This window comes from Metabacillus indicus LMG 22858 (genome assembly GCF_000708755.2).
GTDB lineage: Bacteria > Bacillota > Bacilli > Bacillales > Bacillaceae > Bacillus_P > Bacillus_P indicus.
On sequence record NZ_JGVU02000022.1, the window covers coordinates 57,672 to 115,342 of the forward strand.

Here is a 57,671-nt window from a genome sequence, read left to right on the forward strand (position 1 = left end):
TCTCACCCAGCGCGGAGTCCTGCTCGTTCCGGACGTCCTGGCAAGTGCGGGAGGGGTAACCGTTTCCTACTTTGAATGGGTGCAGAACAATCAGGGCTACTACTGGACCGAGGAAGAAGTCGCTGAGCGTCTGCAGAAGGTCATGGTCGATTCGTTTGAAAACACGTTTCAGACTGCACTCATTCACAGAGTTGACATGAGACTTGCCGCCTACATGATCGGAAGCCGTAAAATGGCTGAAGCATCACGTTTCAGAGGGTGGATTTAAATCAGAGCAAAGAACACAAATCCGGATGAGGGTTTGTGTTTTTTTTCTAAAACTGATGCAGAAGCCTGTGATAAACTTAAATAGAGAAATAATGGAAAGCATAGAAGCCAGTTCAAGGGGGATGCAGCATTGAAAGAGACAGAGGAAGGATTTCAAATCACTTCAGAAACAGAAAGATTAATCATTAGACCATTGAAAAAAGAAGATTATGAGAATTGGCTGAATGAATTTGAAGCACGGCATCCATCACAAAATCGGCACGACAGCGGAAAATTTGATATGAGTGAGTGCACAAGGGAATGGTTTGATCAGCTTGTAGACAAATATCAAAAGCTGGCTCTTTCAGATACTGCCCACGTTTTTGATGTTTTTAGAAAAACGGACGACAGACACATAGGTACGGTTGATTTTTCAACCTTGGCAAGAGATGATTTTCAGTGGGGGCGGATCGGATATACCATCCATAATCAGCACTGGAAAAAGGGATACGGCAGCGAAGCGGTGAAAGAAGCTCTGGCGATCGCTTTTCATCATCTGAAGTTCCACCGTATTGAAGCTCATATCAATCTTGATAATGCTGCTTCCGTCCGATTAGCAGAAAGGGCGGGCATGGAATACGAATGCACACGCAAAGGATTTATATACGAAAACGACGAGTGGACGGATCATTTGGTTTATGTCAAAAACGCAGACTGATTTTTTATAAAAAGAGGGACCCCAAAATCATTGGGGTCCCTCTTTTTATTATCTTTGAAGTTTATATTTTAATGCAGCTATACATATCACAAGCCAGGCGCAGCCTGCTGCAAACCCTGCTATCACATCGCTTGGATAATGAACACCAAGGTAGATGCGGCTGAAGCCTATTAATAGAATGAGAAGCATCGACAGGGTCAGAATCAGGACTTTCATGCTCTTTTTTCTGACCATGGTCGTCAGCAGGTAGGCTAAGATGCCGATAAAGGAAAAGGATACCATGGAATGGCCGCTTGGAAAGCTGTAGCCGCTCTCCTCTACAAGTGGATTAAAGGTCGGACGGTCTCTCTTAAACAGCCATTTCAAGTAATAGTTCAGAAGAGATGAGCCGGATACCGATACGATCAGAAACAGACCTTCCCACCATTGTCTGGCAATCAAAAGAAAGATCAGGGCAATGGACATGCCGATCATAATGCCTGTTACAGATCCGAGGGAGGTGACGGCGGACATGATCTCGCCGAAGAATGGAGTGCGGAAGCCGTGTATGTACTGAATGATAGGATTATCAAAGGATTTAAGCTCCATTTCAATCACTTCATCGGCAAATTCGATAAAGACAAAACAGCACGCGCCGATGAGCAGAATGGAGTACATGATGAATGATTTGGACAGGCGCTCTTGTGCTTCGTTTTTCATGAACATGCTCCTTATGCGTTTAATTGTAGGAATACCACGTTTCACAAGCAAGCAAACATGTGGTTTCAATTGCAGGATTTTAGGAAATTAGAATACTACAATTGGAGGTGCTGCACAATGATAAAAGAACTGATAAAACGCATTCAGCTGCATGAAACTGGGGATCAGGCAGCCGTCCTGTCCCATTTCTTCCTGCTCTCATTATTTCCGCTGCTGATTTTTCTTGTAGCACTGCTTCCATACCTGCAGATTGAGACAGCGACAATCGTGGATGTTATTAAGCAATATGCGCCGGCTGAGGCGGGATCCATGCTGACGGACCACTTGACCGGTCTCATGAATGAGCCAAACGGCGGCTTGCTTTCATTCGGTCTTCTTGCCGCCCTCTGGTCTGCTTCTAATGCAACAAACGCCTTAATCCGTTCACTGAACAAAGCGTTTATTGTCGAGGAAACGAGGCCGTTCTGGAAAATCCGCCTTCAGGCCATCATTATGACGGTGGGACTTGTCCTCACGTTCGCTTTGACACTCGTCCTCCCGATCTTCGGAAGCGCCATTATAGAATTTGTCGGCAACTACTTTTCTGTCGTGAGCGAAAATGAAATCTTCTTAAACGTCTTGAGATTCATTATTTCATTTTTTATGATGTGTGCGGTGCTGATGGTACTCTACTATCTTGCACCTAATGAGGATATGACATTGAAAAGTGTGTATTTCGGAGCCATCGTCGCCACGGTCATCTGGCAGGTAATTTCTCTCGGATTTGCCTTTTATGTTTCGCAGTTCGGGAATTATAATGCTACATACGGAAGTATCGGGGGCGTCATCGTGCTGATCATGTGGCTGTATTTATCAGGTTTTGCTATCTTGATCGGAGGAGAGATCAATGCGATTAAAGCCTGTGAGAAGAATGGGAAAAAGTGTGTTTAAGAGGGTTAGAATTAAAAAGCGGAATAGAGCCACGAATCAAATATCTTCAGAAAAAATGTGAATTATGAATTGCCAATGGTAAAATTCCCCGACTAGAATAGTGCCTGATAAGCTATAGCTTGGAAATACTAGTGGGGGATTTTTGTATTAAGTTTTATAAGGATTTTTATGTTTTAACTACTTGAGTTTCTCTCGCCTTATCTGCTGTCGATTAATCCAGAGCAGAAATACGAAAGATAAATAATCTAGTTCAGTATTTGTAATGAATTTGGATTAAATTCTGCTACACCAAAGGCTAGATGGTTTCAGAGGATTTCTTTTACATGTTCTTTCTGATGCGGCCCACATTCAACAATGAGAATGACTTCTGAATTTGTCCCATTGGAAACCTCTGCTTTCTTCTAATAACTTTTTTGTTACTTAATCGGTGATAAATCCTGTCAGAAAACCAATTACTGCCCCAATTAACCCCAAAATAACAGGCCCCCATTCCAATTCAAACTCTCTGCTTGCTCCAACTGTTGAAAAAAGAAAAGCCAGTATCATGTCCTATTAGTGAAACTTCATCAGATTGATGAAGAGTATCAATTGTTTGTATTTAACGATTCCCCCCTTTTCATAACAATATTATCTTCCTGTTATAAAGAATCATTGTGTGGCAATGGGAAATCATTCAAATTGCTTTAATAGAAATGTGACGTACAGCACATAATAATCAAAAGAGAAAAGCTATGTCTGTTTAATAAGGAGGCCGCTTTCTTTTGAATGACATTTGCCAAGATATTTCTCCTGATAAAAATGTTTATTTAGATCAATTAAAACAACTGATTAAATTCAGTTCTGATATTCGAATTTTCAACATGAATAAAAAACTTACAGCTGTCTACATAAGTTCATTGATCAATAAAACAATGCTGCAGGATGGAATATTATCTCCTATAAAAAAGAGCTGCTCTGAAAAAGTTTCGCCTGAGGAGCTGCTGTGGCAAATTACTGTAGGCGATGCCAATTTAGTGCATGAAATGAAACAGGCGGTACATTCCCTTTTAACCGGGGGAGTGCTTATTCATGTAGAAGGATACAGTCAACTGGCATCCATAGTCATCCCTTCTGAAACGAGCCGATCTCTGGCAAAGCCCGAGAACGAATCTCAGGTCATTGGAGCACAGCTTGCTTTTACTGAAAGTATGGACACGAATATTTCTCTTGTTAGAAAATACGTGGCCAATCCTAACCTGTGCAATGATCAATTATCGGTAGGAAATGAGACAAACACTCCTGTTTCTGTCCTGTATATTGATGGAATTGCCTCAGAAGAAATGGTCACAACTTTAAAACAAAGGATATCCTCCCTGAAAGTCAATAGTTTGCTTGACAGCTCTACTTTGGCTCAATTGATTGAGGATAATTCTTTGACCATTTTTCCCCAGATGGTTTTAACTGAGAGACCTGACCGAATTTGTTCGAACCTATTGGATGGAAAAATTGCCGTAATTGTTGATGGAAGCTCACTTGCGATTAGCTGTCCACAGTCCTTTATTGAGTTTTTTCAAAGTATGGAAGACTTAAATGTCAGGTGGCATATAGCAACATTTTTCAGGCTCCTGCGCATGGCTGCAATGTTTATCTCCGTTTTCTTTACTGCAGTTTATGTGGCAGCACTCACCTTTCACTATGAAGTGATTCCTCAGCCGTTGCTAATCCCATTAAGTGAATCCAGATCAAGGGTTCCTTTTCCGCCTATTTTTGAGGCTCTCCTTTTAGAAGTCATTATCGAACTGTTAAGAGAAGCTGGGGCAAGGCTTCCGACCAAGGTTGGCCAGACAATGGGTATCGTTGGCGGTATTGTTATTGGGACTGCTGCAGTAGATGCCGGGTTTACCAGTAACATTCTCCTGATAATTGTTGCCTTGGGTGCGCTGTCATCCTTTACTACTCCAAGTTATATGATGGGCAATGTAATAAGAATCATACGTTTTCCGCTCATCCTTTTGGCAGGCTTTTGGGGATTCTACGGAGTGATGTTTGGTTTTTGTTTTCTGCTGATTCATTTGCTGAAACAAACCAGTCTGGGCAGTCCATATTTGAATCCTTTTTATCCGCCGCGCTTTGCAGATTGGAAAGATAATATCATCAGGCTTCCTCTTTCTGTTACCAATAATAGACCAAGTTTAGGGCGGCCTGAAAGTCAGGTTAAGTACAGTAAGGATGTCGGAAAACAAAAAGATACCAAATAAATGGATTGAAAGCAGGTAATCTGTTGATGCAAAATATAAAACCGAAACCTCAAGAACTGATTCCTGCTTTATTAGTATTCTTTATTATCCACTCTGCACAGCTTGGTGTTGGGGTACAGGGATATCAGCGGATAATTTATCAGGCATCAAAACAAGATGCCTGGATTTCTGTTATCCTCTCTGGAGCAGCCACTTGCATAATTGGTTTTATTATGTTGAAAACTCTCTCAAAGTATGAAACAGCTGATATTTACTTCATTCACAACGATATCTTTGGGAAGTGGATCGGATTTTTGTTCAACACCACTTACGTCGTATACTGTTTAGGTGCGCTGCTGACCATTCTAAGAAATTATATAGAAGTCGTTCAGGCGTGGATGTTTCCAGAGCTCCCGACATGGTTTTTAGCATTTACTCTGATGGTTTTAGTTCTTTACGGGGTCTTAGGAGGATTAAGAGTAGTAGTTGGCGTCAGTTTTTTTAGTGTGGTGTTATCGCTGTGGATGTTACTGTTGCTGTCTTATCCAGCAAAATTCAGTAATTGGACATATTTACTACCGATTTTCGAGTCGGATTTATCAGATATTTTCTTGGGGGCTTATCAAATGACCTTTACTGTCATTGGTTTTGAACTCATTTACACTGTATATCCCTTCATCAAGAACAAGAAGGAAGCGATGAAATATACCCAGTTGGGCTTAATCTACACGACACTGCTTTATACATTTCTGATCGTGATCTCTCTTGCTTATTTCAGTGGAGATCAGCTAAAGCAGACGATTTGGGGAACACTTTCTCTGTTTAAAATTGTTCGCTTGCCATTTATTGAGCGCTTTGAATATGTAGCAATCGCTTTTTGGATGCTCATCATTATCCCAAACCTTATGTTATATTTGTGGGCAGCTACAAGAGGGGTGAGCGGGTATCTTCCTCGAAAAGAAAAATTAGTTATAATTCTTTTTGTCGTGGCGATAATCCTAATCTCACAAATGTTTAAAACTAGAATACAAATCAACGAAATGAATAATTATTTTGCCATTATTTCATTTTGCTTTGTGTTTTGTTACCCCGTTATACTCTATCTATTAGCTGCCGTGAAAAATAGGAGCCGCAAGGTATGAAGAGGAAAAAATTATATGCATTGATTTTGTCGGCTTTTCTTTTTTGTGGATGTGCTGATCCTAAAATTTTGGAGGAGATGGGACTAATTACAACTGTCGGATATGATTTAAGCAGCAGTCAGGAAATAATTACAACCATGTCTCTTCTCCAGGTTGATCCAACGGCTACACCAAATGCCGATATTATTACAGCTAAAGCTCTTACAAGCAAAGGCGGGAGACTTCAAGGAAACCGGAAGGCACCGAAAAAGCTTCAATCCGGTCAGCTCCGAGTTGCCTTGTTTGGTACTGAATTAGCCCGAAATGGGATTATTAGCTTGGCAGACACATTAGCAAGAGACCCCGCCATATCTGATTTGGTATATTTGGCAATTGTAGACGGCGAAGCAGCAAACTTGTTAAATCAGCCAAATAGTAAAAATATGGGTAATATTGGCCAAAGCATCTACAAAGAGCTGGAACAGAATGTTGAGAGTGAATCCATTCCATCCTCAACACTTCAAGAGTCACTCAGGGACTACCATTCCCATGTGCAAGACTCTGTATTACCTATTGTATCAATGGACAATCAACTTATTTCTATATCAGGATTGGCTCTTTTTAGAGATGAAAAAATGGTAGGAAGAGTTGATTCTCATGACGGCTTCTACATTGAACTTTTAAGAAACAGGTACGAGGCGGGTAACATTGAGTTAAAGATGGATAAAGATGAATACGAAGAATTAGAGCCGTTTAAATCTGATCGTGACAATGTGGGCGTAGTTCTCGATACGATTAAAAGCAAAAGTAAAATAAAGCTTAAAAAACAAAGCAGAAATAAATTTCAAGTATCTGTCAGCATTGATGCAAGGCTGCTGGAAATCACGGAGGGCATTTACATTGATCTTGAAAAACCTAAAAATCTGCACCTGTTGGAAAAAGCGATCAGTAAAAAATTCACAAGAGAAATCGAAGAGGTTATTGATTTATGCCAATCCAAAGAGTCAGACGTCTTTGGATTCGGAGAAACATACAGAAGCACTGTTGGAAATAAGGGATTGACCAGGAAGAAGTGGCATAAGCTGTACAAAGATATTGAGGTTGATGTGAAAATGGATTTTCAAATCGTTCGGACGGGTGTAGTGGAATAAGTTACAGGTTGCTTTGGCATTGAGCTTAAAGAGTGGGTAATTGAATTGAAAGATAATCGACAAAACTATATTTGGTACTTAAACAACCGAACTAGAGTATCACTAGTTCGGCTATTTTTGTTAAAAGACTGTTCCTCAGAACAAAATCACCGAAAAAGGCAAAACCGGCCTTTTCCGGTGATTTCTTTTCTGCCTGTCAGGCCTTAACAGTCGGCTCCGCTTTTCGTATTGTCCAGCTCCATCGCTCAACTCCTCTGCCAGAACAAAATTGCCCAAAAAGGCAAACCCGGCCTTTCTGGTCAATTTCTTATCTGGCTCCCGGAGCTAAACGAGCGATTCCGCTTTTCTTTATTCCCACTTCACAAACGCCTCCAACAAAATCGACAGCAAAAGCCCCATCATCAGTCCGTTTGAAAGCAGCGGTGAGATGTAGACGGAAAGATCCCGGAACACGGCGGGATCTGTGTTCATGATGCTGACGCCGATCAGGAGCGGGGCGGCGATCCGGAAGATGGTTTTTGAATCGAATGCTGTTCCCTGTATGCTTTTCAGCGCAGTTCCGAAAAGCTGAAGGTAGGCGACAAACAGGACGGCGTTGCCCACAGTTACCGGGAGAGTAACCAGAATGGATACAAGAGGCGGGAAGATTCCCATAATCGTGATCATCGCTCCGCCGATCAGAAACGGCTTGCGCTTGAAAAGCTGAGTGCTTTCCAAAAAGCCGATGGTAGAGGTAAAGGGAGCATACGAAACCAGCCCAAGTACCGAGGCGAAAGCGGAATAAGAGCCTGTAAGGAAAAAGGACCTTCTGAAGGATGCAGGTTCAGGTTCGTCCTGATAAAGCTTCGCAGCCGCCTGGATGGAAGCGATCGTATTGCTTAAGTTCATCATTCCGCCAAGAAAGGCAATTAAGACAATGCCCCATTCCAGGTTTGGAAGGCCAAGCGGGAAGAAAATGGATCCTTCAGGAGAAACGGATTTGGCTGCAGTTTCGCCTGGGAAGAGGATCAAATAGAGAATCCAGCCGACCGCAATTCCAAGCAGAATTGAAAAGTTTCCGAGAAAGGCATTACCTTTTATTTTAAGGAAGCTGACAAACAGAACGAGCAGGATGGAGAATAAGCTAACAGCCACGTTTAGCGTTCCGTCATCTTCTATTTTCAGCATCCCTTTAAAAAAGGTGAGAATCAGCTGAAAGGCAAGCAGGAATAAATAGACGCTTGCAACCATTGGCGTGAAGATCTTCTGAACCACTGAAGTCAAGTTGAAAGCAGCAAGGATGATGGTGACAATGCCCGCGAGCAAAATGCCGGAAGCAATCCCGCCTCCAATTTGGGTAAAACTCATCCCAAGAGAGGATGCAGACATGCCGAGGTTAAGAATCAGTCCCCAAATAATCCCTGAATGGCCTTCCATGATCGGGTATCTGTGGCCGATCCACCCCTGAAGAAAACAGGCGATACCCGTAAAAATCAGGGAGCTTCTGAGTGTGACGGCAATCTGGTCCGGAGTCAGATCAAAAGAAGTGCCGACTGATATCGGAACCACAATCGTATTTGCAAATATAAAGAACAGCCACTGCACGGAGGCAAGCGGTGTCGTGAATTTAGAGTTGTTCATGTTTCAATCGATCCTCTCTGACATACTTCAGTATCTAGTCTATCAAACATCATTTTTCAGTTGGGAACGGCAAGTAGATTTTTAAAAAACACCCATCTTCAACCATTCAATTTATGCTATCATACAGTCAGGTATATGGAAAATATTTATATGATCGTTAAAGTATATGTAAATCATATGATAGTAAGGAGGATTGCATATGGATATCAGACAATTGAATTATTTTATTGCAATAGCTGAAGAAGGCCAGATCACAGCTGCTGCAAACAGACTCAAAATGGCCCAGCCGCCCCTCAGCCAGCAGCTGAAGCAGATGGAGACAGAGCTTGGACTTATTCTTGCCGAGCGAAAGGGGAAATCACTTGAGCTGACAGATGCCGGGGAAAAACTTTACCAGCATGCATTAAAAGTAATAGATGCAATGGAAGAGGCCCTTTTTGAAGTGAAAGAAACAGGTACAGGAAAAAAAGGGAAGCTGTCCATTGGGGTGAACACACTCTCAAACGATAATCTGCCCAGTTTATTAAAGGATTTTCAAAAGAATTATCCTGATGTAACTTATAAAATTCAGCAGAATGATTCAGCCCAGCTTTGCAGGCTGTTAAAGGAAAAAGTGCTGGATCTTGCCATCGTCAGACTGCCGCTCGATCTGAATGATTTTCACGTCATTCACCTTGAACCTGAACCTTTTTACTTTGTCTCTTCAAGCCCGCTTGATTCTGATCAAAGAACCGTTAGAGCAGAGGAAGCCATAAAGGTTCCTCTCATTATTCCAAGTACAGAAGGACTTGGTCTTTACAGCAAGATTTTATCTGTTTTTACATCAAGAGACTTGGAACCTGACGTCATATGCGAATGCTCGGATGTCACCATTCTCTTTGATCTGGTCGCAGCAGGTTTTGGCGCAACGATTGTACCTGAGACGGTCATCAGATTAAAACCGCCTGAGGGTCTTCACGTTTATCTGATGGAAGAAACGGAGGGGTTGGGAGAATCAGGACTCATTTATTTAAAAAATCACTACCTGCCGAAAACGGCACAGAACTTTATTGATCTTCTGCAAGAAAAGAAAAAGGGACAGACGGAGGGGTAATTGTGAAGAAAACGCTTGTAAAGAATGTGATGATTGAAAAGGGCTATGCTTTTAATGAATTGGGAGATGTCACCGCTACAAAAACAGACATGGCTGATTTCATTCTTTCTGACGGGAGAATCGAAGAAATTGTTCCTGCCGGTTCAGAAGTATTTGAAGATTATGAGCTGTTCGATGCAGAAGGCGCATTGGCACTTCCTTCGTTTGCGGAAATGCATATCCATTTGGACAAGACCTATTACGGAGGGAAATGGAAAGCTCCGACTAAGGCGAAATCGATTTTTACGAGAATAGAAGAGGAACAGATCCTGCTCCTTGAACAGCTGCCCTCCGTGCAGGAACGTGCAGAAAAGCTGCTTGAGCTCCAGCTGATGAACGGGACCGGATTTGTCAGAACACACTGCAATGTCGATCAGGTTGTGGGTGTGAAGCATATTGACCTGCTTCAACAGGCATTTAAGACATATGAAAATAGGCTTGAAGGTGAGATTGTCGCTTTTCCCCAGCACGGTTTGCTCAGAAGCAGCAGCGTTGAGCTTGTAAAAGAGGCGATGAGAAACGGAGCACAGTTTGTCGGAGGTGTTGATCCGGCTACAGTGGATGAAGATATTGAAACGTCACTCTCTTCAATGGTAGAGATAGCTGTGGAATTTGGGGCAGGAATTGATCTGCATTTGCATGACAGAGGACACCTTGGCATTTATACAATTAAACGTTTATTGAGCATGCTGGAAGATGCGAAGTTCAAAAAGCCTGTGACAATCAGCCACGCATTCGGACTTGCTGCCCTTTCAGAAGGCGAAGCACGGGAGCTCGCGATTAGATTTGCAGAACTTGGAGTCAGCCTTGCTTCAACCGTACCCCTTGATTTTAAGATGCCGCTTGCTTTAATGAAGGCTGAAGGGGTAGACGTTTATCTGGGCAATGACAGCATTACAGACCACTGGGATCCTTTTGGTACCGGGGATCTGCTTGAGAAGGCAAACGTGCTTTCACAGGTAAACCGGTGGAAGGATGAGCTTGCCTTGAGTCAGTCGCTGGGCTACATCACAAAGGGAATAACTCCGCTGTCAAAAGAAGGTGAGCAGCTTTGGCCAAAACCGGGAGACCGCGCGGATTTTCTTTTAACGGAAGCATCCTGCTCTGCGGAAGCCATCGCGAGAAGAACAAAAAGAAAGGCCGTGTTCTTTAGAGGAAAGGCTGTATATGAAACAGAATAACCATGAAGGCCGAGTTGTGCTTGTTCATTGAAGCGGTTACAATAATGGAAGATTTATTTTTTCATAGGAGATGAATGGAAGATGAAACGAGTTGCAGCGGGGATTTTGCTGATGTCAGTTTTTTTTGTTCTTTTTGCCTGTTCAAAAGGCGAAAGCGAGGCAGAAGGTTCACTGATGGTTCATGCCGAAATCAGCGTTCCTGAAAAGATCAGCCTGAATACGGAAGAAACCCTTTCCGTCTCTGTCACACAAGGAAATCAGGCTGTGGAAGATGCTTCTGACGTGCAGTTTGAAATCTGGAAAGCAGACAGCAAGGAAGAAAGTGAAATGATCAGAGCGGAGCACACAGGTGACGGTATCTATGAAGTTAAGAAATCGTTCAGTGAAGAAGGCAGCTACTTTGTGCAGACTCATGTCACGGCCCGTGACTTGCATGTTATGCCCAAAAAAGAATTTGTTGTCGGCAAAGGGACTCTCACGGATAAGTCAGAAGATAAAAAAGAAGACCATTCTCATCACTAAAAGCTTCCAGCGGAGGCTTTTTTTTTATAGTATGAAATTCTTCAATCTTTACATAGAATTAATCATTCTTTGTTACAATATTGATTAGCGATATCGAATTCCGATATCAAGAAAGGTGATGGTCAATCGTGCGTGAATTTATTTTAGGCGCCATTAAAATTCACATTCTGTACCATGCGAAAATCGAGCCGATCTACGGGTCCTTCATGATTGAGGAGCTTAGAAGCCACGGATATGAAATCGGTCCGGGAACACTCTATCCGTACCTGCACAATCTTGAAAAGGCAGGCTACTTAACGAGAGAAGACCGCAAGGAAAACGGCCGGATCCGCAAATACTACAGCATCACAAAAGAAGGAGAGCAAGCGCTCATCGATGCGAAGAGAATGCTGAGAGAGCTTGCAAAAGAAGTGTTGAGGGAGGAGTATTAATGCTTAAAACGTGGATTGAAATTCTGCTGGTGTCAACGAGGCTTGGCCTCACTTCATTTGGCGGGCCAGTGGCTCATCTGGGTTATTTCAGAGATGAATATGTGAAAAAGAGGCAGTGGCTTGACGAACGCAGCTATGCAGATCTTGTGGCGCTCTGCCAGTTTCTGCCCGGTCCTGCGAGCAGCCAGGTAGGCATATCCATAGGGATCGTCAGAGGGGGATTGGTCGGAGGCTTTATCTCCTGGTTTGGATTTACAATGCCGTCTGTCATTGCTCTTATCCTGTTTGCCTACTTTGTTACCGGTTTTCAGGCTGAAGACGCCGGGTGGATCACGGGTCTGAAGATTGTCGCAGTTGCGGTTGTAGCACAGGCGATTATGGGAATGGGGAAAAATCTCGCACCTGATCGGCCGAGAATTGCCATCGCTGTGATTGCCGCAGTATGCGCCCTGTTTTTCCCGACAGCGATCGGTCAAATTGCCATCATCATCATTGCCGGCGTGACCGGTTATATCATGTACCGGAATCAGGATGTTCCAAAGGCTGATAAACTCGCTATTTCCATAAGTAAAAAGACAGGAGCTGCAGCCTGGATTCTATTTGCCGGACTGCTGATCGGACTTCCGCTGCTCCGCCAGCTCTTCCCGTCTATTTGGATGGCGATGTTTGATACGTTTTACCGTGTCGGATCGATCGTCTTCGGCGGAGGGCATGTCGTTCTTCCGATGATTGAGAGAGAGGTCGTGCCTCCAGGCTGGATTTCTGAGGAAACCTTCCTTGCCGGATACGGTGCGGCCCAGGCGGTTCCAGGACCGCTGTTTACGTTCGCGAGTTATCTCGGGGCGTCAATGAACGGAGTGACAGGAGCCCTTGTTGCGACAGCTGCCATGTTCCTGCCTTCATTCCTATTGGTTGTCGGCATGCTTCCGTTTTGGAACTTTCTTCGGGAGAAAAGCAGCGTGCAGGCAGCACTGATGGGAGTGAATGCCGCTGTTGTCGGTATCCTTCTTGCTGCACTCTACGATCCGGTCTGGACAAGTGCGATTAAATCAACAGGAGACTTTGCACTTGCCCTGGCAGCATTCGCCTTGCTTGTCTACTTTAAACTGCCTCCATGGCTTGTCGTGCTGCTGGCTGCTGCCGGCGGTATCGTTCTTGGGCTAATTGGATAGCAGTTGAATGATGAAAAGACCTTCTTTTGGAGGTCTTTTTTCTGTTTAATATAAAAAATCACCCGGGAAAATCCCGGGTGATTTGCAATTAACCTCCTGGCTGCACCTCTACAGCTTGATCTAAGACTTCTTGAGGAATACTGAAGCCTTCAAGCTCGTTCATTTCTGAGAATTTGGTAGAGATAGCCTGCTGCAGTTCCACTTTCTGTTCGTTTTCCGTAACGAACATTTTAATCACCATATCCAGGGCTTTCGGATAGTGGGTTTCTTTATCAAGTGTGTACGTATAATCAATTTGTTCAATGTCCATTTGGTCCATAACAGCCTGCATATTCGGATCAGAGCCCATCATGTTTCCAGTCAGGCTCATCAGTTTTTCTCCATTACCTTTTACGCTCAGGATATATTCAGTGTCTGTTTCTTCAAGCTGAATGTCATCAGCCATTGCTTCCATTTGCTTAATCTGGTCTGCAGGCGTCATTGTTTTCGCCTGATTCATCATTTCTCCCATGCCCGGTCCTGCCTGGCTCATTTTGATCCAGCCTCCTGAAGCAGGATCGTTCATGTATATGTACTGGTCATCCATATACATTTCAATGGAAGTTGTCTGTCCTTCAGCTGACATATTCATTGTCTGCTGCATGACAAGCGGCTCGATATTCGTTTTTGTCTGCATGTCGGCCGTTGTTTCCATTTTTCCTTCACTTGATGTAATTGTCATATCCATTGTTCCGTCCATAGCGAAGTTTTTGAGATCAGCTGATTTCTCAGCAGCCGATGCAAGGACTTCTTCAGCTGTAGCTTCTTTCTCGGTATTTTCTGTTTCAGACTTCTCTGTTTCTGCTTGCTTGTCTTCTTTCTCCTCACTTGTTGCAGCGCTCTGTCCGCATCCGGCCAAAACGAGTGTTAACAGTAAACTGATCAATAAACCCCATTTTTTCAAAATAAACAAGCTCCTCTCAGGTTTGGTCTATCAAGCTGTACATACTTATAAACGTTTGAAATCTCTTAAAGTTTCACTTTTTTTACCCCCTGACACTACCTGTAAATCATTTGAACTTTTCCCTTTGTTATCCAATTTAAAACCATTAAATAGGAAAATAGCAGGAATAGAACACATCAGGGATTCCATTGCCGAAAAAGGCCTTCCTTTCCATAAAAAAATCCGAACTGGCTAACCCAGCTCGGATTTTATTTAGCTTTAATACTTAAACGGTAGGTTCGTCGCCCCATGTTTTGATTCCGTCAGATTCAAAAATGCCCAGCGTGACATCCGCGATATCAGGATCTGTATATAGCAGGTCCCGTACTCTGATTTTAATATCGTCGGCTACGGCAAGGGATAATCCCGGTTTCAGCTCAAGGTAGCTTTCAACATGATACTTCCGGCCTTCCTGGAGTATGCGGAGGTTTTTAATGTCCTCAACGTCCGGATCAGTCAGGATTAATTCGGCAATCCGGTCTTCCACATCTTTCGGTGCAGCAACCCCGATCAGGCCGATCGTATTCTCATAACCGATTTTAACGGCGATGACAATAAGCAGGATTCCAATCAGCAGCGTGCCGATACCGTCAAGCACATAGAGGCCGGTGAAATAAGAAACAACAATGGATACCAGGGCAAGAAGCGCACCGAACGTTGCAATAATATCTTCATAAAAAACAAGACGGGTCGGGGGAGAGGCAAGGCTGACATTTTTGAATGCATTTGATGCGAGCGCAAGTCCTTTTCCTTCCGTTCTTGTTTCGTGCGCAATTTCCTTCATTGCTTTTATCAGAATGAGTCCGTCAATGATAACGGCAATCACAAGGATACTGGCATTCAGCACGATATTTGTGGTTTCTTTCGGATGCTGAATCAGCTCCCATCCTTTATGCAGCGTCTCATAAGCCATAATGGATATAACAATAACCGCTATCAGAACAAAAAGATTCACTACCCGGCCAAAGCCTGTTGGAAACCGTTTCGTCGGAGCCTTTTCTGCAAGCGCGCTTCCCACAAAAACGAAGCCCTGATTGATTGCGTCTGCCGCTGAATGGAGAGTAGTTGCAAACATCGTTCCATTGCCGCTTATGAAGGCGGCAATCCCTTTAATAATAGTCAAAGCCGTATTTCCAAGAGCGGCAATCCCTGATGATTTGTTTCCCTTTTTCAATAGTTGAAAAAACGACATAGTCCACCTGCCCATTTTTATTTGGTCATTTCCTATTACTATCCTGCAAATGCGTAAAAATTACTCCATTTCAATGTCAATTGCTGAGTTGCGGAGCGGATCCTTCTTTTCTTTTCTGAGCAGATACAGCCTGTATGAATGACTGACTATGACTTTTAAGATGGCATAAGTCGGAACGGCAAGCAGCATGCCCAAAAGGCCGCCCATGCTTCCTGCAACAATCAACAGCAGGATAATGGTTAACGGATGAATATCCAGTCTTTTCCCCATGATCAGCGGGGATGTAACGTTGCCGTCGATTTGCTGGACGATAATGACCACAATCAGAACCTGTATGACCATAAATGGCGAGTCCAAAAAGCCTACAATCACGGCAGGAATCACCGCAATAAATGGTCCGAGGAAAGGAATAACGTTCGTCAGCATCGCAAAAAGAGCGAGGAGAATGGAGTAATCAAGGCCGATAATCAGGTAGCCAATATACATCATGACCCCGACGACAAGGCTGACAAGAGCCTGCCCCTGAATATAGGAGCTGAGGGCATGATCCATGTCCTTTAAAATCAGCTTTGCTTCTTCAGCTTTTGTGTATGGAAGAAAGCGAAGCACTTGTTTAGGTGCATGGTCCCCGTCTTTCAGCAGATAAAAGACGATAAACGGAACGGTCACAAATATGGTCGCTATGCTTGTCAGAATGCCGATAAACCCTGTAATTCTGCTCCCGATATTGCTGACGTTTGACTGGAAATAATCTGTTACAGAAGCCGTCATTTTTTCAAACGTCATGATGTCATTCTGTTCAAAGCGGGCAAACCATTTGTTTTCCCTCAGTGCTAGAAGGTTGTCCTGCAAGGTCTGGACAATTTGCGGGAAGTTGTTGATCAGCTGCTGAAACTGCTGTTGAATCGGCGGGCCAATCAGGAAAACAGCGAGTGTGCCAAGTCCAATCACAAGCAAGTAAATAATGATGATGGAAATGGTATTTGGAACACCTTTTCTTCCGAGGAACCTTACAATGGGCCGGAGCAGATAAAAAATGATGCCCGATACAAGAAACGGAAAGAAAAGAGTCGTGAAAATGATTTCAAGAGGCCTGAAGATGAAATCCACTTTCGTTGATAAAAGAATGATTGTCAGAAAAATAATAATGCCGTATCCGATTTTAAACATTTTGTCTTTCGGCAAATAGATGCACCACTTTCTGTCGTATTTCTCACTTTCATGAGCTTCGGCAATTTGCCATAATCAGCTTTTCCCGAGAAGGGATTGAATGAAACCATGTGATTATTCCCACTGCTTGTACTGGCTCTCAAGCTGGTCTGCTGAAAGCTTATTTTTCTGGAGAGCAGGCGGACATATCCGATTATAGCTGATAATGTCCTGATTGATTTTCTCAACTTCTTTTATACGCTGATTTTTATCTTTAAGTTTCATTGCCCTCTCAATCTGCTGTCTGATTTCTTTTTGACGCTGCAGCCATGCGGGCAGATAGTTAGCATTTTTGACGATTTTGGAGAAAATATCCCCTTCGAGAGCACTTTTTGGCAGGGGCTTTCCCATCCCCGGCAGTTTTGCAGCACCGCCTTTTTTCTCAAAGTCACCGTAAATCGAGCTCATCAAATCTCTGTTCTCTTTATTGTGTGGTTCTTTTTTCATCGCAGCCTCCCGTATTGCCTTCTTTTAAGAGAACTTCTGTATCCATTCCCAAATTCCTTGCATGTACGAAGATAAAAAGAAAAACCTATCATAAAAGATAGGTTTCAAGCGCGGAACTGAGGCTGCTGACATATGTGGCATCAAGTGTTGTATTGCTGCTGTAAACTTGTTTCGCCTGAACCGGATTCAAGCTTGCAAAACAAGTGGAAGCTCCCATCAAAGTGAACTCCTTCACGAGATTTGCAAGAGCCTTCATACCGGTTTCAGTAATGGATCCTACACCATGAAAATCAATCGTGACTTGCTCTGCACAGGTTTCCTGGAGAAGATTTAAAAGTCTTCCGGCATTAGCTGAAACCAGCTCTTCGGTCAAATCACCGTACAAGGGGAGAAGGGCTGTCTTTTTCGTGAGCATAATAAATGGGCACGAAAGCTCAATGATTTTCCTGTATGCGTCCTCGGCCTCTTCTTTTTTTGCAAGCAGCTGCAGGTCTGTTTCCGCAAGTCTTCTGCGGTGAAGCTCGACCTGCTGAACAAGCATCTCCATTTTTGAGTTTTGTTCAGTAAGAATCAGATACAGAAATTCATTATCTGTATTTATGTTCAATTTAAACAGAGCAAGGGGAGATTGTAAGGTTCTGAGTACAAGCTCTGAGTCGTTTTTTCCGGAAGATAACACTTTCTCGGCTTTTCTTCTGCTGTCCTCATCAGCCAGATCAAGAAAGCTTTCCTTCTCTGCAAACAGCTTGCCGGCTGCAAGAGAGCGTTCAAGGATACGGAATTTTTTATCTAATTTAAAGAAAGGAAGCGGAAGGTGTCTGCCGTCAAGCATAGCTGTTTTCCTTCAGCAGCCAGTCATTTGCTGCAGATAGACTGGAGAAAAGCTGGGTGTTTGATGAACAGATGTTCTTGAAGTCATACGAAGCAACCAGTCTTCCTCCCACAATCACCTGAGGAGAGTGATCAAGTTTTTCTATTTCATCTATATAGTGTGACAGACGTTCAGAGTTTTTACGGAGTGAAAAAGAAAGTCCGACAACATCCGGCTTCCATTCTTCTGCGTATTCAAGAGCGTATTCCAGCGGCAGACTCGCTCCAAACAGCCTCGTCTGATAACCGTGCCATTCAAACAAAATAGAAACCATCTTCAGCCCCAGGTGATGAAGTTCATCTTCCAGGCAAAGAAACATGGCTTTTTTTTCGGTTTTTGGTATTTGCTTTAAACTGTATTCTTTATACCGCGACAGAATAAAGTCGCAGGTTGTGGTTGCAAGGTGTTCATCAGCTACAGAAATCTCATCTTCTTCCCACAGCAGGCCAATCTTTGCCATAGAAGGAGTAAGTAGCTCCTGCATAACCGCCAGAGGATGTGCACCGTCATCGTGGCTTTTTTTTAAGATATCCCACGCGCCATTCTGATTGCCGTCAAGCAGCAATCTTGTAAAAGCAGCAGTATCTATATTCATTCTGTCACCTCAGAATCCATCAATTAAATGTTATGACCCGATTTCTGCCATCTTCAACCTATCTTACCATATTGGGGCTGATTTAGAGGAGGAAGAAGCATCCATCAGCTTTGAAAAGAAACCCCATTTCCCGGTTCAAATATTAGACTGTACAGGCAGAAATGCGATAAAATAGACTTATTCCCCTATTTAGTACCTTCAAAACCGAATCAGCTTTGATGGTTATTCCAGAAATTCCTTTATACCAGCCCCAGGCTGCCATCTTCATTTAAAACACTTTTTTACCATAAATCTGAATCTAGAGGTGAGGCCATATTGACATTTTCTGTAGATAACATCATTCTCATATTCGCTGTTCTCCTGACAATCGGAGTTATGACCGCAAAGTTTTCCTCGCGGCTTGGATTGCCTTCACTTGTCTTCTTCATTGCTGTCGGAATGGTGCTGAGCCATTATATTTACTTCGACAATGCAAAGCTTGCCCAGCTTTTTGGGGTGATTGCCCTCATTATCATCATCTTTGACGGAGGTCTCCAGACGAAATGGACGGATGTACGCAAGATCATCGTTCCGTCTTCAATGCTTGCGACAATCGGCGTTTTTGTCACAACCATCATCATAGGGGTATTTGCTAAATATGTTCTGGGTCTGACGTGGCTTGAAGGGCTTCTGTTCGGTGCAATTGTCGGATCAACGGATGCAGCAGCTGTTTTTGCCGTGCTCGGCAATAAAAACATAAAGAAACGGCTGACTTCAACACTTGAAGCAGAATCCGGAACAAACGATCCAATGGCTGTTTTTTTAACCGTTACCATCATCCATTTAATTGGCCAGCCGGAAACGGGATTCTTCGGCCTTATCCTGCGCTTCTTCTGGGAAATGGGCTTTGGGCTTGCTGCAGGATTGCTTTTTGGTAAACTCGCTGTTTGGGTCATCAACAAAATCAATCTGGATTCTTCCGGTCTTTATCCGGTTCTTTCACTAGCGATGGCTGTCCTGACTTACGCTCTGACTACCGCAGCAAATGCAAGCGGACTGCTTGCGGTATATGTGATGGCGGTTATTGTAGGAAATTCAGACCTTACTTTCCGTCATTCCATTATCCGCTTTAACGAAGGCCTAGCTTGGATGATGCAGATTCTGATGTTCATTTTACTTGGTTTGCTTGTTTTCCCGAACCAGCTTGTTGATATCGTTTGGGAAGGACTGCTGCTCTCCATCGTTCTGATGATCGTCGCGCGTCCGGCAGGAGTGTTCCTGAGCATGATAGCCTCCAAGTTTTCATTGAAAGAAAAACTGTTTATTTCGTGGGCCGGACTGAGGGGCGCCGTTCCGATTGTCCTCGCAACCTATCCGATGCTCGCGGGGCTTGAAAACAGCCAGCTGATCTTTAACGTCGTCTTTTTCGTCGTTTTGACATCTGCGCTGCTTCAAGGAGCGACACTGACGCCTCTTGCAAACAAATTAAAGCTGTCTGAAAGCAAGAAAAACTCTGTGCCGCATTCGCTTGAGCTGATTTCAATCGGGAGGACGAACAATGAAATGGTTGAACTGGAGGTCGGAGAAGGGGCTGCCGTCTCAGGAAAAGAACTGAAGGACATTGAGCTTCCGAATGATGCGCTTATAACAGCTGTCATCAGGAACGAAAAACTTCATACGCCGCGGGGGGAAACGAATATTTTCTCAGGTGACACCCTGTATATTCTTGTTTCGAAAAAGAACCGCGAAAAAATTAAAGCGATCTTTCAGGGAGATGGCCATGAAGCAGCCGAGAGTTCTGAGTAGGAATCAGAACTCCGAATTTCATTTCCTTAGAATAATCAGGCTCACTTAAATGAAAGGGCAGTGAAAAACATGGAGAGTTCGGAGCTTCTTATTTTTATGGAGGAATACGGATATGTTGCCCTTTACGTCATGCTTTCAGCGGGTACCTTCTTTATTCCCCTTCCTAACGAAGTCATCATCATGATGGGAGGATTTGCATCTTCACACGGGATCCTGCATCCGGTTCCTGCTTTTTTCACCTCATATTTGGGTATCATGACTGCCCTTACATGCTGGTTCTTGATCGGAAAAAGTTTTGGCGGGCTTGCCCTTTCCATTCTTGTCAGAAAAGAAAGAGCAAAGAGACGGTTTGAACGATTTCAGCACCGCTTCTCAAAATACGGAGAATATACGCTTGGAATCACTTATTTTTTTCCGCTTCTGCGTCATTTAGGCCCTGTGCTTGCAGGGATGAACAAGGTAAAGTTCTGGAAATTCGCGCTGCTTGCATACGGTTCTGCATTTATATGGGCTCTCGCGTTTTTTTGGCTCGGAAACCGGTTTGGCGACTCGGCTGAAACAGTCAATGCCCTGTTCAACCGTTTTGGTCCGGCTTTTATAGCTGCAGGCTGTGCACTATTTGCAGGAATGATCCTGCTGCGCTACGTTCAGAGAAAAAGAATAAAATCACAGCAGCATGGGGGTTAGGGAATGAGTACTGAAACGATGGATGTGTTTCATAAGAAAACGGCAGTAACCTTATTTAATGGAGTTTGGGACCTGATGGAAAAGGAAACGAGGAGTCAGCAGGAAACCGATGCGATGATTCATATGGCTCATGCATCCCGCTACCACTGGGAGCAGGCTGGAAATGCTCTTAATCTCTCAAGGGGAGAATGGCAGATCTCAAGAGTTTACGCCATTTTAGGAAGAGCTGAGCCGGCACTGTATCATGCGCACCGAAACTTGGAGATCTGCCTTTCGAATGAAATCAGGGATTTTGATCTTGCTTATGCATATGAAGCCCTCGCGCGGGCATATTTGACGGCTGGTGATGGCACTAAATACAGCGAGTATATGGAGACTGCAATTCTTGCTGCTGGACAAATTGAGAAAGAAGAAAACCGCACTCTCCTTGAAAATGATTTAAATCAGCTGAAACTTCATGCAGCAAAACTTGGATGGTAGGACATATCCGGGTTTTTTTGTTTGTGTAAACAAACATCCAAACTTATAAAAAACGCGTTCTCTATGTAATCAGGGCTGACAGAAGTTTAGAAAACTGTTGAAATTAGGCGAATGTCCCGCCGGTATACCGTGATAAGATACAGTGGATGATATAAGTGAAAGGAATTGATCGAGATGAAAAAATGGATAAGTATAGCGGTAATGGCCGTTTTGCTGATTTTCCCCAATGCCGTCATGGCGCACACACATATGACTTCTTCTCTTCCTGAAGAGGGTTCAACTGTTACAGAACCTTTGAAAACAATAGAATTGACATTTGATACACAGATAGAACCTCTAAGTTCGATGAAGCTTGTGAAAGATGGATCTGAGGTGCCTGTTGAGGTTAAAGCAGAAGTGGAAAAGCTGGTTGGCACGCCTCAAAATGAGCTTGAAAACGGAGCTTACACAGCTGAATGGAAAATTATCGGCGAAGACGGACATGAAATGGAAGGAACGCTTTCTTTCAATGTTCAGCAGGAGGCTGAAGAAGCTCCGCAAACAGATGAGGAAGCCTCGCAAACGGAAGAAGAACCTGAAGACAGCGGGAAATCTGAAGGGGAAGCTGCAAAGGAACAGCCGGCTGATGAGCAGACCGGAAGTGCTGAAGCTTCCGAGGAAAACTCTCCGGTTATGCCAATAGCCCTTGCGGCAATTGGCGTTCTGGCGGTTATTTTCATCATTTCTCTCATGAGAAAAAAACGGTAAAGAGCTGTGAATATCCTAATACCCATCGGAGAAGGAATAACCTATATTCTTTTCTCCTTTTTAATTGGCCATGTGGTTCTGCAGCTTGTGCCGGCCTCAAAAAAACCTGAAATGGCTGTTCCTAAGAAATATTTGCTGCTGTCTGTTGTGCTGATCATCGGGCTCACATTTCTGCCTGTGTTAAAAGTAATCCTGAGCTTTTATCAGGCGGCAGGAATCAGCCAGACCGTGCAGTCTGTGCTGATGGATTTCCAGATTGGACAATCCTGGATGATGACAGCGGCTGCAGCCATTGTCTTATGGCTCGTCCTATATATGGACGGCCCGAGAGTCATTCAGGGGATGCTGCTGCTGTTTATAATCTTTGCACTTGGCTATGCAAGCCACGCTGCGTCCTTGTCGTTTTGGGCGGGCATGGCTTCGCACAGTATTCATTTTCTTGCTGTGGCTCTATGGGCGGGTGTTTTACTGCATGCTGCCTGGTTTACGGTCCATCCTGAAAACTTGCAGTCCTTTTTAAAGTGGTTTACGCCTTTTGCGGTTGTCTGCTTTTCTGTCCTGACTGCAGCGGGTCTGTTTGTAATGAACATGATGGTTGATTTACGGGACTATGTGCAGGCATGGCCGCTGTCATATGGACAGGTGATCTTGCTGAAGCATTTAAGCATTATTCCCCTGCTTGTTTTTGCTTTTCTAAATGGCTTTGTAAGAAAGAAGGCGGGAGAAACGGTAACATTCGCGTGGATCAGAGCGGAGAGTCTGATCATTGGCGCTGTATTTTTTCTGACAGGCTTTCTTGGAACACAGGCCCCGCCTCACGACGTGAATGTGACGCTGCGTTCAGAAGGAGCAGCTCCCCTGTTTGAGTGGGTCAAGGGCACAATAGAGCCTCAGGGAACGGTAAGCCTTCATTTTTCAATAGATGGCATCCTTCTATTATTTATGGCAGGTCTTTTTCTAGGAATGATTGTTTTAAGTTTTATGAAAAAAAGAAACGCTTATGCAGCGGTTGTTCTTGCTTTGCTTTTTATTGTCTCAGCCTATTTGGGACTGATGTCAGGTGTGTCGGTTTCCTGACTGAGCACAATTTCTGACATTCCGGTCTGCTGAAGCTATACTTTAATGGTGAGATGCACATTATTTTTGGAGGGATCTATATGGCTGAACATTCTTTTTATCTGAAAGCCCATTGGCCCGGACTCAGAAATGACGTTGGGGAAATCGAGAGCGGACAGCTGAAAACAAAGGTTTCCATTCCGCCTGAAATGGATGGGCCGGGTGTCGGAACGAATCCTGATGAAATGCTGCTCGGCGCTGCAGCAACGTGCTACATTATTACGCTTGCGGCCATGATGGAGCGCAGCCGCCTTGATAAAGAGGATTTAACGATGGAATCTGAGGGGATTGTTGAAGTGGTAAACGGGGTCATCACCTATAAGCGAATCGTGCATCGCCCTGTTATCACGTTAACAGCTGCAGCTTCAGAAAAAGATATAGAGCTCGCGAAGAAACTTGCTGAACGTGCTGAAAGCTCGTGTATGATCAGCCGTGCGGTTAAAGGGAATGTGGAAATTGAACTTCAGGCAGAAATCAAGAAAGCAGCCGCTTAAGTAACGGCTGCTTTGCTGTTTATTCGGATTGATTATACATGCAATCTTCGTTTTTTGAGCGTTGTAATGATGCTGTATGAAACTTCTTTCCAGAGCGATTCGTCTTCTTTATAGGAGGCAGTCAGTTTTTGGATCATCTCTGTCTGCTTTTCTTTAAAATCAGGGTGATCTTTTTCAGGCAGATGTTTTCTGAGCGAATCAACAAGCTGCTGGATTTTCGGGGCGCGCGGACCCCAGACCGCTTTTTCATTTCCGTCCCGGTCGATGAAGATGAAGATTGGGATGGCACGGGATGTACCGTTTGTTAAGTACTGATCCATTAAGTCAAGGTTGGAGTCGCGAAGCAGAAAACGCACGTCCATTCCTGCCTCTTCGGCAATTTTCAAAAGAATCGGGTTGTTGAGCATGGCGTCTCCGCACCAGTCTTCTGTCAGGATGATGACGCGAAGAGACTGGCTTCTCATGCTTTCGAGAATGGAGATGTCGTCTTCATCCAGTGAAAATCCCTCGTGAATAATCGTCATTTCTTCTTTGTTGACATTCATTTGCTCCATGTATTCCTGTGCTGTTAACCCTTTTGCAAACCAAGCGTTTAGTGACATTGAATGTACCTCTCTCTGGTTTTTATGATAACGGTATCAGAATCTCAGGGAAAAATCCAGAAAGTTGTTCTGAGCCGGATTGATTCATAATCCCTTAAGGGAAGCTTAAGAAAAATGTCTTTTAAAATAGGGACCAAAAGACCATGAGGATCTCGAAGAGTTTAGTATAATAGTATTTTGTGAAAAATATAAGGGATAGAAATATAAGGGAGAGAAACGTATTGCTTGAAAAATATACCTCAACTGAAAGCCTGATTGAGATCGCCGTCAGTATAGGGATTTTCGTTCTGTTCATGGTTCTCCGCAAGCTGTTTACGAAATATGTGTTTAAGATGATTCTTAAATTCAGCAGCAAAACACCGACGGATTTGTTCAGAAATGTCCTAGTTGCCTATGAAAAACCGCTGCGGATGTTTTTTATTCTTATCGGATTGTATTTGGCGATTTTGTATTCTCCTTTTTTGGACAATCAAAGGGACATACTCAGCCAGTTTTACCGTTCTTCCATTGTTCTCACACTGGCGTGGGGACTGTATAACCTTACAGCATCATCATCCCTGCTTTTTGATAAAGTAAACAAGCGGTTTGAGCTTGAGATGGATGATATTCTTGGGCCGTTTTTATCCAAAGTCATGAGATTTGTCATTCTGGCTCTTACTTTCAGCATCATTGCCCAGGAATTTAATTATGATGTGAACGGGTTTGTCGCCGGACTCGGTCTTGGAGGTCTTGCTTTTGCCCTTGCAGCCAAAGAGACGATCGGCAACTTTTTCGGGGGCATCATTATTATCACAGAGAAGCCGTTTACCCTTGGTGACTGGATCAAAACACCAAGTGTAGAAGGAGTTGTAGAAGACATATCCTTCAGAAGCACAAAAATCCGGACATTCGCTCAGGCCCTTGTGACGGTTCCAAACTCTACACTTGCCAATGAGCCGATTACAAACTGGACGAAGATGGGGAAAAGGCAGATTCAGTTTACGCTTGGGGTCACTTATAATACAACGCAGACACAGCTTAAGACGTGTGTGAAAAGAATTGAGCATTTGCTTGCAGAGCATGACGGCGTTCATGATGAAACAATCAACGTTGTTTTTAACGCTTTTGGCGACAGCAGCCTCAATATTTTCCTGAATTTCTTTACGAAAACAACCGCTTATGCCGACCATTTAAGTGTGAAGCAGGACATCAACTTTAAAATCATGGGAATCCTGGAAGAGGAAGGCGTCGATTTCGCATTCCCAAGCCGGACCATTTACGTTGAAGAAGCCAAACAGGAAGTGAAAGAAAAAGAAAAGCAGTACAGCTGAAGCCGGTGCGGATCCACCGGTTTTTCTGGTACACTGATTACACTACATGAAAGAGAGGAAGAACGCTTTGAAGAAACAGACGATTCTTTTTATCGGGGCAGGCCGGATGGCAGAATCCATTATTTCAGGCCTCGTAAAGTCGCCGAATATCGAGGATATTTATGTATCAAATCATAGAAACAGAGAAAAGCTTCTGTATCTTGAGAACAAGTACGGCATCAGGCCTTCGCTTAGCTGGAGCAGTGATGCTGAAAAAGCGGACATGATTCTGCTGGCTTTGCCTCCTGAAGCTCACCCTGAATTTTTGAAGGAGCTTAAGCCGGTTTTAACGGGGCAATTTGTTGTGACGATTGCAGCCGGCATCGGCCCGTCCATTCTTGAAGAACATCTTGGCAGGGACGTACCTGCAGCATGGATCATGCCAAATACAGCCTCTGAAATCGGCGAGTCGATGTCACTTGTCGCTTACGGTCAGGCTGCTTTAGAATATCATAAGCTGATGCTGAAGGATGTACTGGATGCGATAGGTGAATCAGAAGTGTGCACAGAGGAACAGGTTCATCAGTTAACGGCCATTACAGGAAGTGCCCCTGCATTTCTGTATGCATTTGCGGAGAGCTTAATCGAACAGGCAGAGACATACGGCATTTCACATGAACATGCAGTAAAGCTTGTCTCCCAAATGATGGCCGGTTCCTCTGCCATGCTGAAGCTGAAAAAAGCGCCGAAGGAACTTAGAGAACAAGTGACAACACCAGGGGGAGCTACAGCGGAAGGGATAAACGTTCTGGTGCAGGGCGGATACAGCCGTCTGATCAAGGAAGCGGTTATCGCCACCAATCGAAAAGCATTGGGCAAGTGGCAGGAGAATCAATAGAGAATGAAAAGAGGGTGAGGACGTTCAGGCGCGCTTAGAATCTTTAATTGTTGTCTGACGCTTGCCCGTCCCATTGCAGAGAGTGCAGGTTTTCTTGAAAAAAGGCAGTTTGGATCTGATTTTTCCTTTTCCATTGCATTTCAAACAAATGTTGACCAGTTTCATCCGCATCACCGTCCGAATTTTCTTTATTTTCATTTTATCACAGAGATTTGCAGCAATCACCCGGATCAAGGGTGGTTTTTTTTTGCTCATTAGTCATGCCGCGCTCATTCTGTACTTATATTTAATATATAAATCCACAAGAAAAAGAGTGACTAAAAGGAGGAGGATAAATGGAGCCCCATCAAGTTTCCTTGATCAAACAGCATAAAAAGCTGCCAAAAGCAGAGATTGGAAAGCGGATGGTGCTCATTTGTTCGGGTGCGGTCCTTATGGCTGTCGGTCTTGAGATTTTCCTCGTTCCAAATCGCATCATTGACGGCGGTATTGTGGGAATCTCGATTATTCTGTCTCACCTGACAAATATGAAGCTGAGTCTTTTTCTCTTTTTTCTCAACGTCCCTTTCCTGTTCATCGGCTATAATCAGATCGGAAAAACATTTGCTCTTTCCACTCTGTTTGGTGTCGTCGTGCTGAGTTTTGCAACTGCTCTTTTGCACCCTGTTCCTGTTTTAACCGAAGATCTGCTTCTTGCGTCTGTTTTTGGAGGAATTATTCTCGGCATTGGCGTCGGGCTTGTCATCAGATACGGCGGGTCGCTTGACGGTACGGAAATTCTGGCTATTCTGTTCAATAAGCAGTCGCCTTTTTCTGTAGGGGAACTGATTATGTTTTTCAACCTGTTTATCTTGGGAAGTGCGGGATTTGTATTCGGATGGGACCGGGCCATGTATTCGCTGATTGCTTATTTTATTGCCTACAAAACGATAGATGTTGTCGTTCAGGGACTTGATGAATCAAAATCTGCCTGGATCATCAGTGAAAATCCAGATGAGGTCGGTCAGGCGATTCTTGCTAGGCTTGGACGTGGAGTCACTTATTTAAACGGAGAAGGCGCCTATACAGGTGAAGGCAAGAAAGTCATTTTCTGCGTGATTACAAGACTTGAAGAAGCTAAGCTGAAATTGATTGTCGAAGAGCTGGATCCTTCCGCATTTTTGGCAGTAGCAAACATTACTGAAGTCAGAGGCGGAAGATTTAAAAAGAGGAGTATCCACTAGTATGACACAATTCGGAAAAAAATTTCAGCAAGTGATTCTAAAAGACAATTCTCGCATAAGTCATTAGTCCTCTTTTTCAACGATTCGCCAAAATGTACGTGCAAGTGGTTTTTGGAATGATAAAAGTCGAAACATTGCCGATAAAGTAGGATGAGTTCTCTTATCCTTCTGCACAGACTTCAAAAATTCGTCAAATAAATAGGGCGAAATTATTATTTACTAAATTTTCAGATTAATTATGATATCAATAAAGGAGGAGATAAAATGGGTAAAGGAAGAATTCGTGTGGAAGAGAGCATTAAAGTGCAGACTGATGAGGAAATGTATGAAGCGACTTTAATTGAGAAAGCGGAAGAAGAAGCTGTAAAGCCGTAAATCCTGCTGCCATGTGAATCCTTGACACATTTGTCTCTTGAAAAGGCAGATCATCCGGAATATAGTTAGAACATACCTTAAAATGGAAACGGGGGATGAGCAATGCCGCTCTGGGCTTGGCTTCTGGCCGGATTTCTCGTACTTGTTCTTATAGGATGGATCAGTGACCTGCGATCAAAACGAAGACGAAAGTTGAATGTTTATCACTCCGACCCTAAAGCTGAAGCAATGAGAGCTGAACAGCAGATGCATAACCAAAACCGCGGTATGGATCATTTTGGGCTATAAACAAAAAGGAGGCGATCCCGCTGGATCGTCTCCTTTTTATTGTTCGAGGTTTTCTTATGAAACGCTTCTTTTTCTTCTTTGGTAAAGCAAAACTGATGCTCCGGCGAAGATAAATAAGCCTCCTGCAGCAAGCAGGTTGTACATTTCTGTTGCAGTGGAAGGCAAATGGCTTCCTTTAGCTGCATCATTGCTGTCCTCTGGTGTACTGTCATGATCACGTGCCGAATCCTCATTGTCTGGAACCCGGGGATTTTCAGACTCCTTAGCCTGGCCGTTTTTATCAGGGGAAGCACCAGGGACGTTATTGCCGCTGTCTTCTCCAGGATTACCGCCGCCGGCAGGAGGATTTCCTGTATTTCCGCCGCCGTCAGCAGGAGGATTTCCTGTATCCTCTCCTCCGTCAGCAGGAGGTGAAGAAGGGTCTTCTTCATCAGGGGCCTTACCTTTCTCTCCTTTTGTAAAGGACCAGATGTCTGAAACGGTGTTTCCTGTAAATGAATCTTCGGCTAATGCGTACCAGAAATAGGTCTGGCCGGTTTCGAGGCCTGTCCAGATTGTTTCTGCAATCGAGCCGCTTTCTATGTTTTCATCCGAGCCGATTGCCTGGTCTGTATAAACATTTACTGAGAAAGAATCGGTGGCAATTCTCTTCTCGGCAGGGGCAAGGTCAAGACTGATTTCAAACTCATCCATTTCTGGGAATTCACCTGTATCGTAATAGTTATAGTCATCCAGATAAGGTGAATACGTGTTTACAAGGATTCTGTTGTTGTCCTGATCAAAATGAAGCAGTCTCATATAGCCCTGCCCGCCTTCAGGTCCTGCCTGATAATCAGCCAGCATTTGAGTAACCGTGCGGTCAGGCGTGCCGTCGCCGTTATCGTCAATTTGATCAATGTACGTTTTTGCGGCATGATAGTGGCCGCTCAGTACAGCAAATACGTTTTTATTTGGAACGACTACTTCATTATATAATTTCTCCCCCAATGGGTGACGTGTGCCGCTTGCCAGTAAATACTCATGGAAGCTTAAGATGGCCTTTCGTTCAGGGTAGGCGGAAAGAACATCATTCATCCAGTCTATCCCTTCATCTGTTACTCCCCAGCCAAGATAAACCATGATGTAGTCATTGCCTCCGGCTGAAATTAAATCGTAGTGGCCGCGGTTGTTAAGATAGGAGCCGCCGTAATAATCTTTTGATTGAAAGCGGTCCTCTCCAAAATAACGATAGTAATCGGTATAGTCGTTTGATACCTGATCAACATCATGGTTACCGGCCAGCACCCCGTACGGGATGTTTTGATCGTCAAGCACCTTCATTGACGTATCGGCATTTTTCCACTGCTTTTCATCTGTAGAGATATTGACAAGATCTCCGGTATGGAAGACATACTTAATCTTTAACTCTTCCTGTTTTTGGGCAATCCATTCTGTCTGGCGCTGGTAAATATGCGGGTAGCTTTCCGAATAATACTGCGTGTCGGACATCCAGGCAAATGTGTAATCATACTCTTCCGGACTTTTTGGAATCTCATCTTGTACAAGAACATTGATTTTTGAGCCTTTTACAAATTCTCCTGCTTGCACGCTTCCGGTAAGTTCGAAGTCCTCTGTCCCTGCAATTTCAACATCTACCAAGGACCAGTTCTTTTGCTTATGGCTCCAGGCATACATGGATACTTTTCTGCCTTCTAATGAATTTCCGTCCCATTTAAGCTCAATGTGGTCACTATCATCCACAGCCGGATCAACAGTTACATCGAATCTGTGATAAGGGAACTGGGTGCTTGAATCTGTCGTCAGATAAGTGCCGTCTTTTTTTGACGTCAGCTGTATATCTTCAGACGTAAAAGCCTGTTCGCCTGCCGGTGCTTGCTGCTTGGGCGGTTCTGTGTCCGCTGCATGTTTGAATGATTTAACACTGCTGTCAGACGGTGTATATTGATACCCTTTATAAAAGGAGACGTTCATGCTGTCGTTTGAAGGGTCCGTTACCTTTATCTGCAGCTTCGGATCGCCTGCAGGAAGTCCTTTTGCACCGTCTGCCGGTCCAATCAGTTCAATTTTGTCAGGATTTTCGTTTGCCGTTTTAAATTTGATGACTTTCTCAACGTGATTTCCTGCCTTATCTGCTGCTTTAACTGTTAATTGATGGTCACCGGGCTTCATCTTCCCGGAGGCGGTGCTGTACGGAAGATCAATTTTTGCACCATCAAGCCATGCCTCTGAAGAAGCAATGCCTGCTATTGAATCCTCGATCCCCGCATTGATTTCAAATGAACCTTTGTATTCTTTGCCTTCTTCAATTGAAGGAGTGATAACCGGAGCCGTATTGTCTACTTTAACAGCGGCTGTCACGGCACGATTTAAATGCTGTACAGATATGACATGGTCTCCGTCAAACGAAGATTTTGTATCCCATTTATAGGTTTTGCTTGTTGCAAGCTCATCTGCAAGCTGAAAAGAAAAATCTTCAAACGGGTGAGCATCATTCATGGTCATAATTTTCTTTTCATCTGCGAAATTGTCCGGTCTCAGGACAGTGCCGTCGGATAAAACAAGTCTTACGTTACGAATTGTATAATCATCACGGTTTTCCTCTGATTCAAGATCAAATGGCGACGCTTTATTTCCGGAACGGACTGTGAGAATATTTTCGCCAGTCTGTATTCTCTCAGGATCAACCGGAACGGTGTACGTTTTCCAGTCTGTTAACCAATCCTTGTCCATTAAATAAAGGATGTCCTCGCCCATCGTAACAGCGTTCTGGAAGTACGTATTGAGACCGTTCGCTTCAAATGCGAAATACGCGGTGCGCTCAATAGAACGGTAGGTTTCCTCTGCCTCTTTACCGTCAATTTTAATGGAAATCTGATCAGGATTTCCCTCTTTTGCTGTAGCTTTTATGACTTTTTCTCCGCTTAGAATCTGTCCATTTTCAAGATTCAACCGAAGATCGGCACCATCAAAATCACTTGTAATGGCAATTTTCTTTTTGCTGCTGACTGTTTCATTCATTCCGTCTGAGACAGTAAAATAATATTCGACTGATTTTCTTCCAATCAAGTCAGGTGAGTAAATGGTATGGTGATAGAGCATATCATCATAATCTTCCTTAAGAATGACGCTCTGGTAGTCAGATTGCTTATCGGTCTTGTAGAACAGACGGACCGATTTAACAGAGTTGTTATCCTTCGCATCTGCAAGAATATGAATATCTTCTTTCTGATCTATTTCTGTCAGATCAGTAAGATCTTTTACAGTTGGCGGACTGTTGTCCTCTTTTGGAGTAACCGGTTTTTTTGGAATCTGGTAGGCTTCAACAGAACCCGGCGCTGCCGCCTTCACGCCTGCGCTGACCTTCACCTGAACGGTTGATCCGTCAGAAGGATATTTGTAGAAGATTCCTTTATCTGCTGCGGTATCGTCAATTCCGGTTTGCTCATTATAGTAGGCAACAGAAACTTCTTTGTTTGTGTTGGTTGAAACGACAAGACCCCTTGTACTTCCGTTTGCCATACCACCACTGTAAATACGGACAATATCTTTGTTTTCTTCAAGGTCTGTGCCGTAATTCTTATTAAAGTCGGCTACTGTGCTGTTTTTGTTGTGGTCATTGATGATCCAGAAAACAAGTGTTTCACCGGAAGGAATCAAAAGATCTTCAGGTACCGAAGGCCAGACAACGTCGGTAGACGGCTCCATGCCGTAACGGTAATTAATCTTATAGTCTTTAAAATTAACAGTCTGGTTCGTATTATTGTAGATTTCAACAAACTCATACCCGTCACCTGAACCGACATTGGTCGAATCAGGAACGACTTCCGTCACAAGGAATGAAGGAAGCTTTTCCGTATCCACTTCAGGAAGATCTACGGCAATCGTTTGTTCTTCTGTAGCAGCAGTGTTGATGCCATCAGAGGCTTCAATGTAATAAATCAAATCTGAATGGACGTCAGTACCTGCTATCACTGCATTGTACTGTTCAGGTTTTGCTTCAGCAGGGTTCATCGGAACAGATAAAAACGTGCTGTCATTTGCTGATTTGTAGAACAGCGTCGCAAAAGGGACAGCTTTATCATCGGTAATGTCAGCTTCAATGACTATCTCTACAAAGCCTTCTGCTTTCGTTACAGGAGTATGCGTGATTTCCGGCTTAACAGAATCATTTGTTTCTTCAGGAGCTTTCGCAGGAGAGGATGGGACCTGTTCTGCGAATATGGCTCCCGGATCAGGATCAGCAAGAGTTTGAAGCTTGCCCATCTCTGTTCCTGTTTTCGGGTACTGGTACTTAACCGTTTTCCCGTTATTATCGGTTTCATTGGCCAAATAAGCTGCGGAGATAACTTCAGCTCCTGTGCGGTCTTTTATCGAGATGGCTCTATTGCCTCCGTTAGCGAAGCCTGGGAATACATCTTTAAAGAACGCGAGGCTGGCTGATTCCAGCGCTGTTCCGAACTGTTTATTGAAATCCCCGGCTGTCAGATTTCCATTATTAAACCAAAGGACCAGCGTTTCCTGCGGATTAACCGTCAGACCTTCAGGAATCTTAAAAGGCACTTCGCTGCCTGTATCCGTATAGCGGTATGCAAACGAATAATCAGAAAGCGACTGAGTCTTGTCTGTGTTGTTGTAGATTTCAAAGTATTCATAGTAGTCAGTACCCGGTCCTGCTGAATTCGGTGAAATCTCAGTAATCAGGAGGTGCGCATAACTGTCGAAATCTTCCGGATCATCAGGTTCTGCCGGAGGGGCTTCCGGCCGGTCAATGACCACCTTGTAGTTTGCGCCGCTGTTGTTCAGCAGCACCCGGTTATTTGGATCGGTCATTTCAATGTAATAGATGAAACTCTCGCCGGTCAGCTCTTCTTTTGGAATGGAGGCACTGAACGTATTCCCCTCAGAAGCCATTGGCGCTTTTTTGAATTCACCGTCTGTTTTGTAATAAAGATGTGCTCTGATGTCGGCAGTGTCATCTGTAATGACCGCAGTGAAAGAAGGAGAGCTGCCTTCCGTAATTGATGCTAATGTCTCGTGAACAGCAGTAGGCGCCTGATTTTCAGGTGTCGGGACAGTTTCCGACGGTGCCTGTGTGTTCAGAATGGTTCCCGGCGTGGGATCAGCTTTTTTTTCAAGCTTCTTCATTTCCGTGCCGGATTCAGGGAAGGTGTAATGTACGGACTTGCCGCTGCTGATATCTTCTGCGAGATATGAGGCTGTTGCGGCATCTCCAATTGGACCCGTAATCACAAAGCCGCGGTTTCCGCCATTTGCAAAGTTAGGCGTGCCCGTAAATTCTACAACCTGCTCAGAAGTTAATTGGACACTGTATTTTTGATTAAAGTCTTCAAGGGATTTATCTGTCAGGTTCAGCCAAAGAACGGCTGTCTTCCCTGAACCAAGAGTATAAGGACTGAAAAGAGCCGGTTTATCCGTGCTGCTTCCGTCCGTATAGCGGAGTGAAATGGTGTAGTGGTCTAAGATGACGGGCTTATCTGTTGGATTGTGTACTTCTATGTATTCAAATTCGTCTGCACCGGCATTGTCGGCCATTATTTCTGTAATAAGGAGGGGGGAGCCGGTCATCTGCACACCACTCTTATTTTCTGTTTCAATGGCTGCTTCAGACGGTGTTTTTTGCTCCTTTTCAGAAGGTTCCTGCTCAATGTTTGGTTCATCGGAAGGCTCCTGTTCAGGTTTTGGTTCACTTGATTCAGCAGGCTCTTGTTCAGGCTCTGCTTTTTTAGATTGAACAGGTTTTTGTTCTGTCTCCGTTTCCTTTACCTGATCCGGAGTTTGAGCTGCGGGAGGTGTCTGCTGACCATCTTGCTCAGCCGGTATTTCCAGCTTGCTTTCAGGTGCCACAGGATTTGCTTCGGCTTCTGCTGGCAGAGCATCCTGCTCCTTTTTGTCCGTCTCCGTTTCATCGGCTGGAACAGCAGTTACTGAACCTGATGGAACTTCATTTACTTCTGCAGACACGTTTGCCGGAGTAAAGGCGGCAAGCAGATTTGAGACAAGCATCATAAGAATTAAGGGATAAATAAAACACGAACGTCTTTTTTGGCGTGACATGAAAATCTCCTTTTTTACAATTTTTTTACACAAATTCAATTTTAGTTGGAAGATGTAGGGTTTTCGTGAATTTGACGTAAAAATAATGTAAATATTGGGGTATTTTGCTCAATTCTGTCATTTTATGATGCATGAGGGAGGGAATTTGGCTCAAATAAAGGGTTTCAGCATAAAAAAAAGAGGGTACGGTATTACCGTACTCTCTGGGGGACTATAGCTGTGACGCAAGTACAACAGCGCCTTCAGGAGCTTTATTTCCTGCTTTTGGTTCAATCGTTATGGCTATCGTATCCCAGTTGAATCCGCCTTCCAGATTCATTTCGTACATGACGGCACCATGTCCGGATGAATCTGGAACGAATGAACCTGCCGCTACCGGCTTGTCATTTTCTATCAGCCATACTTGATAGACTTCGCCGTCATTCAGCTGCTTCAACTGCTCGGCCTGAAGAAAGACCATTTCTTTAGAGTCTTTTTCCATCAGGGCTGCCATAGCTGTTGTTTCGCTCAGCTGATCATCGACAGGTGCTAGTGCAACCTGTTTTTTAAGATCGTCCATACTGAAAGCTTTTTCCTGAGGAGCTTCATTCTCCATCTGAGTGACAAAATAAGCATTTCCAAGCAATGATGCAAAAAGCAGAGCTGCAACAGACGGGAGGACAAATCGTTTTGGCCGTTTTTCGGACTTAATGCCAATAGGGGTAACGGTCTCCTTGGTCGGTTCTATCTTTTCATCCTTCATTTCAAGAGGAGTATCAGACTCAAACACATTTCCGAGAATTCTCTGCTTCATTTCCTTCGGCGGCTGCACCGGCACAGACAAATAAGGGAGGTCTTCGGTCAGCGAGGTCAATTCCTGAAATTCTTCTGAGCAATCAGGACAGGACTTCAAATGAGCTTCAAATTCAGCCTTTTCTGCCGGTGTCAAATTTTCACTATAATAATCATACAGCTTTTCACACATTTGGCTACTCATCCATAACCCTCCCTTCTTTTTCAAGCATGCTCCTCAGGTGTTTCAGCGCAAGCCTTATTCGTCCTTTCACTGTTCCAAGCGGTATCTGGTACACATCCGAGATCTTCTGCTGGGTAAACCCTTTAAAATAGAAAAGTTCTATCATCTGCTGCTGGTCCTTTTTCAGTTTGGACACAGCTTCTCTTAAAATCTCGCCTTTTTCCATCCATTCAACCTCATGTTCGACGGATTGTTCCGGAGTGGAAACAGAGTCCTTTTCTAATATTTCGACGGTGTCCGCCTTTTTATGTTTGCGAATCAGGTCAATGGCCTGATTTCTTGTGACGGTTAATAGCCAGGAGGTGAATTTTCCTTTGCTGCTGTCGTAGACACTTTTCCCGTGCCACAGCTTCATAAAAACATCCTGAAGAACTTCTTCAGCGAGAGTATGATCATGAGTGATGCGGAAGGCAAAAGAGTAAAGCAGTTTTTCGTAGCGGTCGTACATAGCTTCCAGAGCATCCTTGTCTTTCCTCAGGATCCTTTCGTACAACTTAGCGTCGTCGTTTACTGTCATCTCCTAATCTCCTCTAATTTAATCAGACATTCGTCTAAATTAAAGAATATCATTTATTGTCGCATATTGGAAAGCGGGAGACGGTTTATTCCTGCTGTAAAGCTAACGGATTAAATATAATTTTGTATCACATTCTCAAAAAAAAAAAAAACGCCGTAGTGGCGTTTTTTACAAATGATTTACAAATCATCAAATCCGTTGTCAATTGAGTTGACCTTTGTATACTGTCTTGACTTCTGCTCGAAAAAGTCTGATTTTCCGAGGTCAACCTCTTCGTAGGCCTTGATCCATTTCAGCGGGTTTGTCCGGTTTGCTTCAAACGGACGCTCAAAGCCCAGCTGATTGCATCTTAAGTTTGCATAAAATTTAATATAATCGTCCACATCCTGCATATGGATGCCGTCGATTTTGTTCCCGATAATGGTGCGTCCCCACTCGATTTCAAGGGTGGCTGCTTCTTTAAAGGTTTTCTGAACGAATGCTGCCAGCTCAGGTGTATCATACTCCGGATATTCGCGGAGAATTTCCTTGAAAATTTTCACGAACAGATCCACATGAATTTGCTCATCCCGATTAATATAGTTAATCATCGTGGAGGTGGCGACCATTTTTTGATTACGCGCGAGATTATAAAAATACGCGAATCCCGAGTAGAAAAAGAGCCCTTCAAGAATGACGTCATACACAATCGATTTCAGCAGATTCAGTACATTCGCTTCCTCAGCAAACGCCTGGTAGCCGTTTGTCACAAATTCATTTCTCTTCCGCAGCGTCGGTTCGCTGCGCCAGTATTCAAACACTTCATCCTGAACATGCTTTGGAACGATGCTTGATAAAACATATGAGTAGGAATGGTTGTGGATGACTTCCTGCTGGGCGAGCATAATCATCAGGGCATTGATGCTTGAGTCTGTGATATACTCCGCTACTTTTCCGGCATAATCAGTCTGGATGCTGTCAAGAAGGGCGAGAAGGCCGATGATTTTAAGAAATGCCTCCTGTTCGTCACCTGAAAGTTCGGGAAACTGTTTTATGTCCCCCGACATGTTGATCTCAAACGGCGTCCAGAAATTGGAGAGCATTTTCTTGTATTTTGCATAAGCCCAGGGATAGGATACGTCGTCCCAGTTTAAAACATTGGAGCTCCTTCCATTAATGATGGAAGTTGAACGGTTTGGTGCAGAAGCGTCCATGATCGGACGCGCGTTCAATGAATGTGTCATATACGATCTCTCCTTTATCAGCTTGCGCAGGATTCGCAGTCTTCGATATCGCTTGATGTTGACCGGACGTAGTAAGTGGTTTTAAGACCCGCTTTCCATGCTGTCAGGTGCAGGTCGAGCAGCTCTTTTGCTTTTATGGTGTTGCGGACGTAAAAGTTAAATGAGACAGATTGATCGATGTGCTTTTGTCTGGCTGCGTTCTGTTTAATGCTCCACATCTGGTCAATCAAATAGGCTGACTTATAAAACCAGGTGGTTTCTGCATTCAAGTCCGGTGCAGTAACAGGTATTTTGTAGTCTTTTTTCTCTTCAGAGTACATTTTTTGAAAAATAGGATCGATGCTTGCCGTGCTTCCCGCGAGAATCGATGTTGAAGCATTCGGGGCAACGGCCATTAAATATCCGTTTCGGATGCCGTTTACTTTAATCTTTTCTGAAAGCTCATCCCATGGCATAGAGTCAGATGTATAGTTTCTGTTCTTAAAGTAGTCGCCGGTATGCCAGCCTGAACCTTCAAAGACAGGATAGGCGCCTTTTTCTTCAGCAAGCCTCATGCTTGCCTGAATCGTGTAAAAGGCTATTTTTTCATAGAGTTCATCTGCATACTGAACGGCTTCTTCGTCTTCCCAGCGCAGACGCTTAAGAGCAAGAAGGTGGTGCCATCCAAAGGTTCCGAGGCCGACTGCACGGTACTTTTTGTTTGTGAGCTTAGCCTGAAGAACGGGAATGTCATTTAAATCGATGACGTTATCGAGCATTCTGACCTGAACGTGGATCAGCCGCTCAAGCACATCATCTGACACAGCGCGGGCAAGGTTGATGGAAGAGAGGTTGCACACAACAAAATCTCCCGGTGTTTTAACAGTAATGATTTTGCCGTCTTCTGTATACTGTTCATCCATTGTTGTCGGGCTTTGGTTCTGAGTGATTTCTGTACAGAGATTGCTGCAGTAAACCATTCCTTTATGCGCATTGGGATTTTTCCGGTTCACTTCATCCCGGTAAAACATAAAGGGGGTCCCTGACTCAAGCTGGCTTTTCATAATGCCCTTCATAATGTCAATTGCAGGAACGGTAGTTTTTGAGAGTTCCGGATGATTGGCGCATTCCCAATATTTTTCGCGGAACGACCCTGCGCCTTTTTGCTCATCATAATAATCTTCCAAGGAGTAACCCATGACTTTCCGAACTTCATGAGGGTCGAACAAATGCCACTCTCCGCGGTTTTCAGCCTGTTCCATGAAAAGGTCCGGCAGGCAGACGCCGGTGAAGAGGTCATGTGTGCGTAAACGCTCATCCCCGTTGTTCAGCTTGGAATCAAGGAAGGAATAGATATCCTTGTGCCAGACGTCGAGGTAAACGGCGATCGCACCTTTTCTTTGCCCGAGCTGATCCACGCTTACCGCCGTATTGTTCAGCTGCTTCATCCACGGTATGACACCGGACGATACTCCTTTAAAGCCTTTAATATCACTCCCGCGGCTGCGGATTTTCCCGAGATAAACGCCGATGCCTCCGCCTGATTTTGAAAGATTGGCAATGTCTGTGTTGCTGTCGAAGATGCCCTGCAGACTGTCATCAACTGTATCAATAAAACAGCTGGACAGCTGTCCGACAGGCTTTCCTGCGTTTGACAAAGTCGGAGTCGCAACGGTCATATATAAATTGCTGAGTGCCCAGTACGCTTCTTTTACAAGCTGGAGGCGGTGTTCCGTTTTCTCCTTTGCCATCAGCGTCATGGCGATGACGAGATACCTCTCCTGGGGAAGCTCATAAACCGACTTGTCATAATCTCTCGCAAGATACCGGTCAGAGAGTGTCCGGAGCCCGATGTATGTAAAAAGCTTGTCTTTGTCATGGTCAATGACTTCTGAAAGCTGTTCAATTTCTTCTTCGGAATAAGAGTCAAGAAGGTGTCTGCTGTAGATGCCTTTTGCTGTAAGGGTTTTAATCAGCGACAGAAAGGTGCCGCCTCCTGATTCCCTGTTATATGCCGCTTCTTTATACAGCTTTTTTAGATAAATCCGGGCACAGAAAAAGGTCCATTCCGGCTGAAGCTCACTGATATTTGAAAGGCCTTCGAGAATGAGCAGGTTGGTCACCTGAGAGGCAGAACAGACAGTCCGGCCTTCCATGCTTTGAACAGCTCTTTCGGTGTATGTATGGAGGTCAAGCTCTTTAAAATCTTTTCCGGTTTCAGAAATAAAGTCAGTCAGCCGCTGCGGTGAGAACGGGGCTTTTTCGTTTGTCAGTTCGTTTACGATGACAGTGGTTATTTTGGTTGCCATAAGACATCCTCCTCATTTATAGTTCGGATTTCCGTATAACGGTCATTGATCTTTCAGGAAAAAAACTGCGGAAAATCAAAAAAACCGCCCATGAGAACATGAGCGGATCAAACGATAGAATAAGAGGGTGCACGCATCCCTGTTACTGGCCATCGTTTCATCTCCTCAGTCCCCGAAGAATTCGAAACTTCTGCAAATCTAAGGCAGGTCTCCTGACTTGTGATCACTCTGCGCTGAGTCCTTCCCATACATTTCTCTCGTACAGTGGTATTCCCAGTTCGTCACACTTACAGTTGCGGGGACAGTTCCGGATTTGCACCGGATTCCCTTTTAAGCCAACATGTTGGCACCTTAATTCGCTGATTATTTCAATATGTGGTATGTAGTTTTAGTAGTAAAATCAATATGTTGTGTTGTTTGATATTCTCATCATAAATGACATGGGTTATAATTTCAACTGAAATCTATGAAAATGTCGAAAGAAAAATAGAAAACCATTTTACAGTTCAGCGTGTTTCATCATACCATAGGTTAAAGGGAAGGTTACACTAAGTCTTATAAAAAGGAGATTTATCATGTACATACTTGTTAACGGCGAATATAAAAAGCGTGATGAAGTAGCGATTGATCTTGAAGACAGGGGCCATCAGTTCGGTGACGGGGTTTACGAGGTCATCAGGGTATATGATGGGGCATTTTTTGCGATGAAGGAGCATATGGAGCGGTTCATTCGAAGCGCAGAAGAAATCAAAATCGACCTTCCATATACGATAGGGGAGCTGACAGATCAGCTTGAAGAACTTCTCCGCCTGAATAAGACAGAAGACGGCGGTATCTATATGCAGGTTACAAGAGGAGCTGCCGCAAGAAAGCATCTGTTTCCTGGCAAGGGTACGGTTCCTGAATTAACGGCCTATCCAATTCCATGCTCAAAACCGGCAAAAGAGCAGGAGGTAGGGATTTCTCTCAGCCTGCTTGAAGACGTGCGCTGGCTCAGATGCGATATTAAAAGCCTGAATCTGCTGGGCAATGTCCTAGCAAAACAGGAGGCACATGACCGCGGGGATTATGAGGCGCTCCTTCACAGAAGCGGTATGATTACAGAGGGTTCTTCCTCCAATTTCTACGGGGTGAAAAACGGAAGTGTGTTTACTCATCCTGCGAATAACCTGATCCTGAATGGTGTTACGAGAATGAAAGTAGAAGAGCTTTGCAGACAGAACGGAATTGAGTTTCTGGAAGAAAGATTGAGCACTGAAGGTCTTGTCTCTCTTGATGAAGCATTTATCACATCTACGACCAGTGAAGTGATTCCTGTCATAAAGGTTGATGAAGGAAAGATTGGAGAAGGAATTCCAGGCCCGGTCACAAGAAAGCTTCAAAAGCTGTTTGATGAACTGATCGCAAAAGAAACGAAAGTGGTCGAGAAATAATAATAAAAATCCCGCCTGGTTTAGGCGGGATTTTCTGCTAGAGTGTATGTTTCCTGACAGGCAGGAATCCAAAAAGGACAGAAAACAATGGAGACAGGTAGAGAAAGAACGCAAATGGCAGGTACGCTATGACGTCCACACCGAGTGTCTGCGCGAAAAAGGCTCCGCTTACTCCCCAGGGAATAAGGGGATTGATCAGTGTTCCGGCATCTTCAAGGGATCTTGATAAATATTTCTTTTCAACGTTCAGTTTTTCATAGGCCGGTTTAAACGACTGACCGGGAATGAGTATGGACAAATACTGCTCTCCCGTTACGAGATTAACTCCGATTGAAGAAGAAATAGTTGCAAGGATCAGCTGCCCTTTGACTTTAATTCTCTCAATCAATCCGTTTAATAAAGTCTGGATCAGCTGCATTTTATCCATCAATCCGCCTAAAGCAAAGGCGATCATAATCAGCGAAATGGACCACATCATAGACTGAAGCCCGCCGCGGTTAAGCATTTGCTGGACGGTTTCCTGCTGAATATCAAACGCTGTTCCATTTTGCAGAACGGCTAAGAAACCGGAAAGATTTGTCCCGTCCTGAATGAGGAGACCTGTGATGCCGGCCGTTGCAATGCCTGCTGCAAGAGCAGGAATAACAGGAACCCGTGAGATGGCAAGTCCAATCACAATCAGAGGAGAGATCAAGGTCCATGGACTGATTGTGACGTGCTCTTTCATGACCGTCATAATTTCCTTAATGTTATCAAGTGTTGCTCCGTCAGCAGAAAGAGTTGTCCCCATATACCAGAAAAGTGCTGCTGTTATCGCATAAGCGGGAATCGTCGTTTTTGCCATATGGCGGATATGAGTAAAAATATTGACTTCAGCCACACCTGAGGCAAAATTCGTTGTATCTGACATCGGCGACATTTTATCCCCGAAGCATGCCCCGCAAATAACAGCCCCTGCAGCCCATTCAACGGGAACTCCTGCGGCAATGGCCACTCCCATAAGAGCAACTCCGACTGTACTGACCGTTGTAAAACTGCTGCCCACAAGACTTGAAATAATGGTGCAGCATAAAAGAGTCAAAATCAGGAGGTACGCGGGATCTATGATGGACAAAGCGGCCATCATGACAGTAGGTATGGTTCCGCTGAACATCCAGGCTCCAATAAGAATCCCGATTAAAGCAAGAATAATAATAGGCTGAACACCGGATTGAATGCCTTTTACAATCCCGTCCTCAATTTCCTTCCAGGAGTACTTATAAAGAATGGCTGCGCCGCTTAGAAAAACAAGGCAAAGCATCAGCGGAAGATGCGGTTCTGTTTTTAAGTAAAATAAACTGATGAAAATAATGCCGATCATCGATAAAAATAGAATCACTGAACCAGTGAATGAAAGTGATTTTGATTGACTCATAAATTGAAATTCCTTCCTTTTATACTTAAACGCTTTTATGCTTTTGTGCATAAAAGTATTATATCAGTCTATTGATCTATGTCAACTGGTGATAAAAGTAAATGGAACAGGATTAAGCAAGGGACGAAAAAACCCCTGAAACTTTGTTTGTGTCAGGGGTTTTTAAGTGTTTAGCTCTCAAAAAAACGGATGCTTAAAAAAGCACCCGTTAGCACATTTATTTTGCAATCAGCACTGAAATATTTGACTGATGATGCACTTTATCGCTTACTCCGCCGAAAAGCAGTTTTTTAAGGCCGCCTGAATCACTGTTGCCCATAATGATGAGGTCAGCTGCATGTTCATCGGCAAATGAAAGGATGGCATCTGCCGGGGAGCCTGACAGAATCTCAACGTCTCCGGTTGCCTGGTTCTCATCAAGCTTCATTCGAATCCTCGACGAGACCTCATCAGAATGGTCGAAGTGGTCATTTTTAGGCTGATCATCAAACTGGCGTGCCGCATCAGGGGCAACCGGATAGTTCTGAAGGTTATCAGTCAGGTAACCGTTTGCAGGAGCACTCGGAATACCGGGTCTGACGCCTCCAGTATTCATGGCATGCTCTGCCTGATAGACGTGAACAACAGTTAATCGTGTTCCGAGCTGCTTGCTCAGCTGAATTCCTTTAGTTAGAGCTGCTGAACTTTCATCCTGTCCGTCATAAGCTACTACAATGTGGTGAAATGTATCCAAGTTCATTCATTCCTTTCTTTTGGCAGATGATTTCATATTTTTGAAATACCCTGATATTTCCTTGGGAAAACGTTCATCTGTCAGAAATTTAGCTTAGGCGGACAGATTTTTTCATAATTAGGCGTACACCTGTTGTAATTGGGGTAATAAAAGATAGGATTTATTTTTCTATATCAGGGGGTTATCCATGTTTAAGTCACTATTTTCCATAAAGGGTGTGTTCATGAAACTGCTCATCTTCGTGCTGCTTTCAGTCATCCTTGTCTTTATGGTGCACAACTCAGTTATTGCATCGCAGGATGTCAGCAAATTAGAGGAACGAGCAAACGCCCCGACCATTATTTATGATCAAAACGGAGAAATCGCAAGCAAAATCTCAAGCTCCAAACAGGAATGGGTCAAGTATGAAGATGTGCCCGAACACTTTTACGCGGCGCTTCAGGCAACAGAGGACCAAAATTTCTACAAGCATAACGGGATCGATTATATCGGAATTGTCCGCGCTGCATTCAAGAATGTGCTGGCGGGAGGAGTTGTCGAGGGAGGAAGCACGCTGACACAGCAGCTTGCCAAAAATACCCTGCTTACTCACGATCAGACATTTAAACGGAAATTTGATGAGTATTTTATCTCGCAGAAAATTGAAGATGAATATTCAAAGGAAGAAATCCTGGAACTATACGTAAACAAAGTTTATTTCGGAGAGGGTGCCTGGGGACTTAAGCGGGCTTCAAAAGTATATTTTGGAAAAGAGCCTGCAGATCTGACCCTGAACGAATCAGCGATTCTTGTCGGTCTGATTAAAGCCCCGACGAATTATTCACCAGTCAAGAATATGGAAAAGTCTCTCGACCGGAGAGACGTCGTTCTGAAACTGATGAAAGAAGAAAACGTGATTACTGAAGAAGAAATGAACGAAGCGAAAAAGGAAAAAGTCGTTCTTGAAAGAAAAGAACTGGATCAATATAAAGGCCGCTACCCTTCGTACGTAGATCACGTAATTGAAGAAGCGATCAAAAAATACGGATTGACGCAAAATGAAATCCTTGCCGGCGGGTTTGAGATTCATACCGAACTGCGCCAGGACATGCAGTCATCGATCGAAAATGTGTTTAAAGATGATGCGAACTTCCCTGACCTGGGAGGAGATCAGCTGGTGCAAAGCGGTGCCGTTCTCCTGAACCCTAAAACAGGAGGAGTCCAGGCGCTGATCGGCGGCCGCGGAGAACATTCATTCAGGCAATTCAACAGGGCTACACAGCTGAAGAGGCAGCCGGGTTCGACGATGAAGCCGATTTCGGTTTACACGCCCGCTCTTGAAAACGGAATGACCGTTAATTCCAAGCTTGAGGATAAACCTCTGGATATTGACGGATATCAGCCAAAGAATTTTGATGGATCGTACCATGGCGAGGTTACCATGTATGAAGCTTTAATAAAGTCTCATAATGTGCCCGCTGTCTGGACATTAAACGAAATAGGCGTGGCTAAAGGTGTAGATGCAGCCGAGCGCTTCGGACTGCCGATTACCGAAAATGACCGCAACCTGAGTCTTGCACTTGGAGGACTTGATAAAGGGGTTGCACCGCTTAACATGGCCGAAGCCTATTCCGCTTTTCCAAATGACGGCACGCGCGTAGAAGCTCATGCGATCACGAAAATTGTTGATGTGCAGGGCAACACCATTGCGGAATGGAAAAAGAAAGAAACAGAAGTAACGACTAAAGAAGTAGCTCAAACGATGACACACATGATGCTTGGGGTTGTCAAAGAAGGAACTGGTAGAAAAGCTGCTCTCGAAAAGCATGAGCTTGCGGCGAAAACAGGGTCCACCCAGCTTGGCATCGACGGCATCGATGGGACTAAGGACCAATGGGTTGTCGGATATACACCGAACGTAGTTGGTGCGCTGTGGCTCGGCTACGATCAGACAGATGAAAATCATTACCTGAAAACATCAAGCAGTGCAACAGCTGCACCGCTTTATAAAGTCATTATGGATGCAGCCCTGAAAAACGAAAAGCCTGAAGACTTTAAACTCGCTCCAATAAAGAAAGAAGAAAAGAAACCCGTGAAGAAAAAAGATACGGGCAAAGAGGAAAAAGAAAAGAAACGGGCTGAAGAAAGAAAAAAAGAAGCTGACAAAAAGGCAGAACAAGATGCCAAAGCAAGAAAAGAAGAACAGGAACGGCTGAAGCAGGAAGAAAAAGCAAAAGCCGATGAAGAAAAGAAACAAGCAGAAGAGAAAAAGCGCCAGGACGAAGAAGCTAAAAAAGCAGCACAAGAAGAAGCGAAAAGAGCAGAAGAAGAGGCGAGGAAAGCAGAAGAAGAAGCACGAAAAGAAGAGCAGCGAAGAAAAGAAGAAGAAAAGAAAAAAGAAAAAGAAAAGCCGGCTGAGCCGCCAGCTGAGGAACCGGAAGAGCCAGCCGAGCCAAGTGAGCCGGCCGAACCGGAAGAACCGCCAGCTGAACCTGCTGAGCCTGCCGAACCTCCGGCAGACAGCGGGGGCGGTTAATATCAGACCGAACAGGGAGACTCCTGTTCGGTTTTTTTGCATGTCATGTGGAATAAAGCCATCAAACCGAAAAATGAGCGGCTTGATGGCACTGAACAGGCAGAATAGAACCATCAAAACCGAAAAATGATCGGCTTGATGGCACTGAACAGGCGGAATAGAACCATCAAAACCGAAAATGAGCAGCTTGATGGCCCTAAACAGGCAGAATAGAACCATCAAAACGAAAAATGAGCAGCTTGATGGCACTGAGCAGGCAGAATAGAACCATCAAAACCGAAAATGAGCAGCTTGATGGCCCTAAACAGGCGGAATAGAACCATCAAAAGCGTGAATCAAAAGCTTGATGGTTCTAAAAGGTCGTAATAGAACCACCAACATCATGAATCAAAAGCTTGGTGGCACTAATCAGGCGTAATAGAACCATCAAAAGCATGAATCAAAAGCTTGATGACACCAGCTCCCGTCACAGCCAGCACAAAACAAAACGAAAAACTAAACACAACAAAAAACCGCATCCTTATAGACGCGGTTCTCAAAACTCTCTATCCTAAAACATTGGCATAATATACGTAATTAAAAACCATATAATTCCGAAGAAAATAACAAGGTATGCTGTGTATTTAATAAAAGTGGCGCCAAGAAGGCTGTTGTTTGTCTTATGCTCTTCTTTTCGTTCAACATTCACTTGTTTGTGCTCAGACATAAGGTTCCTCTCCCTTATTGGTTTTTATAGGATAACGTTAAGCAGCCAGCCGATAACGACGATTGCTCCAATTACGATTAAAATAGTTCTGATCATGGCAGCGGTCTCCTTTTCTGTGGTGGATTGAAAACAGGGTGTTCTGACATTATCTTTTGTAATATCCCTGCAGCTTTATACCTTTACTTTTTCAGCTGTATTCAGAAAGCTTGATGTAAAGCGTGATTCTGTTGAGCAGATGTCATCCATTTCAGCAAGAAGCTCGCTTGGACTTTCACCGTCAATTAAAACTTTTATCTGCTTTGAGCTTGACGTCATAAGAGAGAACGTTATCAAAGAAGGAAGTTTTGAAACATCCACAATGCTTCGTCTTCCAGCTATGAAATACACCTTCCCGCTATAATTTTTGGCAAGCTGATTCAAACTGATCAGCTGGTCCATTCTGAATGGATTCTGAGTACAAAGACTTGTGGATACTAACTGGCTCATCATGTTCCTCCTTTGATTTTCCTATGTCGTTTGATAGTGTTCTTTACCTTATTTTTAAGATGTTGAAACCTTTCTTTATAAAAATGAGAAAAATAGCGAAAAATCTTAATTGACAAAATAATGAAGCAAATGGTAATCTATTTTAGGAATAATATCAAGAAATTGGCAAAGGAGGGGTACAACATGAAAAAGTTCATTGCACGTCAGTTCGATCGCAAAAACCGTTTTTATGCAGCCCCGCCTTGCCTTACGGCTATTTAGAGTTTTATCTCTAAATAAAGATAAGAAAAAGGCACGGGGTATGCTGCACTGTATACTCATGTGCCTTTTTATGTTTGTGTAAAAAGGCAGATCTCTAAACAGAGATGTGCCTTTTTTATATTTTTTAAACAAAAAGAAGGAGGAAATGAAATGAATGTTTGGGTAAGCAAAGCTGAAAAGCGCGTGAAGAAAGGCGATCCGGAAAGCGGCTAGTCACTTAATAGGAAGTTTTAGGGGAGATGAAAGCATGTTTGCAGTTTTAGTGAAATTAGGATGGTTTTTTAAGAAGTACTGGAAGCGCTACACAGCAGCGATTATTCTGCTTCTCGTTGTAAATGTTCTGGAGATTATTCCTCCAAAGCTTCTCGGGAACGCGATTGATGATATTCAGACAGGGAATTTTACGAGTGATTTGCTTGTGGAGTACATTGTCTTATTCATCGGTCTTGGTGTACTTGTCTATTTTTTATCATACTTCTGGATGTACAGTTTATTTGGCGGAGCTCATCTCGCTGAGAGGATTTTAAGATCCAAGCTGATGGGCCAGTTTTTGGTCATGACTCCGCGTTTTTATGAAAAAAACAGAACGGGTGATTTAATGGCCCGGGCGACAAACGATTTAAAAGCGATATCGACTACAGCCGGCTTTGGAATCCTGACACTGGTTGATTCAAGCATGTTCATGCTGACGATCCTTTTGACAATGGGGATTCTCATCAGCTGGAAGCTTACGTTTGCCGCCATTCTTCCTCTGCCGATCATGGCAATCGCCATGGGAATCTACGGAAAGAAGATTCACACGCGGTTCACGGCTGCTCAAGATGCCTTTGGCGATATGAACGATCAGGTGCTGGAATCAGTGTCTGGAGTAAGGGTCATTCGCGCATATGTTCAGGAACAGGCTGATGTGAACAGATTCAACGAATTGACTGATGATGTATACAAAAAGAATGTTCATGTAGCCAAAATTGATGCCTTGTTTGAACCTACGATTAAGCTGCTTGTCGGCATCAGCTACTTGATTGGTCTCGGATACGGAGCGTACCTTGTTTTCCATAATGAAATTACACTTGGTGAACTGGTTTCCTTCAACGTTTACCTTGGCATGATGATCTGGCCGATGTTTGCGATTGGCGAGCTGATCAATATTATGCAGCGCGGCAATGCCTCGCTGGACAGAATTAATGACACTCTTTCCTATGAGCCGGATGTGAAAAATGCCGATCATCAGGTGCAGGTAGGTTCGCCTAAATCCATTGAGTTCAAAAATGTCACATTCCGTTATCCATCATCAAATGTGGGGAATTTAAACGCCGTCAGCTTCTCGGTCAAGCGGGGAGAGACAATCGGGATCGTCGGCAAAACCGGCAGCGGCAAGACAACGATTGTCAAACAGCTTTTGAGACAATATCCTTCAGGAAGCGGCGAGATTTTGATATCCGGTGTTCCGATTGAGAAGATCCCTCTTGAAACGCTGCATCGGTTTATCGGGTATGTCCCGCAGGATCATGTTCTTTTTTCAAGAACGGTAAGAGAGAACATTCTTTTCGGGAAAAAAGACGGATCAGATGAAGAACTGAACAAAGCCATTGATCTTGCGTTTTTCAGAAAAGATCTTGAGATGCTTCCAGAGGGGCTGAACACGCTCGTCGGAGAAAAAGGAGTCGCGCTGTCAGGAGGCCAAAAGCAGCGGATTTCCATTGCCCGTGCTCTTCTGATAGATCCTGAAATTCTAATTTTGGATGATTCGCTGTCAGCCGTAGATGCAAAAACGGAAACGGCCATTATCTCGAATATCCGCAGCGAGCGTGCCGGAAAAACAACCTTTATTACAACGCACCGCCTGTCTGCGGTTGAGCATGCGGACTGGATTATTGTCCTTGATGAAGGAAAAATCATCGAGGAAGGCAGGCACGAATCGCTGCTTGCCAAAAACGGCTGGTACAAGGAGCAATTTGAACGCCAGCAAATTGAAGCTGAAAATGAAGGCGGGGTGGGAGCATGAGCACAGGAAAGCGATTATTCCGCTATGCAGCCCTTTATAAAAAAACGCTGATCGCAGCTCTTCTGATGCTTACGGTTGCCGTAGGCGCAGAGCTGACCGGTCCTTTTATCGCCAAGAAAATGATTGATGATCATATTCTAGGCATCGAAAAAACATGGTATGAAACAGAAAAAGGAGAGCAGACGGCTGCCTATAAAGACTCCTTTTATAAACGGGAAGATTATTTTGAGCCGGGTGAGGAAAAAGGGGAAGAAGTGCACATTCTTCAAGTGCAGCGGGATTATTATTTTATCCCCGGCGAGCTCCAGTTTGACGGAGAACGCAGAGCTGAAGGAAATACAGTCACCATTTCAAAGGGAGAGCAGTCCGAGTCCTATCAGGGAACGAAGCTGTCTTCTAAAGAGCTGTTTGCTTTTTATGAACCGGAAATCGGGGGGCTGCTGACGTTAATTTTTGTCTATTTCGGCCTGCTTGTTTTTGCCTCATTCTTTCATTACGGACAGCGGTATTTTCTGCAGGTTACAGCCAATAGGATTATCCAGAAAATGCGCCAGGATGTTTTTGCCCATATTCAGAGACTGCCGGTCGTCTATTTTGACAACCTTCCTGCAGGAAAAGTCGTCGCAAGGATCACAAATGATACTGAGGCGATCAGAGAGCTGTTCGTGGCGGTTCTGTCGACGTTCTTTACAAGTGCGATTTATATTACAGGAATCTTTGTTGCGTTGTTCCTCCTTGATGTGAAACTTGCTTTGATCTGTATGGTCATCCTTCCGATTCTTGCTGTCTGGAGCGTGGTATACAGAAAATATGCATCAGACTACAACCATAAAATCCGGTCGCTTGTCAGTGATATTAATGGAATGATTAACGAATCCATCCAGGGGATGACGATCATCCAGGCGTTCCGGAGACAGGAAGAAACAAAAGCTGAATTTGAAGAGATGAATGATTCGCACTTTCATTATCAGAATAAGCTTTTGAGCCTGAACTCCCTGCTCTCCCATAACATGGTGGGATTTATGCGGAACTGTGCGTTTGTTGCGCTGATCTGGTATTTTGGGGGCGCCTCAATCGGTGTCGGCTCCATGGTATCAATCGGAGTTCTTTACGCATTTGTTGATTATCTGAACCGGCTTTTTCAGCCGATTACAGGCATTGTCAATCAGTTTGCCCAGCTTGAAACAGCACGTGTCTCAGCAGAAAGAGTTTTTACGCTGCTTGATGAAAAAGGGATTGATGTCAGCGAAAAGAAAGAGCCGCGCTACAAGGGTGATGTTACATTTGAGCATGTTTCGTTCGGCTATAAGGAAGGCGAATATGTCCTGAAGAATATTGACTTCCAGGCAAAACAGGGCGAGACGGTTGCGCTTGTCGGCCATACTGGCTCTGGAAAAAGTTCGATCATGAATCTTCTCTTCCGCTTTTACGACTGCAAGGAAGGGAAAATCATGATAGACGGAAAAGACATCATGTCGATGCCGCGTCAGACTGTGCGGGAGCATATGGGGATTGTGCTTCAGGATCCGTTCCTGTTTACCGGAACCATTGCCGCAAACGTCAGTCTGAACAACCCTGCGATTTCCCGTGAGCAAGTTGAAAAGGCACTCACTGATGTAGGTGCTGACAAACTCCTGAAACATTTGCCGCTTGGCTTCGATGAACCGGTTATTGAAAAGGGAAGCACGCTTTCATCAGGACAGAGACAGCTCATTTCATTTGCCAGAGCACTTGCATTTGATCCTGCGATCCTGATTCTCGACGAAGCAACGGCGAGCATAGATACCGAAACAGAAGCGGTCATCCAGGAAGCGCTTGAGGTGCTGAAAAAAGGAAGAACAACCTTTATCATCGCCCACAGACTTTCAACGATTAAGAATGCAGACCAGATTCTTGTGCTCGACCGCGGCGAAATTGCCGAGCGGGGCAGCCATGACGAGCTGATGAAACAAAAAGGCAAGTATTATCAAATGTATGAACTGCAGCAGGGAAAACAAAATTCTCTTGCAGGTTAAAAAAGAGCGTCCTTTGCGGGCGCTCTTTTTTGTGTCGATTAAGTTTCAGTAAGCAATTCCAACGCGTTTTTTCACATAAAGATCTTCCGCAAGCACTTTATAGGCAAAATACCCCGTATCTTCCGCAGAAATTTGTTTTCCGTCTTCAGGAAGAAAATCTTCCGCCACTCTGAATTCTTTTGTCAATTGGCCATCCGGCAAATAGGTCGGACACACGACAGTCCATTCCAGTCCTGATTCTTTCAGGGACAAATAGGCATTTAAATGTTCGTTAGCTGCGCGGGTCAGCGTTCTGCGGGACTCGCCGGATTGAAATCTATACAGATCAGGTGACGTTCTTGCCTGCAAAATCCCTGCTGTTCCGATTGTAATAATTCTTTTGATGCCTTCTTTTTTCATAGCTGAAATGATCAGAGGCACAGCAACTGTCAGTGTATCATTGCCGTCAGTGCCAAGGCAGCTTACGACTGCCCCGCAGCCGGTCAGCGTTTTTTCGATGCTTGCAAGCTCTCTTGCATTTCCCTCAATAATTTGAGCATGAGCCTCAACTTGCTGAGGATCACGGGCCAGCATCCTCACATGGCGGTTTTCCTCTAAAGCTGTTTTTAAGAAAGCTCTGCCGACTCTTCCGGTTCCTCCGAATAATGCAATGTTCATCGTATCAGTCTCCAGTTCTTTTCTTTTAGTGTACTTTAAAATCCCCTCAGAATAAAACATACACAGCCAAGAACTGGTTACACTAAAAAGGCGAAAACAAATAGATTGACAGCCATATGCAATCCGAGTAATATTCTAACGTAATGATTATAAAATCCGATAAGGTTACTGGGGGTTTAAAAATGAAGAGATTTTTTAGTTTACTTGCACTTTTATCAGTTTCAGCACTGATTTTAACTGCCTGCGGAACAGGCGGCGATAAAAAGAACGGGGGAGAGCAGGCTGGTGACGCCGGACTATACGATAAAGTAAAAGAAGAAGGCGTGCTTGTGATTGGTACAGAGGGTACATACCCGCCGTTTACGTTTCATGATGACAGCAACAAACTGACAGGATTTGATGTAGAAATTGCACAGGAGGTTGCTAAACGACTTGGCGTGAAAGCTGAGTTTAAAGAAACACAGTGGGATGCCATGTTTGCAGGCCTTGATGCCAAGCGTTTTGACATGATTGCAAACCAGGTCGGCATTAAGCCTGAACGCGAAGAGAAGTATGCATTCTCTGATCCGTACATTTCATCTGCAGCTGTACTTGTCACACACAAAGACAACAAAGACATTAAGTCATTTAAAGATCTTGAAGGCAAAAAAGCCGCACAGTCACTTACAAGCAACTACGGAGAAATTGCGAAAGAAAACGGAGCTGAGCTTGTAGGCGTTGAAGGGTTCACACAGGCAATTGATTTAATTAATTCTAAACGTGTTGATGCAACCATCAATGATAAGCTTTCTGTTCTTGATTTCCAGAATCAGCGCAAAAACGCACCGATTCAAATCGTGGATGAAAGCAAGGATGCTGCACAAAGCGGTCTGATGTTCCGCAAAGACAGCGGAAAATTAGTGGAAGAAGTCAATAAAGCACTTGCTGAAATGAAAGAAGACGGCACGTACAAGAAGATTTCAGAGAAATGGTTTGGCGAAGATGTATCTGAATAATATTTTTGCAGATCCTGAACGTTTAGAACGTTTGGCTAATATTGCACAAAGTTCCCTTCTCCCTTTGGTGAAGGGAGCTTTGTATTATACCCTGCCGCTTACGCTTATCACGTTTACAATCGGACTGATTTTAGCCGTCCTGACAGCTCTTGCGAGAATTTCAACGGTTAAGCCGCTTCAGTGGATCGCACGGTTTTATGTTTCCATTATCAGAGGCACGCCGCTGCTCGTCCAGCTGTTCATTATCTTTTACGGCCTGCCGAGTATCGGGGTGACGATCAGCCCGTTTATCTCGGCCATTATCGGCTTCTCTCTGAATGTAGGGGCCTACGCTTCTGAAATTATGAGGGCGGCGATTCTGTCAACACCGAAAGGCCAGTGGGAGGCGGGATACTCGATTGGAATGAGCTATTCCCAGACACTGAAGCGCATCATTCTGCCGCAAGCGTCGAGGGTTTCAATACCGCCGCTTTCCAATACGTTCATCAGTCTGGTGAAAGACACGTCGCTTGCTTCATTAATTCTTGTAACAGAGATGTTCAGAAAGGCTCAGGAAATTGCTTCAACGAATTATGAATTTCTGCTGATGTATTCCATGGCAGGACTCTTGTACTGGATCATCTGTTTTATCCTTTCTGTCGTTCAGCAGCAGATTGAAGGAAAGCTGGACCGCTATGTTGCAAAATAAGAAAGGAGAATACGCATGATTTCAATGAAAGAGCTGCATAAGAGCTTTGGTGAACTGGACGTTCTAAAAGGAATCGATCTTGATATTCCAAAAGGGAAAGTAGTTGTTGTCATCGGTCCTTCAGGTTCAGGCAAAACAACGCTGCTTCGGTGTTTGAACGTGCTTGAGGTGCCGAATAAAGGCAGGATTACACTTGATCAGCAAACACTTGATTTTACGAAGCCTGTCCCTAAGAAAACCATTACACAATTCAGAAGCAATACAGGAATGGTTTTTCAAAACTATAATCTTTTTCCTCATAAAACAGCCCTGGAAAATGTCATTGAAGGGCCAGTGATTGTTAAGAAAACAGACAAAGAAACAGCGAGAAAAAAAGCGAAGGTCCTGCTTGAAAAAGTCGGCCTGGGAGACAAAATGGATTTCTATCCGTTCCAGCTCTCAGGCGGTCAGCAGCAGCGTGTAGGCATTGCAAGAGCTCTTGCGATGGAGCCTAAGGTTATGCTGTTTGATGAACCAACCTCAGCACTTGATCCTGAGTTAGTGGGCGAAGTACTGAAAGTAATGAAGGATCTCGCAAATGATGGAATGACGATGGTTGTCGTAACGCATGAAATGAGATTTGCAAAAGAAGCAGCTGATGAAGTGATCTTCATGGACGGGGGAGTCATAGTCGAACAGGGCACACCGGAAGCCTTGTTCAACTCGCCAAAAGAAGAACGGACCAAAAAATTCCTCAGAAAGCTTGAAGAGTAGGCGGAAAGCCTGCTCTTTTTATTTTGCCGCCAAACGCTCAAGCAGCTCTTTTTTTTCCTGTTCAAAATAATACACTCGGGGCATGTTAAAATGGACAACCATCTCATGCGCAAGACTGACACAAACAAAAGTGACCGCTTTCCAATCAATCGCTTCAAGCATGGAGCATTCTCCTCATGGACGTTTTCTCTATATATATGGAAACAGGAACTTGTTTGATACTAGCGTGAGGAAACTACTTTGGATCATAGGCAGAATGATGATGAACAGTTCTGCTTTTAACAAGTACAATCAGAAATTTAGTGGACCAGTTAGAAAAGAGTATATCGGAAATGGATGAACTGTATCTAACTTAAAACACCAGTGGACTGAAGCGGAAGGCACTTGACTCCTTGTCCAGCTGCAGCGCCCAACTCCTCTGTCAGAACAAAATCCCCCAAAAAGTCAAAACCGGACTTTTCGGGTGATTTCTTATCTGACTGCCGGAGCAAAACGGGCGCTTCCGCTTTTCTAAGGGGATGAAGAGGGCGCTGAAGATCAAGCAAGCGCAGCGAGGAAGCTTCAGGCACTCCCCGCGGAAAGCAAGTGACTGGAGCGCAAGGGAACGGGTATGATTTGGAATCTACATGATCATAAAACAGCCTGCCAATAAGAAGAGAGGAGAAGTTCACGTCTTCTTTAGCTTAAAAAGTATCTAGGAATGGATAAACTTCAAAGTAAATAAAGAAGACCCCGGCAGAATGCCGGGGGTCCTTTAAGCCATGTTATGCAGTTGTGTTATTAGAATTTTCCGCCCATGTTAGATTGAGCGTAAGAAACTAAACGCTTAGTGATTTCGCCGCCAACTGAACCGTTAGCACGAGCTGTTGTTTCTGGTCCAAGGTTTACTCCGAACTCAGAAGCGATTTCGTACTTCATTTGATCGATTGCTTGTTGTGCACCAGGTACAACTAGTTGGTTTGAAGAATTGCTGCGTGATTGTGCCATGTAATAACACTCCTTGATGTAGTATAGTTTTTTTTGGGTTCTCTGGAGTTGCACCAGTGCATGAGGTCCATGGCCGTCTCGGCTAACCCACTATGTTAGCTGGCAGCGGGTTGTTCGTTGCTGTTACTAGGTATTATGGGTAGAATGGGCGGTATTATGCACGAACCTGAAATGGTAAATATTATGGAAAATTGCATGTTACATAAAGTAGAAGAAAGTAAGGGAAGATAGAAAAAAACTCGTCCGCAGGTGATTAGAATGAATATGTGTCCGCTATGCAATGGATTCAGCGATGAAGCAAGCGCTGCAAGCTGTCCAAACTGCCAGACGCTGATGATCGATCATGGGAAAATGACAGATTACCTTGATGAATACAGTGCGTATATGGAGATTGATACAATGAAGCTGTTTGACGGAGTGCGGGAATCACTTGAAGCACACCGCTGTGTGCATTTGTTTTCCTGCATGAACTGTCTGCATGAAGAGGCTAGGGAGATTCAGGAATAATTCAGCATAAAAAAACTGCCTGAGCTGTCTCAGGCAGTTTTTGCGCTTCCGCTTTTCTTATTTCGCAAAACAATTAAGTTTTGCGCTTCGATGTCTAGCTCCACCGTCCAACTCCTCTGCCAGAACAAAATCCCCCAATAAGTCAAAACCGGACTTTTTGGGGGATTTCTTTTCTGTCTATCGGAGCTTACCGGACGCTTCCGCTTTTCTTATTTTTCGCTCGCAGGACGAATGCGCTGCTCTGAATCTTTATCGAAGAAGTGAGCTTTGTTCATATCAAGCGCAAGCTCAATGATTTGGTCAGGTGCTACATCTGTGCGTGAATCAACGCGTGCGATGAAGTCCTGTCCGTCAATTTTGGAATAAAGCATTGTTTCTGCACCCATAAGCTCAGAAACTTCAATTTTAGCCTGGATTTTTGATCCTGCAGATGAATCGATGAATACCGGCTCATCGTGGATATCCTCAGGACGCACACCCATGATCAGTTCTTTTCCTACATAGCCCTGTTCGCGAAGGTATTTCATTTTTCCTTCTGGAACAACAATTGATTGAGTGCCGATTGCAAACTTTCCGTCAGTCAGTTTGCCTGTAAAGAAGTTCATGGAAGGTGAACCGATGAATCCTCCAACGAAGAGGTTCTCAGGCTTTTCATATACTTCTTTAGGAGCTCCGACCTGCTGGATGATGCCGTCTTTCATAACAACGAGGCGTGTTGCCATTGTCATTGCTTCAGTCTGATCATGCGTTACATAGATAGTAGTCGTTTGCAGACGGTGGTGAAGCTTTGAAATTTCAGCACGCATTTGAACGCGGAGTTTAGCATCAAGGTTTGAAAGCGGCTCATCCATTAAGAATACTTTAGCGTCGCGGACGATTGCGCGTCCAAGTGCAACACGCTGGCGCTGACCGCCTGAAAGTGCTTTTGGTTTGCGGTCTAAGTACTGATCAAGGCCAAGAATGCGGGAAGCATCTTTCACGCGGCGGTCGATCTCGTCTTTAGGGAATTTGCGAAGTTTCAGTCCGAATGCCATGTTGTCGTATACAGACATATGCGGGTATAGCGCGTAGTTCTGGAATACCATCGCGATATCGCGGTCTTTAGGAGCAACATCGTTCATGCGTTTGCCGTCGATTGAGAAATCTCCGTTTGAGATTTCTTCAAGACCTGCAATCATGCGAAGAGTTGTTGATTTACCGCAGCCTGACGGGCCTACGAATACGATAAATTCTTTATCCTGAATATGAAGGTTGAAATCTTCAACCGCTGTTACTTTGTTGTCATATACTTTGTAAATATGGTCTAATTTAAGCTCAGCCATGTGAATCCTCCTCTGAAGTGAAAGCGTTTTATTTATAGATTCAGTGTAAGCCATTTCAGAGGATAAGCCTATGGACAGGTTGCACAAAAAAATGTAAGGGTTTTCGTGCAACGTGTACAGAGAGTCAATCAGCCATCTGCTCGATGTACTTCATCATGAGGGAAACCGCCGCTGCTTCATGAAAATGCTTAACATCAAGCCCTGTTTTTTCAATGAACTTATCAATTCGGTACTGGACGCTGTTTCTGTGCATGTACAGTTTTTTGGCAGTAAGCGAGACATTCAGGTTGCATTCAAAGTACACCTTGAGTGTCTGGACAAGCTCTGTGTCAGTCAGCGATTCAGTCAGGAATTCAGAGAAGAGCTGATCTGTTACGCTTCCATTTAAAAAGAAAACGGGAAGAGCTTCCGAGAAGGTGATGCATTGCTTGATTCTGAAGGACTGGCAAATCACTTCAAAGCCTGCCTGTTCAGATTGTATTCTCTCTTTTACCCCGGCATCCAGTTTGTTCAGCTGTCCGATGCAGACGTAAAGCTCGATGAAAAAGTCACTCGTAAACGAATCAATCCACTGGTCGATGCTTTCTTTATCAATGACGGGCTCTGGATGATCTTCAAAGATGATGCCTTTTTGCTGGCTGATCCAAAGAATTGTAG

At 44.1% G+C, this 57,671-nt stretch carries 53 protein-coding genes and 1 riboswitch (2 of these 54 cut by a window edge); of the genes, 30 read left to right on the forward strand and 23 right to left on the reverse strand.

Annotated elements, in window-relative coordinates; genetic code table 11:
- Positions 1-268 carry the end of a Glu/Leu/Phe/Val family dehydrogenase gene (locus AZ46_RS19980; protein WP_029283519.1) on the forward strand. 1,013 nt of this gene lie to the left of the window's left edge, so only the last 268 of its 1,281 coding nucleotides appear in the window; its start codon lies beyond the left edge, outside the window; the stop codon is at positions 266-268.
- 129 nt (positions 269-397) lie between these two features.
- On the forward strand, positions 398-964 hold the full coding sequence (locus AZ46_RS19985) for a GNAT family N-acetyltransferase (protein WP_029283521.1): 567 nt from the start codon (positions 398-400) through the stop codon (positions 962-964).
- A 48-nt stretch (positions 965-1,012) separates the two neighbouring features.
- Here AZ46_RS19985 and AZ46_RS19990 read toward each other — a convergent pair whose 3' ends face one another.
- The gene (locus AZ46_RS19990; RefSeq protein WP_029283523.1) at positions 1,013-1,663 is read right to left on the reverse strand and encodes a phosphatase PAP2 family protein; all 651 of its coding nucleotides are present in this window, start codon (positions 1,661-1,663) and stop codon (positions 1,013-1,015) included.
- Positions 1,664-1,780: 117 nt separating this feature from the next.
- Here AZ46_RS19990 and AZ46_RS19995 point away from each other — a divergent pair, with 117 nt between their 5' ends.
- From AZ46_RS19995 to AZ46_RS20010, 4 genes are all read left to right on the forward strand, one after another.
- Complete coding sequence (locus AZ46_RS19995) at positions 1,781-2,593, forward strand: YihY/virulence factor BrkB family protein (RefSeq protein WP_035207743.1); 813 nt, start codon at positions 1,781-1,783, stop codon at positions 2,591-2,593.
- Positions 2,594-3,354: 761 nt separating this feature from the next.
- The gene (locus tag AZ46_RS20000; RefSeq protein ID WP_081870256.1) at positions 3,355-4,830 is read left to right on the forward strand and encodes a spore germination protein; all 1,476 of its coding nucleotides are present in this window, start codon (positions 3,355-3,357) and stop codon (positions 4,828-4,830) included.
- A gap of 26 nt (positions 4,831-4,856) precedes the next feature.
- On the forward strand, positions 4,857-5,951 hold the full coding sequence (locus tag AZ46_RS20005; RefSeq protein WP_035319508.1) for a GerAB/ArcD/ProY family transporter: 1,095 nt from the start codon (positions 4,857-4,859) through the stop codon (positions 5,949-5,951).
- Positions 5,948-7,081, forward strand: a complete 1,134-nt coding sequence (locus AZ46_RS20010; RefSeq protein ID WP_029283531.1) for a Ger(x)C family spore germination protein — start codon at positions 5,948-5,950, stop codon at positions 7,079-7,081. The genes AZ46_RS20005 and AZ46_RS20010 overlap by 4 nt, the downstream gene beginning before the upstream one ends.
- 348 nt (positions 7,082-7,429) lie before the next feature.
- On the opposite strand, the gene AZ46_RS20015 is transcribed toward AZ46_RS20010, so the two are convergent.
- The gene (locus AZ46_RS20015) at positions 7,430-8,701 is read right to left on the reverse strand and encodes a uracil/xanthine transporter (RefSeq protein ID WP_029283533.1); all 1,272 of its coding nucleotides are present in this window, start codon (positions 8,699-8,701) and stop codon (positions 7,430-7,432) included.
- A gap of 199 nt (positions 8,702-8,900) precedes the next feature.
- Here AZ46_RS20015 and AZ46_RS20020 point away from each other — a divergent pair, with 199 nt between their 5' ends.
- The 5 genes from AZ46_RS20020 to chrA all read left to right on the forward strand — a co-directional run bounded on the left by AZ46_RS20020 (position 8,901) and on the right by chrA (position 13,139).
- A complete protein-coding gene (locus AZ46_RS20020) occupies positions 8,901-9,794 on the forward strand; it encodes a LysR family transcriptional regulator (protein WP_029283535.1) in 894 nt (297 codons plus the stop codon).
- Positions 9,795-9,796: 2 nt separating this feature from the next.
- Positions 9,797-11,014: an amidohydrolase gene (locus AZ46_RS20025; protein WP_081870257.1), complete on the forward strand. Its 1,218-nt coding sequence runs from the start codon at positions 9,797-9,799 to the stop codon at positions 11,012-11,014.
- 81 nt (positions 11,015-11,095) lie between these two features.
- Positions 11,096-11,536: a FixH family protein gene (locus AZ46_RS20030; protein WP_029283539.1), complete on the forward strand. Its 441-nt coding sequence runs from the start codon at positions 11,096-11,098 to the stop codon at positions 11,534-11,536.
- A 128-nt stretch (positions 11,537-11,664) separates the two neighbouring features.
- Positions 11,665-11,967, forward strand: a complete 303-nt coding sequence (locus AZ46_RS20035; RefSeq protein WP_320155107.1) for a PadR family transcriptional regulator — start codon at positions 11,665-11,667, stop codon at positions 11,965-11,967.
- A complete protein-coding gene (gene chrA, locus AZ46_RS20040) occupies positions 11,967-13,139 on the forward strand; it encodes a chromate efflux transporter (protein ID WP_029283543.1) in 1,173 nt (390 codons plus the stop codon). Before AZ46_RS20035 ends, chrA begins: the two co-directional genes overlap by 1 nt.
- Positions 13,140-13,227: 88 nt before the next feature.
- On the opposite strand, the gene AZ46_RS20045 is transcribed toward chrA, so the two are convergent.
- The 6 genes from AZ46_RS20045 to AZ46_RS20070 all read right to left on the reverse strand — a co-directional run bounded on the left by AZ46_RS20045 (position 13,228) and on the right by AZ46_RS20070 (position 18,435).
- The gene (locus AZ46_RS20045) at positions 13,228-14,082 is read right to left on the reverse strand and encodes a DUF6612 family protein (RefSeq protein ID WP_029283545.1); all 855 of its coding nucleotides are present in this window, start codon (positions 14,080-14,082) and stop codon (positions 13,228-13,230) included.
- Between the two features lie 265 nt (positions 14,083-14,347).
- Positions 14,348-15,313 (reverse strand): cation diffusion facilitator family transporter, encoded by a 966-nt coding sequence (locus AZ46_RS20050; RefSeq protein WP_035207745.1) that lies wholly within the window; start codon positions 15,311-15,313, stop codon positions 14,348-14,350.
- 60 nt (positions 15,314-15,373) lie between these two features.
- Positions 15,374-16,498, reverse strand: a complete 1,125-nt coding sequence (locus AZ46_RS20055; RefSeq protein WP_029283549.1) for an AI-2E family transporter — start codon at positions 16,496-16,498, stop codon at positions 15,374-15,376.
- A 99-nt stretch (positions 16,499-16,597) separates the two neighbouring features.
- Positions 16,598-16,969, reverse strand: coding sequence for a DnaJ family domain-containing protein (locus AZ46_RS20060; RefSeq protein WP_234703464.1), 372 nt, complete (start codon positions 16,967-16,969; stop codon positions 16,598-16,600).
- A gap of 88 nt (positions 16,970-17,057) precedes the next feature.
- Positions 17,058-17,801, reverse strand: coding sequence for an STAS domain-containing protein (locus AZ46_RS20065; protein ID WP_029283552.1), 744 nt, complete (start codon positions 17,799-17,801; stop codon positions 17,058-17,060).
- Positions 17,794-18,435, reverse strand: coding sequence for a cobalamin B12-binding domain-containing protein (locus AZ46_RS20070; protein ID WP_029283554.1), 642 nt, complete (start codon positions 18,433-18,435; stop codon positions 17,794-17,796). Before AZ46_RS20070 ends, AZ46_RS20065 begins: the two co-directional genes overlap by 8 nt.
- Before the next feature lie 315 nt (positions 18,436-18,750).
- On the opposite strand from AZ46_RS20070, the gene AZ46_RS20075 reads away from it, so the two are divergent.
- The 6 genes from AZ46_RS20075 to AZ46_RS20100 all read left to right on the forward strand — a co-directional run bounded on the left by AZ46_RS20075 (position 18,751) and on the right by AZ46_RS20100 (position 23,744).
- Entirely contained in the window at positions 18,751-20,220 is a 1,470-nt protein-coding gene (locus AZ46_RS20075; protein ID WP_029283556.1) for a potassium/proton antiporter, read from the forward strand.
- A gap of 69 nt (positions 20,221-20,289) precedes the next feature.
- Positions 20,290-20,907: a DedA family protein gene (locus tag AZ46_RS20080; RefSeq protein ID WP_029283558.1), complete on the forward strand. Its 618-nt coding sequence runs from the start codon at positions 20,290-20,292 to the stop codon at positions 20,905-20,907.
- A gap of 3 nt (positions 20,908-20,910) precedes the next feature.
- A complete protein-coding gene (locus AZ46_RS20085) occupies positions 20,911-21,387 on the forward strand; it encodes a hypothetical protein (protein ID WP_029283560.1) in 477 nt (158 codons plus the stop codon).
- Positions 21,388-21,561: 174 nt separating this feature from the next.
- Positions 21,562-22,134, forward strand: coding sequence for a copper resistance CopC family protein (locus AZ46_RS20090; protein WP_029283561.1), 573 nt, complete (start codon positions 21,562-21,564; stop codon positions 22,132-22,134).
- Positions 22,135-22,140: 6 nt separating this feature from the next.
- Positions 22,141-23,211 carry a copper resistance D family protein gene (locus AZ46_RS20095; RefSeq protein ID WP_029283563.1) on the forward strand — a complete coding sequence of 357 codons (1,071 nt, stop codon included), beginning with the start codon at positions 22,141-22,143 and terminating at the stop codon, positions 23,209-23,211.
- A gap of 80 nt (positions 23,212-23,291) precedes the next feature.
- Positions 23,292-23,744: an OsmC family protein gene (locus AZ46_RS20100; RefSeq protein ID WP_029283565.1), complete on the forward strand. Its 453-nt coding sequence runs from the start codon at positions 23,292-23,294 to the stop codon at positions 23,742-23,744.
- Between the two features lie 32 nt (positions 23,745-23,776).
- Here AZ46_RS20100 and AZ46_RS20105 read toward each other — a convergent pair whose 3' ends face one another.
- A complete protein-coding gene (locus tag AZ46_RS20105; RefSeq protein ID WP_029283566.1) occupies positions 23,777-24,346 on the reverse strand; it encodes a thioredoxin family protein in 570 nt (189 codons plus the stop codon).
- Positions 24,347-24,567: 221 nt separating this feature from the next.
- Here AZ46_RS20105 and AZ46_RS20110 point away from each other — a divergent pair, with 221 nt between their 5' ends.
- The 5 genes from AZ46_RS20110 to AZ46_RS20130 all read left to right on the forward strand — a co-directional run bounded on the left by AZ46_RS20110 (position 24,568) and on the right by AZ46_RS20130 (position 28,419).
- Complete coding sequence (locus tag AZ46_RS20110; protein ID WP_029283568.1) at positions 24,568-25,656, forward strand: mechanosensitive ion channel family protein; 1,089 nt, start codon at positions 24,568-24,570, stop codon at positions 25,654-25,656.
- 46 nt (positions 25,657-25,702) lie between these two features.
- Positions 25,703-26,533: a pyrroline-5-carboxylate reductase gene (proC, locus tag AZ46_RS20115; protein WP_029283570.1), complete on the forward strand. Its 831-nt coding sequence runs from the start codon at positions 25,703-25,705 to the stop codon at positions 26,531-26,533.
- Positions 26,534-26,868: 335 nt separating this feature from the next.
- Positions 26,869-27,756, forward strand: a complete 888-nt coding sequence (locus AZ46_RS20125) for a YitT family protein (protein ID WP_029283574.1) — start codon at positions 26,869-26,871, stop codon at positions 27,754-27,756.
- 264 nt (positions 27,757-28,020) lie between these two features.
- Positions 28,021-28,131 (forward strand): YhdX family protein, encoded by a 111-nt coding sequence (locus AZ46_RS22040; protein ID WP_087946378.1) that lies wholly within the window; start codon positions 28,021-28,023, stop codon positions 28,129-28,131.
- Positions 28,132-28,233: 102 nt separating this feature from the next.
- Entirely contained in the window at positions 28,234-28,419 is a 186-nt protein-coding gene (locus tag AZ46_RS20130) for a hypothetical protein (protein ID WP_029283576.1), read from the forward strand.
- A gap of 54 nt (positions 28,420-28,473) precedes the next feature.
- On the opposite strand, the gene AZ46_RS20135 is transcribed toward AZ46_RS20130, so the two are convergent.
- The 5 genes from AZ46_RS20135 to AZ46_RS20155 all read right to left on the reverse strand — a co-directional run bounded on the left by AZ46_RS20135 (position 28,474) and on the right by AZ46_RS20155 (position 39,537).
- Positions 28,474-34,494, reverse strand: a complete 6,021-nt coding sequence (locus AZ46_RS20135) for a lamin tail domain-containing protein (protein WP_051865803.1) — start codon at positions 34,492-34,494, stop codon at positions 28,474-28,476.
- 211 nt (positions 34,495-34,705) lie between these two features.
- Positions 34,706-35,470: an anti-sigma factor gene (locus AZ46_RS20140; RefSeq protein WP_051865805.1), complete on the reverse strand. Its 765-nt coding sequence runs from the start codon at positions 35,468-35,470 to the stop codon at positions 34,706-34,708.
- Complete coding sequence (locus AZ46_RS20145; protein WP_029283581.1) at positions 35,463-36,026, reverse strand: RNA polymerase sigma factor; 564 nt, start codon at positions 36,024-36,026, stop codon at positions 35,463-35,465. The genes AZ46_RS20140 and AZ46_RS20145 overlap by 8 nt, the downstream gene beginning before the upstream one ends.
- A gap of 179 nt (positions 36,027-36,205) precedes the next feature.
- The gene (locus AZ46_RS20150; protein WP_029283583.1) at positions 36,206-37,249 is read right to left on the reverse strand and encodes a ribonucleotide-diphosphate reductase subunit beta; all 1,044 of its coding nucleotides are present in this window, start codon (positions 37,247-37,249) and stop codon (positions 36,206-36,208) included.
- Between the two features lie 17 nt (positions 37,250-37,266).
- The gene (locus tag AZ46_RS20155) at positions 37,267-39,537 is read right to left on the reverse strand and encodes a ribonucleoside-diphosphate reductase subunit alpha (RefSeq protein WP_029283585.1); all 2,271 of its coding nucleotides are present in this window, start codon (positions 39,535-39,537) and stop codon (positions 37,267-37,269) included.
- A gap of 185 nt (positions 39,538-39,722) precedes the next feature.
- Positions 39,723-39,905, reverse strand: a riboswitch (cobalamin riboswitch).
- A 207-nt stretch (positions 39,906-40,112) separates the two neighbouring features.
- Between AZ46_RS20155 and dat the strand changes: the two genes are divergently transcribed.
- Positions 40,113-40,970 (forward strand): D-amino-acid transaminase, encoded by an 858-nt coding sequence (dat, locus tag AZ46_RS20160; protein WP_029283587.1) that lies wholly within the window; start codon positions 40,113-40,115, stop codon positions 40,968-40,970.
- Positions 40,971-41,007: 37 nt separating this feature from the next.
- On the opposite strand, the gene nhaC is transcribed toward dat, so the two are convergent.
- Both nhaC and AZ46_RS20170 read right to left on the reverse strand, forming a co-directional pair.
- Complete coding sequence (nhaC, locus tag AZ46_RS20165; RefSeq protein WP_029283589.1) at positions 41,008-42,384, reverse strand: Na+/H+ antiporter NhaC; 1,377 nt, start codon at positions 42,382-42,384, stop codon at positions 41,008-41,010.
- A gap of 217 nt (positions 42,385-42,601) precedes the next feature.
- Positions 42,602-43,117 carry a universal stress protein gene (locus tag AZ46_RS20170; RefSeq protein WP_051827417.1) on the reverse strand — a complete coding sequence of 172 codons (516 nt, stop codon included), beginning with the start codon at positions 43,115-43,117 and terminating at the stop codon, positions 42,602-42,604.
- A gap of 187 nt (positions 43,118-43,304) precedes the next feature.
- Between AZ46_RS20170 and AZ46_RS20175 the strand changes: the two genes are divergently transcribed.
- Complete coding sequence (locus tag AZ46_RS20175; RefSeq protein WP_081870258.1) at positions 43,305-45,632, forward strand: transglycosylase domain-containing protein; 2,328 nt, start codon at positions 43,305-43,307, stop codon at positions 45,630-45,632.
- A 550-nt stretch (positions 45,633-46,182) separates the two neighbouring features.
- On the opposite strand, the gene AZ46_RS22230 is transcribed toward AZ46_RS20175, so the two are convergent.
- Positions 46,183-46,338 (reverse strand): hypothetical protein, encoded by a 156-nt coding sequence (locus AZ46_RS22230; protein WP_168713779.1) that lies wholly within the window; start codon positions 46,336-46,338, stop codon positions 46,183-46,185.
- A gap of 171 nt (positions 46,339-46,509) precedes the next feature.
- Positions 46,510-46,824 carry a hypothetical protein gene (locus AZ46_RS20180; RefSeq protein ID WP_029283594.1) on the reverse strand — a complete coding sequence of 105 codons (315 nt, stop codon included), beginning with the start codon at positions 46,822-46,824 and terminating at the stop codon, positions 46,510-46,512.
- 508 nt (positions 46,825-47,332) lie between these two features.
- Here AZ46_RS20180 and AZ46_RS20185 point away from each other — a divergent pair.
- Complete coding sequence (locus tag AZ46_RS20185; protein ID WP_029283596.1) at positions 47,333-49,090, forward strand: ABC transporter ATP-binding protein; 1,758 nt, start codon at positions 47,333-47,335, stop codon at positions 49,088-49,090.
- Positions 49,087-51,105: an ABC transporter ATP-binding protein gene (locus AZ46_RS20190; protein WP_029283598.1), complete on the forward strand. Its 2,019-nt coding sequence runs from the start codon at positions 49,087-49,089 to the stop codon at positions 51,103-51,105. Before AZ46_RS20185 ends, AZ46_RS20190 begins: the two co-directional genes overlap by 4 nt.
- Positions 51,106-51,150: 45 nt before the next feature.
- Here the strand turns inward: AZ46_RS20190 and AZ46_RS20195 are convergent, their stop codons facing one another.
- Positions 51,151-51,762, reverse strand: a complete 612-nt coding sequence (locus AZ46_RS20195) for an NAD(P)-dependent oxidoreductase (RefSeq protein ID WP_029283600.1) — start codon at positions 51,760-51,762, stop codon at positions 51,151-51,153.
- Between the two features lie 182 nt (positions 51,763-51,944).
- Between AZ46_RS20195 and AZ46_RS20200 the strand changes: the two genes are divergently transcribed.
- The 3 genes from AZ46_RS20200 to AZ46_RS20210 are packed head-to-tail and all read left to right on the forward strand — an operon-like array spanning position 51,945 to position 54,198.
- A complete protein-coding gene (locus AZ46_RS20200; RefSeq protein WP_029283601.1) occupies positions 51,945-52,757 on the forward strand; it encodes an amino acid ABC transporter substrate-binding protein in 813 nt (270 codons plus the stop codon).
- Positions 52,744-53,445, forward strand: coding sequence for an amino acid ABC transporter permease (locus tag AZ46_RS20205; RefSeq protein ID WP_029283603.1), 702 nt, complete (start codon positions 52,744-52,746; stop codon positions 53,443-53,445). The genes AZ46_RS20200 and AZ46_RS20205 overlap by 14 nt, the downstream gene beginning before the upstream one ends.
- A gap of 15 nt (positions 53,446-53,460) precedes the next feature.
- A complete protein-coding gene (locus AZ46_RS20210) occupies positions 53,461-54,198 on the forward strand; it encodes an amino acid ABC transporter ATP-binding protein (RefSeq protein ID WP_029283605.1) in 738 nt (245 codons plus the stop codon).
- 18 nt (positions 54,199-54,216) lie between these two features.
- Here AZ46_RS20210 and AZ46_RS22045 read toward each other — a convergent pair whose 3' ends face one another.
- The gene (locus AZ46_RS22045; protein ID WP_158001682.1) at positions 54,217-54,360 is read right to left on the reverse strand and encodes a hypothetical protein; all 144 of its coding nucleotides are present in this window, start codon (positions 54,358-54,360) and stop codon (positions 54,217-54,219) included.
- A gap of 618 nt (positions 54,361-54,978) precedes the next feature.
- A complete protein-coding gene (locus AZ46_RS20220) occupies positions 54,979-55,185 on the reverse strand; it encodes an alpha/beta-type small acid-soluble spore protein (RefSeq protein WP_029283608.1) in 207 nt (68 codons plus the stop codon).
- A 258-nt stretch (positions 55,186-55,443) separates the two neighbouring features.
- On the opposite strand from AZ46_RS20220, the gene AZ46_RS20225 reads away from it, so the two are divergent.
- Entirely contained in the window at positions 55,444-55,692 is a 249-nt protein-coding gene (locus tag AZ46_RS20225) for a hypothetical protein (RefSeq protein WP_029283610.1), read from the forward strand.
- 209 nt (positions 55,693-55,901) lie between these two features.
- Here the strand turns inward: AZ46_RS20225 and AZ46_RS20230 are convergent, their stop codons facing one another.
- Together AZ46_RS20230 and AZ46_RS20235 are read right to left on the reverse strand one after the other, a co-directional pair.
- A complete protein-coding gene (locus AZ46_RS20230) occupies positions 55,902-57,014 on the reverse strand; it encodes an ABC transporter ATP-binding protein (protein WP_029283612.1) in 1,113 nt (370 codons plus the stop codon).
- Positions 57,015-57,138: 124 nt separating this feature from the next.
- Positions 57,139-57,671: the 3' portion of a PucR family transcriptional regulator gene (locus AZ46_RS20235; protein ID WP_029283614.1), read on the reverse strand. 352 nt of this gene lie beyond the right edge of the window; only the last 533 of its 885 coding nucleotides appear in the window; its start codon lies beyond the right edge, outside the window — the gene reads right to left on this strand; it ends in the stop codon at positions 57,139-57,141.

Excerpts from the sequence above, each read along its gene's own strand:
- AZ46_RS19990 (WP_029283523.1), bottom strand. The coding sequence starts at position 1,663 with ATGAAAAACGAAGCACAAGAGCGCCTGTCCAAATCATTCATCATGTAC.
- AZ46_RS19995 (WP_035207743.1), top strand. The coding sequence starts at position 1,781 with ATGATAAAAGAACTGATAAAACGCATTCAGCTGCATGAAACTGGGGAT.
- AZ46_RS20005 (WP_035319508.1), top strand. The coding sequence starts at position 4,857 with ATGCAAAATATAAAACCGAAACCTCAAGAACTGATTCCTGCTTTATTA.
- AZ46_RS20010 (WP_029283531.1), top strand. The coding sequence starts at position 5,948 with ATGAAGAGGAAAAAATTATATGCATTGATTTTGTCGGCTTTTCTTTTT.
- AZ46_RS20015 (WP_029283533.1), bottom strand. The coding sequence starts at position 8,701 with ATGAACAACTCTAAATTCACGACACCGCTTGCCTCCGTGCAGTGGCTG.
- AZ46_RS20020 (WP_029283535.1), top strand. The coding sequence starts at position 8,901 with ATGGATATCAGACAATTGAATTATTTTATTGCAATAGCTGAAGAAGGC.
- AZ46_RS20030 (WP_029283539.1), top strand. The coding sequence starts at position 11,096 with ATGAAACGAGTTGCAGCGGGGATTTTGCTGATGTCAGTTTTTTTTGTT.
- chrA (WP_029283543.1), top strand. The coding sequence starts at position 11,967 with ATGCTTAAAACGTGGATTGAAATTCTGCTGGTGTCAACGAGGCTTGGC.
- AZ46_RS20050 (WP_035207745.1), bottom strand. The coding sequence starts at position 15,313 with ATGTCGTTTTTTCAACTATTGAAAAAGGGAAACAAATCATCAGGGATT.
- AZ46_RS20060 (WP_234703464.1), bottom strand. The coding sequence starts at position 16,969 with ATGAAAAAAGAACCACACAATAAAGAGAACAGAGATTTGATGAGCTCG.
- AZ46_RS20065 (WP_029283552.1), bottom strand. The coding sequence starts at position 17,801 with ATGCTTGACGGCAGACACCTTCCGCTTCCTTTCTTTAAATTAGATAAA.
- AZ46_RS20070 (WP_029283554.1), bottom strand. The coding sequence starts at position 18,435 with ATGAATATAGATACTGCTGCTTTTACAAGATTGCTGCTTGACGGCAAT.
- AZ46_RS20080 (WP_029283558.1), top strand. The coding sequence starts at position 20,290 with ATGGAGAGTTCGGAGCTTCTTATTTTTATGGAGGAATACGGATATGTT.
- AZ46_RS20085 (WP_029283560.1), top strand. The coding sequence starts at position 20,911 with ATGAGTACTGAAACGATGGATGTGTTTCATAAGAAAACGGCAGTAACC.
- AZ46_RS20090 (WP_029283561.1), top strand. The coding sequence starts at position 21,562 with ATGAAAAAATGGATAAGTATAGCGGTAATGGCCGTTTTGCTGATTTTC.
- AZ46_RS20100 (WP_029283565.1), top strand. The coding sequence starts at position 23,292 with ATGGCTGAACATTCTTTTTATCTGAAAGCCCATTGGCCCGGACTCAGA.
- AZ46_RS20105 (WP_029283566.1), bottom strand. The coding sequence starts at position 24,346 with ATGTCACTAAACGCTTGGTTTGCAAAAGGGTTAACAGCACAGGAATAC.
- proC (WP_029283570.1), top strand. The coding sequence starts at position 25,703 with ATGAAAGAGAGGAAGAACGCTTTGAAGAAACAGACGATTCTTTTTATC.
- AZ46_RS20125 (WP_029283574.1), top strand. The coding sequence starts at position 26,869 with ATGGAGCCCCATCAAGTTTCCTTGATCAAACAGCATAAAAAGCTGCCA.
- AZ46_RS22040 (WP_087946378.1), top strand. The coding sequence starts at position 28,021 with ATGGGTAAAGGAAGAATTCGTGTGGAAGAGAGCATTAAAGTGCAGACT.
- AZ46_RS20130 (WP_029283576.1), top strand. The coding sequence starts at position 28,234 with ATGCCGCTCTGGGCTTGGCTTCTGGCCGGATTTCTCGTACTTGTTCTT.
- AZ46_RS20135 (WP_051865803.1), bottom strand. The coding sequence starts at position 34,494 with ATGTCACGCCAAAAAAGACGTTCGTGTTTTATTTATCCCTTAATTCTT.
- AZ46_RS20140 (WP_051865805.1), bottom strand. The coding sequence starts at position 35,470 with ATGAGTAGCCAAATGTGTGAAAAGCTGTATGATTATTATAGTGAAAAT.
- AZ46_RS20145 (WP_029283581.1), bottom strand. The coding sequence starts at position 36,026 with ATGACAGTAAACGACGACGCTAAGTTGTACGAAAGGATCCTGAGGAAA.
- AZ46_RS20150 (WP_029283583.1), bottom strand. The coding sequence starts at position 37,249 with ATGACACATTCATTGAACGCGCGTCCGATCATGGACGCTTCTGCACCA.
- AZ46_RS20155 (WP_029283585.1), bottom strand. The coding sequence starts at position 39,537 with ATGGCAACCAAAATAACCACTGTCATCGTAAACGAACTGACAAACGAA.
- dat (WP_029283587.1), top strand. The coding sequence starts at position 40,113 with ATGTACATACTTGTTAACGGCGAATATAAAAAGCGTGATGAAGTAGCG.
- nhaC (WP_029283589.1), bottom strand. The coding sequence starts at position 42,384 with ATGAGTCAATCAAAATCACTTTCATTCACTGGTTCAGTGATTCTATTT.
- AZ46_RS20175 (WP_081870258.1), top strand. The coding sequence starts at position 43,305 with ATGTTTAAGTCACTATTTTCCATAAAGGGTGTGTTCATGAAACTGCTC.
- AZ46_RS22230 (WP_168713779.1), bottom strand. The coding sequence starts at position 46,338 with ATGTCTGAGCACAAACAAGTGAATGTTGAACGAAAAGAAGAGCATAAG.
- AZ46_RS20180 (WP_029283594.1), bottom strand. The coding sequence starts at position 46,824 with ATGAGCCAGTTAGTATCCACAAGTCTTTGTACTCAGAATCCATTCAGA.
- AZ46_RS20185 (WP_029283596.1), top strand. The coding sequence starts at position 47,333 with ATGTTTGCAGTTTTAGTGAAATTAGGATGGTTTTTTAAGAAGTACTGG.
- AZ46_RS20190 (WP_029283598.1), top strand. The coding sequence starts at position 49,087 with ATGAGCACAGGAAAGCGATTATTCCGCTATGCAGCCCTTTATAAAAAA.
- AZ46_RS20195 (WP_029283600.1), bottom strand. The coding sequence starts at position 51,762 with ATGAACATTGCATTATTCGGAGGAACCGGAAGAGTCGGCAGAGCTTTC.
- AZ46_RS20200 (WP_029283601.1), top strand. The coding sequence starts at position 51,945 with ATGAAGAGATTTTTTAGTTTACTTGCACTTTTATCAGTTTCAGCACTG.
- AZ46_RS20205 (WP_029283603.1), top strand. The coding sequence starts at position 52,744 with ATGTATCTGAATAATATTTTTGCAGATCCTGAACGTTTAGAACGTTTG.
- AZ46_RS20210 (WP_029283605.1), top strand. The coding sequence starts at position 53,461 with ATGATTTCAATGAAAGAGCTGCATAAGAGCTTTGGTGAACTGGACGTT.
- AZ46_RS22045 (WP_158001682.1), bottom strand. The coding sequence starts at position 54,360 with ATGCTTGAAGCGATTGATTGGAAAGCGGTCACTTTTGTTTGTGTCAGT.
- AZ46_RS20220 (WP_029283608.1), bottom strand. The coding sequence starts at position 55,185 with ATGGCACAATCACGCAGCAATTCTTCAAACCAACTAGTTGTACCTGGT.
- AZ46_RS20225 (WP_029283610.1), top strand. The coding sequence starts at position 55,444 with ATGAATATGTGTCCGCTATGCAATGGATTCAGCGATGAAGCAAGCGCT.
- AZ46_RS20230 (WP_029283612.1), bottom strand. The coding sequence starts at position 57,014 with ATGGCTGAGCTTAAATTAGACCATATTTACAAAGTATATGACAACAAA.